Annotated in this window: 57 protein-coding genes and 1 riboswitch (1 of these 58 running past the window's edge); of the genes, 49 read left to right on the top strand and 8 right to left on the bottom strand. The window is 37.5% G+C overall.

Translation table 11 applies throughout. From position 1 onward, the window contains the following. The 8 genes from J3U54_RS08890 to J3U54_RS08855 form a co-directional block, all read left to right on the top strand. Positions 1-420, top strand: the 3' end of a protein-coding gene (locus tag J3U54_RS08890) for a glycosyltransferase family 4 protein (protein WP_103751945.1). Its footprint begins 624 nt before the window's first position; only the last 420 of its 1,044 coding nucleotides appear in the window; its start codon lies off the left edge, out of view; it ends in the stop codon at positions 418-420. Then, positions 420-1,445 (top strand): lysylphosphatidylglycerol synthase transmembrane domain-containing protein, encoded by a 1,026-nt coding sequence (locus tag J3U54_RS08885; RefSeq protein WP_267385782.1) that lies wholly within the window; start codon positions 420-422, stop codon positions 1,443-1,445. The genes J3U54_RS08890 and J3U54_RS08885 overlap by 1 nt, the downstream gene beginning before the upstream one ends. Before the next feature lie 69 nt (positions 1,446-1,514). Continuing rightward, on the top strand, positions 1,515-3,578 hold the full coding sequence (locus tag J3U54_RS08880) for an LTA synthase family protein (RefSeq protein ID WP_267385781.1): 2,064 nt from the start codon (positions 1,515-1,517) through the stop codon (positions 3,576-3,578). A gap of 70 nt (positions 3,579-3,648) precedes the next feature. Further along, entirely contained in the window at positions 3,649-3,882 is a 234-nt protein-coding gene (gene secG / locus J3U54_RS08875; RefSeq protein WP_103751948.1) for a preprotein translocase subunit SecG, read from the top strand. A gap of 73 nt (positions 3,883-3,955) precedes the next feature. Then, positions 3,956-6,286, top strand: coding sequence for a ribonuclease R (gene rnr / locus J3U54_RS08870; RefSeq protein ID WP_267385780.1), 2,331 nt, complete (start codon positions 3,956-3,958; stop codon positions 6,284-6,286). Between the two features lie 9 nt (positions 6,287-6,295). Continuing rightward, complete coding sequence (gene smpB / locus J3U54_RS08865; protein WP_103751950.1) at positions 6,296-6,754, top strand: SsrA-binding protein SmpB; 459 nt, start codon at positions 6,296-6,298, stop codon at positions 6,752-6,754. A gap of 411 nt (positions 6,755-7,165) precedes the next feature. Next, complete coding sequence (locus J3U54_RS08860; RefSeq protein ID WP_103752243.1) at positions 7,166-7,822, top strand: nitroreductase; 657 nt, start codon at positions 7,166-7,168, stop codon at positions 7,820-7,822. Between the two features lie 77 nt (positions 7,823-7,899). Further along, complete coding sequence (locus tag J3U54_RS08855) at positions 7,900-9,252, top strand: hemolysin family protein (RefSeq protein WP_103751951.1); 1,353 nt, start codon at positions 7,900-7,902, stop codon at positions 9,250-9,252. A 41-nt stretch (positions 9,253-9,293) separates the two neighbouring features. On the opposite strand, the gene hpt is transcribed toward J3U54_RS08855, so the two are convergent. Then, positions 9,294-9,863 (bottom strand): hypoxanthine phosphoribosyltransferase, encoded by a 570-nt coding sequence (gene hpt / locus J3U54_RS08850; protein ID WP_103751952.1) that lies wholly within the window; start codon positions 9,861-9,863, stop codon positions 9,294-9,296. Positions 9,864-10,090: 227 nt separating this feature from the next. Between hpt and J3U54_RS08845 the strand changes: the two genes are divergently transcribed. The 4 genes from J3U54_RS08845 to J3U54_RS08830 all read left to right on the top strand — a co-directional run bounded on the left by J3U54_RS08845 (position 10,091) and on the right by J3U54_RS08830 (position 13,399). Further along, a complete protein-coding gene (locus J3U54_RS08845; RefSeq protein WP_267385778.1) occupies positions 10,091-11,173 on the top strand; it encodes a M42 family metallopeptidase in 1,083 nt (360 codons plus the stop codon). 70 nt (positions 11,174-11,243) lie between these two features. Continuing rightward, positions 11,244-11,335, top strand: a riboswitch (TPP riboswitch). A 44-nt stretch (positions 11,336-11,379) separates the two neighbouring features. Next, positions 11,380-11,958: an ECF transporter S component gene (locus J3U54_RS08840; protein ID WP_103751954.1), complete on the top strand. Its 579-nt coding sequence runs from the start codon at positions 11,380-11,382 to the stop codon at positions 11,956-11,958. 163 nt (positions 11,959-12,121) lie between these two features. Beyond that, entirely contained in the window at positions 12,122-12,868 is a 747-nt protein-coding gene (locus tag J3U54_RS08835; RefSeq protein ID WP_103751955.1) for a tyrosine-protein phosphatase, read from the top strand. A gap of 42 nt (positions 12,869-12,910) precedes the next feature. Next, entirely contained in the window at positions 12,911-13,399 is a 489-nt protein-coding gene (locus J3U54_RS08830) for a cupin domain-containing protein (protein ID WP_103751956.1), read from the top strand. Positions 13,400-13,472: 73 nt separating this feature from the next. On the opposite strand, the gene udk is transcribed toward J3U54_RS08830, so the two are convergent. Next, the gene (gene udk / locus J3U54_RS08825) at positions 13,473-14,114 is read right to left on the bottom strand and encodes a uridine kinase (protein WP_103751957.1); all 642 of its coding nucleotides are present in this window, start codon (positions 14,112-14,114) and stop codon (positions 13,473-13,475) included. A gap of 181 nt (positions 14,115-14,295) precedes the next feature. Between udk and J3U54_RS08820 the strand changes: the two genes are divergently transcribed. The 9 genes from J3U54_RS08820 to J3U54_RS08780 all read left to right on the top strand — a co-directional run bounded on the left by J3U54_RS08820 (position 14,296) and on the right by J3U54_RS08780 (position 21,059). Next, positions 14,296-14,433: a helix-turn-helix domain-containing protein gene (locus J3U54_RS08820; RefSeq protein WP_228706329.1), complete on the top strand. Its 138-nt coding sequence runs from the start codon at positions 14,296-14,298 to the stop codon at positions 14,431-14,433. A 533-nt stretch (positions 14,434-14,966) separates the two neighbouring features. Continuing rightward, positions 14,967-15,692, top strand: a complete 726-nt coding sequence (locus J3U54_RS08815; protein ID WP_103751958.1) for a GntR family transcriptional regulator — start codon at positions 14,967-14,969, stop codon at positions 15,690-15,692. Next, positions 15,692-16,381 (top strand): GntR family transcriptional regulator, encoded by a 690-nt coding sequence (locus tag J3U54_RS08810; RefSeq protein WP_228706330.1) that lies wholly within the window; start codon positions 15,692-15,694, stop codon positions 16,379-16,381. The genes J3U54_RS08815 and J3U54_RS08810 overlap by 1 nt, the downstream gene beginning before the upstream one ends. A 14-nt stretch (positions 16,382-16,395) precedes the next feature. After that, on the top strand, positions 16,396-16,863 hold the full coding sequence (locus J3U54_RS08805; protein ID WP_103751960.1) for a PTS sugar transporter subunit IIB: 468 nt from the start codon (positions 16,396-16,398) through the stop codon (positions 16,861-16,863). 17 nt (positions 16,864-16,880) lie between these two features. Next, complete coding sequence (locus J3U54_RS08800) at positions 16,881-17,708, top strand: PTS mannose/fructose/sorbose/N-acetylgalactosamine transporter subunit IIC (RefSeq protein ID WP_103751961.1); 828 nt, start codon at positions 16,881-16,883, stop codon at positions 17,706-17,708. Further along, on the top strand, positions 17,689-18,510 hold the full coding sequence (locus J3U54_RS08795) for a PTS system mannose/fructose/sorbose family transporter subunit IID (RefSeq protein WP_103751962.1): 822 nt from the start codon (positions 17,689-17,691) through the stop codon (positions 18,508-18,510). The genes J3U54_RS08800 and J3U54_RS08795 overlap by 20 nt, the downstream gene beginning before the upstream one ends. Before the next feature lie 21 nt (positions 18,511-18,531). Further along, positions 18,532-19,602 carry an SIS domain-containing protein gene (locus tag J3U54_RS08790; RefSeq protein ID WP_267385776.1) on the top strand — a complete coding sequence of 357 codons (1,071 nt, stop codon included), beginning with the start codon at positions 18,532-18,534 and terminating at the stop codon, positions 19,600-19,602. Between the two features lie 31 nt (positions 19,603-19,633). After that, positions 19,634-20,629 (top strand): SIS domain-containing protein, encoded by a 996-nt coding sequence (locus J3U54_RS08785; RefSeq protein WP_267385775.1) that lies wholly within the window; start codon positions 19,634-19,636, stop codon positions 20,627-20,629. A 16-nt stretch (positions 20,630-20,645) separates the two neighbouring features. Next, entirely contained in the window at positions 20,646-21,059 is a 414-nt protein-coding gene (locus J3U54_RS08780) for a PTS sugar transporter subunit IIA (protein WP_267385774.1), read from the top strand. A 277-nt stretch (positions 21,060-21,336) separates the two neighbouring features. Here the strand turns inward: J3U54_RS08780 and J3U54_RS08775 are convergent, their stop codons facing one another. Next, positions 21,337-23,241 carry an alpha/beta hydrolase family protein gene (locus tag J3U54_RS08775; protein ID WP_267385773.1) on the bottom strand — a complete coding sequence of 635 codons (1,905 nt, stop codon included), beginning with the start codon at positions 23,239-23,241 and terminating at the stop codon, positions 21,337-21,339. Between the two features lie 327 nt (positions 23,242-23,568). On the opposite strand from J3U54_RS08775, the gene J3U54_RS08770 reads away from it, so the two are divergent. From J3U54_RS08770 to J3U54_RS08755, 4 genes are all read left to right on the top strand, one after another. After that, positions 23,569-23,784, top strand: coding sequence for a hypothetical protein (locus J3U54_RS08770; protein ID WP_267385772.1), 216 nt, complete (start codon positions 23,569-23,571; stop codon positions 23,782-23,784). Between the two features lie 119 nt (positions 23,785-23,903). Further along, entirely contained in the window at positions 23,904-24,140 is a 237-nt protein-coding gene (locus tag J3U54_RS08765) for a hypothetical protein (RefSeq protein ID WP_220220833.1), read from the top strand. A gap of 149 nt (positions 24,141-24,289) precedes the next feature. Further along, entirely contained in the window at positions 24,290-24,625 is a 336-nt protein-coding gene (locus J3U54_RS08760) for a PTS sugar transporter subunit IIB (protein WP_103751969.1), read from the top strand. Positions 24,626-24,639: 14 nt separating this feature from the next. Next, positions 24,640-24,999, top strand: a complete 360-nt coding sequence (locus tag J3U54_RS08755; protein WP_103751970.1) for a PTS lactose/cellobiose transporter subunit IIA — start codon at positions 24,640-24,642, stop codon at positions 24,997-24,999. An 85-nt stretch (positions 25,000-25,084) separates the two neighbouring features. Here J3U54_RS08755 and J3U54_RS08750 read toward each other — a convergent pair whose 3' ends face one another. Then, positions 25,085-26,530, bottom strand: coding sequence for a 6-phospho-beta-glucosidase (locus tag J3U54_RS08750; RefSeq protein ID WP_103751971.1), 1,446 nt, complete (start codon positions 26,528-26,530; stop codon positions 25,085-25,087). 154 nt (positions 26,531-26,684) lie between these two features. Between J3U54_RS08750 and J3U54_RS08745 the strand changes: the two genes are divergently transcribed. The 7 genes from J3U54_RS08745 (at position 26,685) to J3U54_RS08715 (ending at position 32,569) form a co-directional block, all read left to right on the top strand. After that, complete coding sequence (locus J3U54_RS08745) at positions 26,685-27,185, top strand: PTS cellobiose transporter subunit IIA (RefSeq protein ID WP_267385770.1); 501 nt, start codon at positions 26,685-26,687, stop codon at positions 27,183-27,185. Between the two features lie 91 nt (positions 27,186-27,276). Continuing rightward, a complete protein-coding gene (celB, locus tag J3U54_RS08740) occupies positions 27,277-28,632 on the top strand; it encodes a PTS cellobiose transporter subunit IIC (protein WP_267385769.1) in 1,356 nt (451 codons plus the stop codon). Positions 28,633-28,785: 153 nt separating this feature from the next. After that, positions 28,786-29,373: a hypothetical protein gene (locus J3U54_RS08735; protein WP_267385768.1), complete on the top strand. Its 588-nt coding sequence runs from the start codon at positions 28,786-28,788 to the stop codon at positions 29,371-29,373. 102 nt (positions 29,374-29,475) lie between these two features. Further along, positions 29,476-29,946, top strand: a complete 471-nt coding sequence (locus tag J3U54_RS08730; RefSeq protein ID WP_103751975.1) for a Dps family protein — start codon at positions 29,476-29,478, stop codon at positions 29,944-29,946. A 126-nt stretch (positions 29,947-30,072) separates the two neighbouring features. Then, on the top strand, positions 30,073-30,765 hold the full coding sequence (gene rpiA, locus J3U54_RS08725; protein ID WP_103751976.1) for a ribose-5-phosphate isomerase RpiA: 693 nt from the start codon (positions 30,073-30,075) through the stop codon (positions 30,763-30,765). Between the two features lie 145 nt (positions 30,766-30,910). Next, on the top strand, positions 30,911-31,831 hold the full coding sequence (locus J3U54_RS08720) for a nucleoside hydrolase (RefSeq protein ID WP_220220836.1): 921 nt from the start codon (positions 30,911-30,913) through the stop codon (positions 31,829-31,831). 12 nt (positions 31,832-31,843) lie between these two features. Then, positions 31,844-32,569, top strand: a complete 726-nt coding sequence (locus tag J3U54_RS08715) for a GntR family transcriptional regulator (RefSeq protein ID WP_267385766.1) — start codon at positions 31,844-31,846, stop codon at positions 32,567-32,569. Positions 32,570-32,763: 194 nt separating this feature from the next. On the opposite strand, the gene J3U54_RS08710 is transcribed toward J3U54_RS08715, so the two are convergent. After that, positions 32,764-33,135 (bottom strand): bacteriocin immunity protein, encoded by a 372-nt coding sequence (locus J3U54_RS08710; protein WP_103751979.1) that lies wholly within the window; start codon positions 33,133-33,135, stop codon positions 32,764-32,766. A 4-nt stretch (positions 33,136-33,139) separates the two neighbouring features. Continuing rightward, complete coding sequence (locus J3U54_RS08705) at positions 33,140-33,904, bottom strand: DeoR/GlpR family DNA-binding transcription regulator (protein WP_220235202.1); 765 nt, start codon at positions 33,902-33,904, stop codon at positions 33,140-33,142. Between the two features lie 288 nt (positions 33,905-34,192). Between J3U54_RS08705 and J3U54_RS08700 the strand changes: the two genes are divergently transcribed. Further along, positions 34,193-36,592, top strand: a complete 2,400-nt coding sequence (locus J3U54_RS08700) for a phosphoketolase family protein (RefSeq protein WP_220232845.1) — start codon at positions 34,193-34,195, stop codon at positions 36,590-36,592. Between the two features lie 73 nt (positions 36,593-36,665). Here J3U54_RS08700 and J3U54_RS08695 read toward each other — a convergent pair whose 3' ends face one another. Beyond that, on the bottom strand, positions 36,666-38,030 hold the full coding sequence (locus J3U54_RS08695) for a PTS transporter subunit EIIC (RefSeq protein WP_267385765.1): 1,365 nt from the start codon (positions 38,028-38,030) through the stop codon (positions 36,666-36,668). Positions 38,031-38,444: 414 nt separating this feature from the next. Here J3U54_RS08695 and J3U54_RS08690 point away from each other — a divergent pair, with 414 nt between their 5' ends. The 3 genes from J3U54_RS08690 (at position 38,445) to J3U54_RS08680 (ending at position 43,670) form a co-directional block, all read left to right on the top strand. Then, on the top strand, positions 38,445-39,638 hold the full coding sequence (locus tag J3U54_RS08690; protein WP_267385764.1) for a bifunctional metallophosphatase/5'-nucleotidase: 1,194 nt from the start codon (positions 38,445-38,447) through the stop codon (positions 39,636-39,638). Between the two features lie 10 nt (positions 39,639-39,648). Beyond that, the gene (locus J3U54_RS08685; protein ID WP_220220851.1) at positions 39,649-40,821 is read left to right on the top strand and encodes a nucleoside transporter C-terminal domain-containing protein; all 1,173 of its coding nucleotides are present in this window, start codon (positions 39,649-39,651) and stop codon (positions 40,819-40,821) included. Between the two features lie 179 nt (positions 40,822-41,000). Further along, positions 41,001-43,670, top strand: coding sequence for a calcium-translocating P-type ATPase, PMCA-type (locus J3U54_RS08680; RefSeq protein WP_267385763.1), 2,670 nt, complete (start codon positions 41,001-41,003; stop codon positions 43,668-43,670). A gap of 122 nt (positions 43,671-43,792) precedes the next feature. Here the strand turns inward: J3U54_RS08680 and J3U54_RS08675 are convergent, their stop codons facing one another. After that, entirely contained in the window at positions 43,793-44,242 is a 450-nt protein-coding gene (locus J3U54_RS08675) for a GAF domain-containing protein (protein ID WP_103751986.1), read from the bottom strand. 318 nt (positions 44,243-44,560) lie between these two features. Between J3U54_RS08675 and J3U54_RS08670 the strand changes: the two genes are divergently transcribed. The 13 genes from J3U54_RS08670 to J3U54_RS08610 all read left to right on the top strand — a co-directional run bounded on the left by J3U54_RS08670 (position 44,561) and on the right by J3U54_RS08610 (position 57,555). Next, the gene (locus J3U54_RS08670; protein WP_103751987.1) at positions 44,561-45,298 is read left to right on the top strand and encodes an amino acid ABC transporter ATP-binding protein; all 738 of its coding nucleotides are present in this window, start codon (positions 44,561-44,563) and stop codon (positions 45,296-45,298) included. 11 nt (positions 45,299-45,309) lie between these two features. After that, complete coding sequence (locus J3U54_RS08665) at positions 45,310-46,125, top strand: transporter substrate-binding domain-containing protein (protein WP_103751988.1); 816 nt, start codon at positions 45,310-45,312, stop codon at positions 46,123-46,125. Next, the gene (locus J3U54_RS08660; RefSeq protein ID WP_103751989.1) at positions 46,122-46,760 is read left to right on the top strand and encodes an amino acid ABC transporter permease; all 639 of its coding nucleotides are present in this window, start codon (positions 46,122-46,124) and stop codon (positions 46,758-46,760) included. The genes J3U54_RS08665 and J3U54_RS08660 overlap by 4 nt, the downstream gene beginning before the upstream one ends. Before the next feature lie 16 nt (positions 46,761-46,776). Next, positions 46,777-47,430 carry an amino acid ABC transporter permease gene (locus J3U54_RS08655; RefSeq protein WP_220232849.1) on the top strand — a complete coding sequence of 218 codons (654 nt, stop codon included), beginning with the start codon at positions 46,777-46,779 and terminating at the stop codon, positions 47,428-47,430. 225 nt (positions 47,431-47,655) lie between these two features. Beyond that, positions 47,656-48,633, top strand: a complete 978-nt coding sequence (locus J3U54_RS08650; protein WP_220232850.1) for an SIS domain-containing protein — start codon at positions 47,656-47,658, stop codon at positions 48,631-48,633. Between the two features lie 13 nt (positions 48,634-48,646). Beyond that, the gene (locus J3U54_RS08645) at positions 48,647-49,462 is read left to right on the top strand and encodes a PfkB family carbohydrate kinase (protein ID WP_267385762.1); all 816 of its coding nucleotides are present in this window, start codon (positions 48,647-48,649) and stop codon (positions 49,460-49,462) included. 15 nt (positions 49,463-49,477) lie between these two features. Then, positions 49,478-51,097, top strand: coding sequence for a peptide ABC transporter substrate-binding protein (locus J3U54_RS08640; protein WP_267385761.1), 1,620 nt, complete (start codon positions 49,478-49,480; stop codon positions 51,095-51,097). A 229-nt stretch (positions 51,098-51,326) separates the two neighbouring features. After that, positions 51,327-52,949, top strand: coding sequence for a peptide ABC transporter substrate-binding protein (locus J3U54_RS08635; protein ID WP_267385760.1), 1,623 nt, complete (start codon positions 51,327-51,329; stop codon positions 52,947-52,949). 83 nt (positions 52,950-53,032) lie between these two features. Further along, entirely contained in the window at positions 53,033-53,965 is a 933-nt protein-coding gene (locus J3U54_RS08630; protein ID WP_267385759.1) for an ABC transporter permease, read from the top strand. Position 53,966: 1 nt separating this feature from the next. Next, on the top strand, positions 53,967-54,875 hold the full coding sequence (locus tag J3U54_RS08625) for an ABC transporter permease (RefSeq protein ID WP_164715361.1): 909 nt from the start codon (positions 53,967-53,969) through the stop codon (positions 54,873-54,875). 10 nt (positions 54,876-54,885) lie between these two features. Then, entirely contained in the window at positions 54,886-55,965 is a 1,080-nt protein-coding gene (locus J3U54_RS08620; RefSeq protein WP_267385758.1) for an ABC transporter ATP-binding protein, read from the top strand. Then, complete coding sequence (locus J3U54_RS08615; protein ID WP_220220859.1) at positions 55,955-56,854, top strand: ATP-binding cassette domain-containing protein; 900 nt, start codon at positions 55,955-55,957, stop codon at positions 56,852-56,854. Before J3U54_RS08620 ends, J3U54_RS08615 begins: the two co-directional genes overlap by 11 nt. A 164-nt stretch (positions 56,855-57,018) precedes the next feature. Beyond that, a complete protein-coding gene (locus J3U54_RS08610; RefSeq protein WP_267385757.1) occupies positions 57,019-57,555 on the top strand; it encodes a ClbS/DfsB family four-helix bundle protein in 537 nt (178 codons plus the stop codon). Positions 57,556-57,671: the final 116 nt, after the last annotated feature.

Here is a 57,671-nt window from a genome sequence, read left to right as displayed (position 1 = left end):
TACGATCACTTTAAAGAATTAGTGGCCAATCCGCCAAAGAACTTAACATTCACCGGTATCATTGACCGGCAACAATTAGTTGATTATTTAAACATCGCAGATCTATTTGTTTTGCCATCATTTGATGAGCTTTTTCCAATGTCTGTTTTGGAAGCATTTAGCTGTGGGACACCGGTTTTATTGCGCGATCTTGCTTTATATGATGCCATTATCAAAGGTTACTATTTAAAAGGGAAAAACTTTGATGAACTGAATGCGCAGTTGCGCCAAGTGGCGAATGATCAGGCACTTTTGCACAAATACAGTAATCTATCTAATATGGCTAGTGAAAAATATTCAGAAGATAATTTAGCCAAAATTTGGTGTGATTTTTATCACGAGCAATATGAACTTGGCAGGGAGTTAGGACAGATCCGCTAATGAATAAAAAGCACTTTTGGGGAATTGCGGTTGTTTTACTCATCAGCCTTGGCGTTTTGTATGTTGATTTAAAAGATACACCAGTATCGCAACTGCGGCAGGCAATGAATAATGTCAATGTTGGTGCACTGCTATTAGTTTTCTTGTTAATGCTGCTATCATATGTTTTTGAAGCTAGCATTTTAGCCGTTCTTGCACAACGTCCTGGTGAGCCTAAACGATCAAAGTGGTCATTTTTACGAATTCCAATTATTCAGGCACTCTTTAATGCAATTACCCCTATGTCAACTGGTGGTCAGCCGTCTCAACTGGCTGCAATGGTACAGATGGGAATTGAAGGCGGCCGTGCTACTTCACTTTTGTTGATGAAATTTATCATTTATCAGATTGTTGTTTTCTTGGCATATGTTGTTACCATTATTACTGGTTTTCATATGGTTGCGACTAAATTTGCAGGTCTTGCCTTTTTTATTGCAATTGGTTTTTTAATTCACGTTAGCTCAATCATTTTTTTATTAGCAATTTTGTTTGCTTACAACTGGACTAAAAAAGCAGCTAATTGGTTAATGAAATGGCTAGCTAAAATAATTAATCCCCAGCGTGTAGAGGGCTGGCGGACCGCAACGATGGCAAAGATTGACACTTTTTATACCGAAAGTCAGAAGCTAAAGCGTGAAAAAAAGAAATTAGTGCTTAGCGCCGTGTTAACAGTGCTGCAGCTGCTTTGCTTTTATTCAATTCCGTTTATGGTTCTGGTAACTTTACGCGTTTCGGCTGATTGGGTCAGTGTTACGCAAATGAACATTATGATTATCATGTTTATGGCAATTATTCCCATTCCAGGAGCTTCAGGCGGGGCAGAATATAGTTTTCAAACGCTCTTTGCCAGTTTCATTTCATCTAAAGGTGCGCTTGTTTTTGGGATGTTTTTGTGGCGCTTTGTAACCTACTTTTTCGGGATGATTTTAGGTATTTTTGGCTGGATTTTCAAACCGAAAAAAGTTACTAGCTCAGCAAAAGATTAATTTTTACTAAAATCACTATGTTTAATTGAGCTTAAGGGTAAGATATTAGCATAGTGAGAGGAGAATAGAATGACACGGACCAAGTCTTTCTTGCAATGGTTAACATCAACCAAATTAGGTTTTTTTACCATTGTGTTAATAACTTTTTGGCTAAAAACGTACGTAATTTATTTGACCAAGTTTAATTTAGGTGCTGTCGGTGCGATGCAAAATTTTCTTTTGTTTATCAATCCGTTGCCAACGGCTTTGTTGCTGCTGGGAATAGGCCTATTTTTTAAGGGACGTAAATCTTATTGGATTATCATTGTTATTGATTTAGTTCTTAGCACATGGCTTTTTGCTAATATTTTGTATTACCGCGAATTTTCCAATTTTTTATCCTTATCAATCATTAAAACATCTGGTTCAACGGCTGATAATTTAGGAAAAAGTATTGTCGGGATAACGCGGGTAACTGATTTTTTAACTTTCATTGATGTTTTGGCAATTATTGCTTTAATGGTTAGCAAAGTGATTAAGTACGATTTGCGCCCATTAAAATTAAAGTTCAATCTTTTACTTGAAGGGCTGGCAGTTGTGCTAATTGGCGTTAACCTGATGATGGCGCAAAAAGATCGTTCAGGGCTTTTAACCAGAACATTCGATAACAGCTATATCGTTAAGTACTTGGGAATGAACCAATATGCCGTTTACGATAGCTTTAAAACCGCGCAAACTAGCGAGCAAATGGCTAAGGCAAATGTCTCTGATTTAAGTTCTGTCAAAAAGTACTTAAAGGCCAATTATGTTAAGCCTAATCCCGAATATACCGGCGTAGCTAAAGGGAAAAACGTCATGGTTATTCACCTTGAGAGTTTCCAGCAGTTTTTAATTGGTTATAAGTGGAAGGGCAAAGAAGTTACCCCCAACTTAAATAAACTTTACCGGTCGAAAAATACATTAAGTTTTGCTAATTTTTATAACCAAGTTGGTCAAGGTAAGACTTCTGATGCGGAAATGATGCTGGAAAATTCCTTATATGGTTTACAATCTGGCTCTGCAATGTCTAGTTATGGGACTTCCAATACTTTTGAGAGTGCCCCAGCGATTTTAAATCAACAAGGTGGCTATACTACTGCCGTAATGCACGGTGGAGCTGGTTCATTTTGGAATCGTAATAATGCTTATAAGCAATTTGGTTATCACTATTTTATGCCGTTGTCTTATTATGAAAATAAGCCTAAATATTATATCGGCTATGGTTTAAAGGATAAGATCTTTTTTGACCAATCAATTAAGTATATTGAGCGCTTGCCGCAGCCATTTTACTTAAAATTGATAACTGTTACCAACCACTATCCTTATGATTTAGATAAGAAAAATCAGTCGATTGATCCAACCGATACCGGGGATGAAACGGTTGATGGCTATGTTCAGACGGCACACTATCTAGATCAGGCAATTGGTGAATTAATGCGCTGGATGAAGAAAACTGGATTGGATAAAAATACCATGCTGGTGCTCTATGGCGATCATTATGGGATATCCGGTAATCACCATAAGGCTAGTGCAGAACTACTTAACCAAGATGAATTTACCAATTTTGATAACCTGAAGTTTCAGCGAGTACCCCTGATGTTCCATATGCCCGGATTAAAGGGTGGAATCAAAAAGACTTATGGGGGAGAAATTGATGTTTTGCCGACGCTTTTAAATCTTTTAGGAATTAATGATCGGAAAGCAATTCAATTCGGTCATGATTTATTAAGTAGTAAAGCACCACAAATTGTCGCCCAGCGTAACGGTGATTTTATTACGCCTAAATATGCTAAGGTCGGAAGTACTTATTACGACACTAAGACCGGTGAAGAGATTGAGGATCCTGATGAGAAGCTAAAAGCAAAACTTGTGGCGATTTCGAATAAGGTCACTACCCAATTGTCTTTATCGGATCGGGTAATTGCCGGCAACTTGTTACGCTTTTACCATCCGAAATGGTTTAAAAAGGTCAATCCGCATGATTATAACTATAACGAGGAAAAGGCACTGAAAAATCTGTATTCTTCACATAACAAAACTTCGCTTTGGTATCATAATCATAAAAAATCGACGCAAAATAAATTTAAGACGGATGCGCCTGAACTTGAAAAATAAAAACTCGAAAAAAAACACATTTTGTGCTAAAATTTATCAGTAATCGTATGTGTATATTGGAGGCAGCGTATTGTATAATTTATTTATGACGCTACTAATTATTGTTTCAATTTTAATCGTTGTTGCAACAATGATGCAGCCACAAAAGCAACAAGATGCTTTGAATGCCTTATCTGGTGGTGCAGTATTTAGTGGTCAAACGAAGAAACGTGGTTTTGAAGCATTTATGGAAAAAGTGACTTCAGTTTTACTGGTTCTCTTTTTCGTTTTTGCTATTGTATTAGCTTATTTGTCTTCAAAATAGTATTGGTTCCTCCCGATCAAAACGATGGGAGGACTTTTTTTATCTTTTTAAGTAGGAAACGGAGATTAAGTGCATGGCACAAAACGAGAAAATCTTAGCTAATGTTTTAGAGATCTTTCGCCACAATCCCAAAAAGCAATATCAGGTTGAACAAATTGAGCGCATGCTCAGACGCGACCGACTTGGTAATTTTTCTGATCTCGTAAAAGCATTATCTTTTTTAGAACAAGAGAAAAAGATAATCACTGACGGCAATGGTCACTATCAACTGGCTCAAGAAAATATCGTTGTCGAGGGAATGTTTAAAGCCAATAGCAAGGGCTTTGGTTTTGTTAAAGTTGAAGATGAAGAAACCGACGATATTTTTATCGCCAAGGATTATACTGCATATGCAGTTGATGGTGATGAAGTTCGCGTTAAAATAACTGCTGGTGGAAATCCGTGGAACGGTAAGGGACCAGAAGGCCAGGTTCAGGAGATTATCTCTCGTGGAGTTAGCTCCTTAGTGGGAGAATTTCATCCACTGACTGATGAGCAAACTAAAGTTAGTCATTTTGTCGGCTATGTGTTAAGCACTAATAAAAAGTTAGCTAATTATCGGGTTTATGTTGGTGAAAATGGCTTGCGTCCGCAAAAAGGCGACATGGTCAAGGTTTCAATTAGCAATTATCCTGATAAGGATAATCCTGACTCAATGGTTGGTGTTGTCACCAAAATTATTGGTAATAAAAATCTCCCGGGCGTTGATATTATGGCAATTGTTTCTGCTCATGATGTTAAGACAGAATGGGCTCAGGATGCACTTGATCAATCCAATGCTATCCCGGATCATGTGTTGCCCGAAGAAATGGCCGATCGTGAGGACATTAGGAAGCAGCCAGCAGTCACAATTGATGGCGATGATTCAAAGGACTTTGATGATGCTGTAGTATTGTGGCAATTACCTAATGGCAATTATCATCTAGGTGTTCACATTGCTGATGTCGCTCATTATGTTAAAGAAAATTCGCCCCTTGACAAAGAGGCGTTTACTCGTGGCAACAGTACTTATTTGGTTGACCGGGTAATTCCGATGCTGCCATTTAGATTATCAAATGGTATCTGTTCTTTAAATGAGGGCGTAGACCGCTTAGTTCTTTCATGTGACATGGAAATTACGCCAGAAGGTGAGCGGGTAAATTACCGGATTCACCCCTCTGTAATGCGTTCACACGGCCGAATGACGTACAACAATGTCAATAAGGTCCTAGATCCAAATAATGAAGAGCCACTAGAAGAAAAATACGTTAAATTAGCACCGATGCTAAAAGAAATGGCCGAGTTGCACAATGCTTTGTATCAAAAGCGCCACCAACGCGGAGCAATTGACTTTGAAGAGCCAGAAGCTAAAATTATTGTTAACGATCAGGGTAAGCCAACTGATATCGTCTTGCATAATCGGGGTACAGCCGAAAAGATGATTGAATCGTTTATGTTGATGGCTAATGAAACCGTTGCTGAAGACTTTTACAAAAAGCATGTACCATTCTTGTACCGTGTACATGAAACGCCAGATGGCGAAAGAATTAAGAGCTTCTTTGAATTTTGCAGTGCATTTGGCTTGAATATTATGGCTGATCCTAATCATGTTAAGCCGATTGACTTGCAAAAAGTGGTAGCCAAGACAACCGGAACACCTGAGGAAGCCGTTGTTCAAATGATGATGCTGCGAAGCTTAAAGCAGGCACATTATTCAGAAGAACCCCTCGGACACTTCGGCCTAGCTGCCAAGTTTTACACCCACTTTACTTCGCCAATTCGCCGGTATTCCGATTTAATGGTCCACCGCATGATCCATGCATATAGCGAGGAAGGAACTGATAAAAAAGTTCGGGATCATTTTGCTAATTCCTTACCCGAGGTCGCAGATCAGACTTCTACGCAAGAACGTGTTTCAATTGACACTGAGCGTGAGACCAACGATTTGAAGATGACTGAATACATGGCAGACCAAGTTGGTGAGCATTTTGATGCTGTGGTATCCTCAGTAACTAGTTTTGGGATGTTTATCCAGTTACCTAATACGGTTGAAGGATTAATCCATATTTCCAATTTAACAGATGATTTCTACAGCTTTAATGAAAAGAGCATGACGCTTACTGGTCGTGGTACCCATAAACAATATCATGTGGGGATGCCGATAAAGGTAACGTTGACTAATGCAAACGTTGAGCAGCATCAACTAGATTTTGAAATTTATGACCCCAATGCTCCTAAAAAGGAACATAATAACCGTGGCAATAATAATCGTCGGCGTGGAAATCGGGGATTTCGCAACGATCACGGTCACCGCGGAGCTACGAATGGCCGCAATAATTTTCATAAAAATGGTAATCACCCACATTTTAGCAAGTATAAGCATTAGGACGGGAAATTGAAGAAACAAAATAATGAGAACTTAATTGCTCAGAATAAAAAAGCACATCATGATTATTTTATTAAGGACACTTATGAAGCAGGAATTGCACTTACAGGAACCGAAATTAAATCAGTACGTGCAAGAAGAATTAATCTGCGCGATGGCTATGTTCAAATTATTAATGGTTCCGCTTATCTCGAAAATGTTCACATTAGTGAATACAAGCAGGGCAACCGCTATAACCATGAGCCCTTGCGCCAACGCCAGCTGCTATTACATAAAAAAGAAATTGCCCGTTTAGCTAAGGAGCAGGAGCAAAGGGGGATCGCCATTATTCCCCTCAAAGTTTACCTTAAACATGGCTTTGCCAAAGTATTGATTGGCGTGGGTCAAGGTAAGAAAAAATATGATAAGCGCGAAACGATTAAGAAAAGAGATCAGGAGCGTGAATTACGCCGCCAATATAAAGTATAAAATGACAGTTTGATTTGGTTAAATTCTTTCTATTTGACTATAAAAGTTGCTTAGTTATCTTCATAATAAGGCTAGTAAAAATTTCTCTTTTTTGATAATATGTTTAAGGGATACATGAATAGCATATTTGACTAAATTGAGAAAAGTATATGAATAAATTAAACGAAATTTAGACAAATTCTTTAGCGGTCTTTTTTTATGGCATTGCAATATTTTCGATTATTTATTAAGATTATTAGTATATATATAATTGGCTTTTTTAAATAATACATTCAGCTTTAAGTTCTTGAGAGCTAATTGTTGTAAGCTGTGCATGACTTATTCTGATTTTAAAATATTATTTATCAAAAAAGTAAAGTATAAAATAAAATATTATTATGCCAAGTTTAGTTTGTAAGGATTTGAATGGTAATGGAATTTAATGATGTCTATAATCAAGAACGAGTAACACGCAAATTTACTAATAGGAAAGTTAATGAAAAGTTATTAGCTAAAATAATTAAAAGAGCCCAGCAGTCACCATCTTTACTGAACTCTCAACCTTGGAAGGTATACATTTTAGCTGGAGAAGCACTTAGCGAACTAAAAAAAGAAGTAAAAAATCAAATTGATGCTGGTATTGATCCTCATGAGGATTTTGCTAAAATTTTGTCACTTAACTGGGATCCATATCCTAGTCAAAATTTGGCTGCTGTTGGAGCATCACAACCATATTTCTTCCATAATAAAATGGATCTTTTTGAAGACGCAAATAACACGATGTTTAATGCACAAGATGTAGTCTTTTTGACAATTCCCAAGGCATCGCCAGCTTGGTCTGTATATGATTTAGGAATTTTTTCACAGAGTATAATGCTTTTAGCAATTAATGAAGGGATTGCTGTTATGCCAGCTCATTCAATGGTGGCATACCCAGATTTAGTTCGGAAATATGCAGAAATTCCTAATGATGAATTGGTCGGGATGGCAATTGGTCTAGGTTATAAAGATAAGTCTGCCGAAGTTAATGATCCTAAGTATATTCCTGCAAGATTGCCGTTTAAGAAAATCTATAAATTAATTAAATAAAAAAACATTTTTATCAAGATAAAGCGCTATTAATGTTAAAATATATCAAATGATTTTTACAAAAGGTGATATAAATTTTGAATACAGCTCAAATAATTACTAATTTAATAGCAACTTTAGTGATTTTTGTTTTTGCAGCCTTCTTTGTTGCTGCTGAATTTGCCTTGGTCCAAACAAGATCAAGTCAGCTAGAAGATATGCTGGCAGATAATACTGGTAATAGCAGGAAGGTTAAGCGTGCTTTACATATGACGCATAACCTGAATGAGTATTTATCGACAACGCAAGTCGGCACAACTTTAGTTGGCGTCGTTTTAGGTTGGTTTTCTGCCGATACGTTTGCAGCAATTTTTGCAAATTTATTTAAACTAACTCAACTTAATCATTCTGTAGTGCGTTCCGTTAGTGCTCTTTTAGGGGTAATTTTATTGACTTACCTAGAAGTAGTTGTGACGGAGATTGTTCCGAAAAATATTGCAATTGACATGCCAGTCAAAATATTGCTGGGAATTGTTACGCCATTGCAATTATTTCATACTTTGGTTTATCCTTTTGTCTGGCTTTTAAATACCAGTTCCAATGGTTTGCTTAAAATTATGGGCTTTGAGCCAGCAGATGAGGAAAATCAGGTTTATTCGCAGTCTGAGATTATTAAATTATCCCGGAAGGCCGTCCATGGTGGGTCTCTTGATAAAAACGACCTGACATACATGCAGCGTGCTTTTGAACTCAATGATAAAGTCGCAAAGGATATTATGACGGACAGAACTAGGCTAGTGGTGATCAATTCGACTGATACGATCAAGCAAGCACTAAAAATGTATCTTGATGAAGGCTCAAGTCGTATTCCTGTTGTCCGCGATAATAATAAAGATGATATTGTAGGCTATATTTACGCTTTCGATGTGGTTCAACAAAATGAAATAGATGATCAGGTCCCTGTAACTCGCATCATTAGAACAATGATCACCGTCCCGGAATCAATGCCGATTCAGGATATTTTGCATTTAATGATAAAAAAGCACACACCGATTGTTTTAGTCGTAGATGAGTACGGTGGAACTAGCGGAATTGTGACTGATAAGGATATTTACGAAGAGCTCTTTGGTACGGTTAAAGATGAAATTGATGATGTTTCAGATGACTATATTATCAAAGATAAAAAGGGCAATATTCATGTTTCGGGTAAAACGACCTTATATGATTTTGCCAGATATTTCCGCAAAGATCTTAAGAGTTTCCAAAATAGTGATATTATCACTATTGGTGGCTATATGATGGAACATTATCCAGAATTAAAGAAGAATCAAACGGTTGAGCTCGAAAATTTTGAATTTAAACTTGAAAATATTGAGCAGGGCTTTATGCGGTGGTTTATTGTCAAGCCGTTAGCACCAAAAGCTAATAAAACAACAACCGAAGAAAACTAACTGATAAATAAAAAAGGAGCTATTTGAATAGCTCCTTTTTATTATTTATTATTAGCTAGCTTGATGACTTCAGGCTTGAGAACGCCAATGTAACGCAGGTTACGATAGAAGTTCATAAAATCTAGACCATAGCCTACAACAAACTCGTTTCCGACTTGTGAACCGTAATATTCAACCTCAACGTCAACTTTTCGATTAGCTTCCTTATTCAGTAAAACGCAGCACTTAACGCTTTTAGCACCACGCTTTTGGAGCAAATCCTTCATATATTTCAAGGTTAATCCGGTATCAACGATATCTTCAACGATTAAAACATCACGATCTTTGACATCTGTTGCCAAGTCAGAAATGATTTTTACTTCGCCAGAAGATTCAAAACTATCGCCGTAACTAGAAACGTCCATAAAATCAATTTCTTCTTTGACGTTCATTTCACGCACTAGGTCAGTTAAAAAGAAAATTGCTCCTTTTAACGCACCTATAACTAACGGCTTTTTACCAGCATAATCTTCAGTTAATTGCTTACCCAATTTGACACACATTTGGTGAATATCATCTTCGGTAAACAATTTATGATCAATAATATTATCAATATTGTCGTTTTTCGGCATTTATTTACCCTTCACTTAAAACTCAAAATTCCTAATAAAATCGATTATATCATTTTTAATATAAAAAAGTAGCTCGTTTTAAACTTTTTTAGCAGTTTTGTACCCAAATTACGGACAAAATTGTTAATTTTGCTAAAAGCAGTAGGATTATTTCAGAAATAGCTTAAATTACTGCTTTTTGCTACAATGAAACATAAGGTTTAATAAGCGAAAGGTCAATTACAACGATGGAAAAAGAACAAGAAATAAAAATGCTCAAAGCTTTTTCGGATGCTAATTCAACTTCCGGCTTTGAAGGTGAATTTGTTAAGTTTTTTACTGATACAGTAAAGGATATTGCTGATGTAAAAGTTGATGGGATGCTCAACGTTTACGCTGCTAAAAAAGAAAATCAGGCTGGCCGGCCAATCATTCAGCTTGATGCCCACTCTGATGCCGTAGGTTTTATAACTCAGGCAGTCAGACCAAACGGAATGATCAAGTTTGTTCCGCTTGGCGGCTGGGTTAAATATAATATTCCAGCTTTACGGGTAAAGATTAGAAACCGTGACGGTGAATATGTTCCTGGCGTAGTGGCAACAAAGCCACCACACTTCATGACTGAAGAAGAACGAGACAATGTACCAGAAGTAGAAGATATGTCAGTTGATGTTGGTTCTAGTTCTCGTGAAGAAACAATTAATGACTATAAAATTGATACGGGTTGTCCCATTTTTGTTGACGTCAAGTGCGAATACAATGAAAAAACTGGTCTTTTCTTCGGTAAGGATTTTGATGACCGGTTTGGTGCAGCTGCAATGGCTGATGTTTTGGATAATCTCAACGGCGAAAAAACTGACTTTAACGTTGTAGCCGCACTTTCAAGTCAAGAAGAAGTCGGCTTACGGGGAGCGTATGTAACAGCTAGAAGTATTAAGCCAGACCTAGGGATTGTGCTTGAATCATGTCCAGCAGATGATACATTTACTCCAAAATGGCTTTCTCAGACAGGCTTAAAGCGTGGACCAATGCTGCGTGATATGGATACTTCATTTTTGCCTAATCCAAAATTCCAACAATACGCATGTGAAATAGCGGATAAAAACAATATTCCATATACTCGTTCGGTTCGGACCGGTGGCGGACAAGATGGTGCAGCAATTTACTATGAAAATGGTGCGCCAACAATTGTTATCGGAATTCCAGTGCGTTACGAGCATTCGGCCTACTGCTTCAGCGCATATCAAGACTTTAAGGCCTCAGTTGACTTAACTTGTGCAATTATCCGTGATTTGACTAAAGAAAAGTTGGCTAGTTTTAGTCAATTTTAATTAAATTGCTAGTTAATTGAATAACTTAAAATGTTTGCTTGATATTGTGTTATAATAGACAAAAAGATAAGAAAGTCACTAGGGGTGCCACATTTAGCTGAGAAATACCCTCCGAACCTGAACAGGACAATACCTGCGCTAGGGAAGTGTTATTAAGTATATTAGAGTGCTCCTACTGACTTAGAATGTTAGTTAGGAGTATTTTTATGTTTACAAGATCATCAAAATGGAACGTTAAAGCAATTATCCTGATTGCTTTAATTGGAATTATTATGGGAGTAATCTACACTTATGGATTTAATTGGGCTTACAATTTAATTAAGTTATTACTGCTTCCGACCGGCTTTGCTCCGGTAACAGATACTGTTTTTTCTGGATTATGGCTAATGGCAGCTCCCTTAGCGATGTATTTCGTGCCAACGGTTGGTTCAGGAACAATTGGTGAAACATTGGCAGCAGTTGTCGAAATGGCTATTGGCGGCCAATGGGGCGCAGTAACAATTTTGTCTGGTGTGATTCAAGGTGCAACTAATGAAATTGGCTTTTTCCCGCAAAAAAGTCGTTATCAAGCATTTTCTTGGCAAAGCGTACTAACAGGGGCCTTTTTTGCCGGCCTTGGTAGTTTTATTCCAACGTATTTTTTGTACGGCTGGAGTAAGTATAGCATCCAACTGCAAGTTATCATGTTTATTACTTGTATACTCTCTGCGCTTGTCTTTGACGGCGTTTTGGTAAAATTGATTACTAACTTATTTGATCAGGCATTAAAGCCCAAAATTGCTTAAATTAAAATTAGCACCGCAAAATATTTTTTGCGGTTTTTTTATAAAAAAGACTAAGAAACACAAATTAGTTTGCGAAAATCATGGACGTAGAATTCAATAAAAATTATAATATTCCTTTATGAAAACCAAAAAGTTTTAATAAATAATAAGTTTAAGGAGAATTATGACTACAGAGATAACAAATTGGCGTTCATTAGGTGGCTATGTTAGTTCGGATGGAAGAAAGGTTAAAGAAGGGCTACTTTTTCGTTGTGGTCAACTATTTGATTTAACCGATGAACAAAAAGATCGTGTTCAGAACTACTACAAAATAAAGCGACTGGTTGATTTTCGCGGTGATGAGGAGAGACAAGAATATCCAGACTATCTTTGGTCAGAATTAGATTATGAAATAATTGATGTGCTGAAAGATACTGGCACAAATCAGGCTAGTGTTGATGAAATCGTTTCGGCCAACAGCCATGTTGAACAGGACATGTTGAAAACCTATGAAGAATTAGCATTGGCAGAATCTGCTAAGCAAGGCTATCACGACTTTTTGCTAACGTTAATGACTGATCCAGTTCCAGTTGCCTTTCATTGTTTTGCTGGTAAGGATCGAACAGGGGTAGCTGCAGCCTTAATTTTAAAGAGCTTGGATGTTAGTGAGGAGCAGATTTTTATCGACTACTTAAAAACAATTTCTGCTCGTAAAAAAGCTAACGAAGAAATATTAGAATACTTAAAAGATAAGATGGATCCTAATAACCTCAATGATGTAGCAATTGCGTTAACTGTTGAACGCCAATACCTGGAAAGATACTTTTCAACCGTTAAAAAGCATTACGGTGATTTTGATCACTACTTTACTGACGGCTTGAAACTGCCACAAGATTTTAAAGAGCAAATGCAAAAGAATTACTTGGTTTAACTTAATGAAGTTAGCTGATTGAGCGTGGAGAGAGCAAAAATTATGAACCGAGAAGATTATATTAAAAGTTTGAACCTTGAGCCTCACCAAGAAGGAGGCTGGTTCCGTCAAATATATACTAGTGATGAGCAGTTCTTTGCTCAAGATAGCCAAGCAGATAGATTTTACTACACTTCAATTTATTTCTTACTTGATGATCAGAGCTGTTCCCATTTTCACCGCTTAAACCATGATGAACTATGGTATTACCATGACGGCACGGCGATTACAATTCATTGTATTGCTCCAGATGGTCATTATTATGCAGTTAAATTAGGTAAAAGAATTGACCAAGGTGAAGTCTTGCAATTTAAGGTACCAAAAAACACCATCTTTGCCTCAGAAGTCACGGAGCCAGATAGTTTCTGTCTAGTTAGCTGCATGGTTTCTCCTGGCTTTGACTATGATGATTTTGAAATGCCCCACAAACAAGATTTGTTAAAACAATATCCAGATTATGCTGAAGTAATTAAGCGGCTGGCAAATGATTAAAATGAATAAGAAAACGCCAAATTCTAAAGTTAGAATTTGGCGTTTTTTGATGCTAATTTGGTTTATCAGTTTTTTATCTAATATTTTCGCTTAAAACAGAGTGTACCTTAGTGGTGAGCATGTCGATGGCAACATTATTTTCGCCGCCTTCAGGGATGATAATGTCTGCATAGCGTTTGGTTGGTTCAATAAATTGGTGATACATTGGCTTAACTGTATCTAAATATTGTTCAATGACCGAATCAATCGATCTGCCCCGTTCCTTAATGTCACGCTCTAATCGTCTGATAAAACGAATATCATCATCCGTATCAACGTAAACTTTAATATCCATTAAATTACGAATCTCTTCACTTGCCAGTACTAATATTCCTTCAAGAATAATAATATCGGCAGGCTCGATATGGATAGTTTCTTTGCTCCTTGTGTGTTCTTTGAAGTCGTAAACGGGCATTTCAATTGGCTCGTATTGTAATAACCGATTTAATTGCTCCTCTAAAAGGGGAATATCAAAAGCATCAGGGTGGTCATAATTGATATTCTGTCTGATGTTCATCGGAATACCAGTATTATCTTTGTAATATGAATCTTGCGTCATAATTAAGACGTGTTCATTTTCCTGCATTTGGTCAACAATTTTGTGAGCGATGGTAGTTTTACCGCTGCCTGAACCACCGGTAATTCCTATCACAACGGGTTTTTCAAGTTTAGACATTGAGACACTCCTTTTTATCAAATAACATTTTACTTTACTTTTCCTTGAATTACCAACGGTTAAGGTAAAAAACATCTTTTTCTTCATAAAAAAACCAAAATTTATGGTTTAATCTGTCATTTTTTTCTCTATGATGAAGATGTGAAGAAAATAACTTGGTTGAATTAAATAGGTGAGCAAAATGAATTATAACTTGATGCCGGTCAAATACTTTATTGATGTGGTGCAGACTAACGGCTTTATTTCAGCGGCTAAAAGAAATTATGTCTCTGAAACTGCCGTTAGTTCAGCAATCCATGACAATGTTTACAAAAGCTAACAGCTTTAAGTTATTGATGATATTTTTCTATGTTAGTGTCTTCAAACAAAAACCTTATAATTTAATTTCAACCAAATATACAATCACTAGAGAAAGATTGAAGTTACATTGGATTCACCTTCAACTAAAGCTGCTGTTATCGAATCTGGTTCATATGGAATCTTAGCTTTAAACTTATCACCGAAAAGTAACTTTATAACGTCAAAAAATAGTTAATAATTTTTAATTATATTATTAATTATAGCTAACTTTAAAATATTTCAGTAATTAGAGTGGCTAGTTAAAAAATTGAACAGAGCATTATTTGCGTTATCACGCGTAAATAATGCTTTTTTGTTTCCTTTTAGATAAATTAGCTAATTTTGTTTTAATAAAGTATTGACTCTATTAATGAAAGCGATTACTATTACTTTGATACCGAAAAATGATGATTTATCATTTAATTTTAGAAAAAGGCCGGCTTTAATGCATTTTTTGACCATATTTCTTTTCAAAAAAATACATTTATTTTAAAAAGAGAACCAAAAAGCAAAATGGAATATAAAGAAAGAACTGCTGCTACACAAGCACAAGAATATTTACAGGACTTAATTCAATTTAAATTAGAAAAACCAACTTTACCGGCGCAAAGAGAGGTAGCAGACAACTTAAACGTTAGTCGCAACGCCGTTTTGCACGCGCTGGATAGACTGAAAAGTGAAGATCAGGTTGTAGTAAAGGAACGAGCTGGGGTGGTTGCTAACGCGAAGATCGACATTAACATGCTGGGAATGGAGTCAATGACTGCGGAGTTAAAAGACCAGTCTGTTGCAATCAAACATGTGGCAACGCAAATTATTGCCACACCTAAGCGATTACAGGCTTTCTTTGGCACCTCAGTTAAGCAGGTAATTAAAGTTAGCCGAATAAGACTCAAGTCTGGTATTCCGCTGACCTATGAAATTGTTTACCTTGCTGCCGAAAAATTTGCTGACCTTGCAAAAGTTGATTTTACCAATAAGCCTTTGTATGAATTCTTACAGAAGCGTTATCAGCTCAAACCGGCATACGGAAGAGAGAATATCAGCTGCTTTTTAGCTGATGAAAATATTAGTGAAGTCTTAAAGATCGCACGAGATACGCCATTATACTGTGTTAATAGTTTTAATTATTTAGAAAGTGATGAACCACTGGAAGCAACCACCCAATATTTGATTGGTAGCAGTTTTAAATATCATTTTATTGCTAACAATATTTATGATTACCGCGAGGAAGAATAGTGCTTTTTAAAGAAATTTATACTGACTTGGACGCAAAAATTGCTGCTGGTATTTATGCTCCGGGAAGTAGTTTGCCAACCGAAGCCGAATTGCAGCAATTCTACCAAGTAAGCCGAACCACGATTAGGAAGGCTGTTGATCAGTTAGTGGCGGCCAAAAAAGTGGTTCGCAAAAAGGGTAGTGGATTATTCGTTGCACCAACCATTTCAAAGCAGAATATCTTGGAAATGACTGGTGTTATTAAACCACTATATTTAGACTCATCAGATATGATAAAATTTAAAGATAGTTATTTAAGATTAGTTGGCCCATATTATGCCGACATTTTTAAGATTAGTTCTAATGAACTTTTATACTATATTTCATTTATTACCCTGATTAAGAATCAGTTGGCTTGGGAAAAGCTGCTACTTCCGTTAGCATTATTTCCTGATTTTGATCCCAGTTGCTTAAAAGTAACCTCAATTATTGAAGCTGTTGCTGCAGGCAAAGAGCGACCGGAAAACCTGTTTCAGGATTTTCAGTTAATTAAAGCAACCGATGAGGTCAGCAAGCAGCTGCGGATTAACAAACAAGGTCCTGTTTTTAAGACGACCAATCTTTTTTCAACTAATGATAGCAAAATTGTAGCTGTTGAGTACCGGCTGCAAGATGCTTTAACAACTAAGTACTCAATCGATTTTAATTAATGGAGGAATAGAAAATGATTAAGCTTGTAAGGGTAGATCACCGGCTGGTTCATGGTCAAGTCGCTGTTTCCTGGTTTAATAGTTTGGACGTTAATACCATTTTTGTCGTAAATGATGATGTGGCGCATGATGATTTTCGTAAATCAGCGATTAGACTGGCAAAACCGGAAAATTCAAAGTTGGTCATGAAATCAGTGGATGACAGTATTAAAGCAATTAATTCTGGTGTAACTGATAAATATAAAATGTTGATCGTAGTGGAATCAGTTGCGGATGCTTTTAAACTGATTAAAGGCACTGGAGATAAGATCACTGGTTTAAACCTTGGTGGCACCAAGCCGAGAACAGATACTAAAAATTATTCCAAAACCATCAACTTGACTTCGGAAGAAGCCGATGAGTTGACGGAATTACAAAATGATGGTGTTGAGGTTTGGATCCAGCAGGTTCCAAGCGATGATAAACAAGAATTTCATAAATAAAGTGTGGGAGCTAAGTTATGAATGTATATTTGACTGCAATTATTTTGGCATTAATTGCAATGTTGGGAAATGGTGAGTATTTCTTAGGCTCATCAATGCTATCTAGGCCACTGGTTACATGTACGTTGACCGGTTTGGTGCTGGGAAACCTGCACCAAGGAATAATAATGGGAGCAACTCTTGAGCTGGCTTTTGTTGGTTCCTTTTCTATTGGCGCTGCGATTCCACCAGAAATAATTTCTGGGAGTGTTTTAGGAACAGCATTTGCCATTGAAGCTGGTAAGAGTACGGCAGTTGCTTTGACACTGGGGATTCCAATCGCCTCATTAGTTTTAGTAATTAAGAATTTATGCTTTATCTTTATTTTGCCGTACTTCGTTCACCGTGCTGATAAGTATGCCGAACAAAGTGACGGTAGCGGAGTGAGTCGGATGAATGTCCTCGGCGGCTTTTTCTCCGTCAACTTACCAATCGGGCTTGTTGTTGGCATTTCCTATGTGTTAGGTAGTCCAGTAATTAAAGGAATCTTAGCAGTAATACCGCAATTTATTATTAATGGGTTAGGAATTGCCACAGGTTTGCTGCCAGCATACGGTTTTGCCTTATTAATGAAAATGATGATTAACAAGAAAAATGCCACTTTCTTTATTATTGGCTTTGCTTTAGCAGTTTACCTTAAGATTTCCGTTACTGGCGTTGCCATCTTCGGTGCTTGCTTAGCCCTTATTTTAACCGGCTATTCAGCCTTTAAGGGTGAGCCAATGGTTAATGCAGCGACAAGTTCAAATAGTGGAAAAGAAAATACTGATGATGGAGGCATTGATTATGAAGATGAAGAATTCTAAGCTACTCACCAGAAAGGACTTAATGAAAACCTTCTGGCGCTCGTTTACGATGGAATGGGCTTGGAATTATGAGCGTCAAATGAACTTAGGTTACGCTTATTCAATGGTTCCAGCCTTGCGTAAGATTTACGGTAAAAACAAGGAAAAATTAAAGGCAGCTTATCAGCGGCACCTTGAATTTTACAATGTAACACCTTGGCTCAGCACTTTTCCATTAGGAATTTCGATTGCCATGGAAGAGCAAAATGAACTTGACCCTGACTTTGATGCCGCTTCGATCAACAACATTAAAGTTGCATTGATGGGCCCATTAAGTGGAATCGGAGATTCCTTCTTTTGGGGCACATTGCGAGTTATTGCAACGGGAATCGGAACTTCGCTAGCCTTGCAAGGAAATATTCTTGGTCCAATTCTCTTTTTACTGATATTCAATATCCCCGCTTTATTAGCACGTTACTATGGCCTATTTGTTGGCTACAATGTTGGTTCATCGTTTATCGATAAGGTTCAAAAAACCGGTTTAATGGATAAACTGACCTATGGTGCTTCGGTCTTAGGCTTAGCGGTTGTCGGCGCGATGGTGGCGACAATGGTCACACTCAAAATGCCGTTAAAGATTGGTAGTGGTGCAGAGGCAACAACCGTTCAAAAGATTTGTGATGGAATTGTTCCTGGTATTCTGCCATTACTCTTTACCTTCTTTATCTTCTGGTTAGATCGTAAAGGTTGGAAATCACAGTATATTTTGCTGTTGATTGCTGCCATTGGTATTTTTGGTGCTTGGTCAGGACTGTTAGGCTAAGTTGATTAGGGAGTTATTTAAGTGAAAAGTATTGAAGATTATGTGCACTTAGAACCTGCGTATTATCAAGACGTGTTAGCTAATTATCACCAACTGTTTGGTAAGTATTTTACAGCTTCAGAAATAGCACAAATTGATAGTGTCACAATCTATGCTACCGGCTCAAGCTCGAATGCGGCATATGGCGCTTTGCCTTTTATGAGTAAGGTGTTAGGAATGCCGGTGCAAATTGAGGAGCCGTCAATTGCAGAAAACTATTTGTTGAATGTTAAGCAGGGCACGCTTTGCATCGCAATTTCTCAAGGTGGGCACAGTTACTCAGTAGTTAAGCTGGTTCAGCGATTGCAAGAGTTAAACCAGCGGGTTTATACCCTTACTAGTGAAGCTGATAGCCCGGTGGCACAAGTGAGCCAAAATCTCTTAATGATGGGGATGCCGGTTGAAGAAATGCCATATGTTAGTGCCGGCTACAGTGTGGAAATTCTGGATCTAATGTTAATTTCGCTGACGATTGCTAAAAACAAAGGACGAATTTCGGCCGATCAATTTGACCAGATTTTTACCCAGATTAACAATGTAATCCACCAGCTGCCCGAGGTTATTAAGCGTTCTTCAGCTTGGGTTGGTAAAAACTTAACTCAATTTAATAAGGCAGAGAGATTGCAATTTATTGGTTATGGCTCCGCATATGGTGTTAGTCGTGAAGGTGAAACAAAGACGACCGAAGCTGTTCGGATTAGCTCTTGGGGTAAGGAGCTAGAAGAATACATGCATGGTCCGTATTTAGGACTAATGCGTGAGGATTTTATTATCTTTCTAGAGCCTAATGGTAAATTACAGGAACGCGAAGAGCGGTTGAAAAAATTCTTACGCCAGCACGTAGACCATGTTTATACCATCTATGCCAATGAAGCGGCTAATGAACAAGAAAATGACTTGGATCTGAAAGTGAAAACGGATGAATTGCTAACGGCATTATTTATGACTGTGCCTGTTCATCTGCTAGCATATCGGCTATCACAGGAAAAGGGTAATGATTTAGAACATTCGGCTTATCCTGATTTTGATCAGATTACAGCGTCAAAAATATAAGTAAAACAACAATAATAGTGAGGAATAAAAAATGCGTAAATTTGATAAACAAAAATTAATTACTAGTATGAATGGAGCACTCGAATTAAGAGGCAAGATTAATGAAATCATTGATCCATTATTTAAAAAAGGAATTACAAACATCTGCTGGTTAGGTATTGGTGGTACCTATGCTTCAGGGATGCAAGCTAACATTAATATGAAAGAAAAAAGTGCCCTTGAAACTTTTTACCAAAATGCCGCTGAATATATCGTGACTGGCAATAAGCGCATTACCGATAAAACGCTAGTTGTTATTTCTTCAGTAACGGGTAATACTAAGGAAATGGTTGACGCAGTTAAGAAATTAAACGAGGTAGGCGCCACAATTTTAGGCTTTATGGATGATCCTAAGGCTAAATTGGCAGCAGATCTAACTTATTGCATTTCTTATCCAGAAAACGAGCAATTGAAGTTCTTTATGGTTGGGGATCGTCTAATGTACTTGAATGGTGAATTTCCGGACTATGATGAATTTTATGAAGAAATGGATAAACATTTTGCTGAGGATATTGCCGAAATTGGAGTTAAAGCAGACGACTTTGCTAAGGACTTTGCTTTAAAGCATCACGATGATGAGATTCATTACTTTGTTGGTGCAGGTAATCAATGGGGCGCAACATACTCATACGCAATGTGCTATTGGGAAGAGCAACACTGGCTTAGAACACGTGCCGTTGAAGCAGCAGAATTCTTCCATGGCATGTTTGAAATAGTTGATCGTGACACACCAGTTACTGTTTATGTTGGAGAAGATTCTCAAAGACCACTCAGTGAACGTGTTGCTAAGTTTTTACCAGAGATTTGTGGTAATTACACTATTATCGATGCTAAAGATTATGACCTCCCTGGCTTTTCAGAGAAATATCGTGGGACCCTGTCACCATTTGTTTTCCATGCAATTAATAATCGGATTGATGTCCACATTGAACACATTAACCGGCACCCAATGGACATTAGACGCTATTATCGTGCGTTAGACTATTAGGAGCGGAAAAATACTAATGGTTGGAGTTTTAATTTGTACACATGGCAGTGCTGGACAGGAATTGCTGAAATCGGCAGAAATGATTTGTGGCCAGCAAGAAAATTGCCAAACAGTCAAGTTTACAGACGGTGAGTCGCTTGATCAACTAGAGCAAGAATTGGAGCAAAAAATCACTGCTCTTTCTGGCAAAGTTATTTGCTTAACTGACTTAAAAGGTGGAACATCATTTAATACGTTAGTTCGAATACTGGAAAAAAATCCGGCAATTGAAATTGTTACCGGAGTTAATATCCCAATGCTGTTAGAATTATTGCTTAATCGTGACCAATTCCCGCTTGATGACCTGATAAAAATGATTCTAGAAGCCGGTAAAAGCGGTATTTATCATTTTCAGCCTACACCGGCTAAGGATGAAGATGAGGAATTTTAACTAAAGAATAAGGTAGATTGATACGACCCCGAAGTTAAGGTAAATTTGGGGTCGTATTTTGATGGCAAAATTATCTAAGCAAGACATGGTTTTGGAAATTGCTACAAGGTATTGTGTTTAACCAAATTTTAGCAATTACAGGCAAATGCTGAAAAAGCGATTTTATCATCAAGTTCATTTAGTTGGCAGCAAATAATAGCAAAGAAAAATGCGTCCCTTAAGGATTATTTTTTATCCTTAGAGATGCATTTTTTATAACACTAAATATGCAAAATTTTTACTTTAGATATTTATCAAACCAGTTCAACGTTTCTTCTAATCTCTTAATCCGTCTGTTAGGAGCACCTTTCCTTGATAAGTCATGATTAGAACCTTGAAAGACTACTAATTTAGTTGGGACATTACGTAATTTCAATGCTTGGAACATTTGATAAGCATCAGGAATTGGACAGCGAAAATCATGATCTGAATGTAAGAATAACGTAGGAGTAGTCACATTATTGACATAGCGAAGAGGTGAGTGGAACCAAAGCTTATCAATATCGTCAGAATGTAAATCATCTGTGGCCATTTGATCGTTTACGAATTCAGGACCAATATCTGAAATGTACATTGCTGTCCAAGAAGCAATGCTGCGCATGCTGACGGCAGCACTAAAGCGGTGAGTATGACCAATAACCCAATTAGTCATAAAACCACCATAACTTCCGCCTGCTAATCCAAGCTTTTCTTCGTTTATCTCTGGAACTTGCTTTAAGACTTCATCGGTAAATAACATTAAATCATCATAGTCCACAGTACCATATTTACCGCGCACGTCACCATATTCATCTCCCCAACCTTCAGAACCGATGATATTAGTAAAGAAGGCAAAATAACCAGCACTAGCCAGCATTTGCATTTCGTGGAAAAAGCCATCGCCATAAGTAGCGCGGGGACCACCATGAACTTCTAGAATAGCCGGATATTTGTTACCTTCTTGGTAATTCAGCGGATAAAGTACCCAGCCATAACGCCAATCGCCATTATGATCCTTATAATCAATTTGCTTTGGCTTTGCCACATATCTGTCTTTCAAAAATTCGTTAAAATGACTAAGTTGTTTGACCTGTCCATCTTTTTCAAATTGGTAGAGTTGCTGCGGACTTTGTGGACTATTTGCGATAAATTGTAAATGATCGCCTTGAAAGGCTAGGGAAGTAATTGAGCCATTCCACTTGCCAACTAGTTCTGTTTTCTCACCGTCAAACGTATAAATTTCATTATGAGTCGCAATTGTAGCAACAAAATAAAGTTTGTTATCGTGGACAAAAGTGGTTTTGCCTGGTACTACTTCCATGTCATGGATGACAATATTGGATAAGTTATGATCCCATTCTTGCACGAGCTGCATTTCATGAGTATCTTTAAGCAAATGATAAAAATTAGGGTTCTCTTCAATGCCATATTTTTCATTATCGGTGGCTGCTAGATATAATTCATCATTTAATAGCGCCACTGCACTTATAGACCAAGTTTCAGGCTTAAGCAATTCTTGCAGCTTTTTTTCAGTAAAATCATATTCATAGAGACCTTTTTGAAATGGTTGATGATTTTGATATTGCGCACCGCTCAAGAACAGGTGGCCATCTTGGTACCAAAAATTGCTGACTTCAAAATCTTTTGGTACTAATGAGTGCAATTCTTTGCTTTTTAAATCAAAAATAAAAAGTTGATGTCGTTTACCATTTACATTCCCCTCAGCGTTGGTCCAATAAGGTACTTCAGTTACTTCGTGCCAGGGTAAATCACCATCAGTTTCTGTTAAAAATGTCGTACCTGATAAGAGTAATTGCTTTTCTTGTATTACTTCTTGAACTGCCAAGCTTCGCTTTTCAAATTCATGAACCAAGGTCAAATCTCGGGTATCAGTGTTTAATTTAAATAATTGCGTCTTTTGCTTATCATTTACCGTTGTAAAATACACGTTCGGTTCTTGATCAAAGACAAAAGCCGGATAAGTGTCGGTAGTTAAAATAGTAGATAAGCCGTCTTTACCATTTTGCTTAACAAGTGACCACTGATATTTATCCAAATCATCAAAATTAGGATCAGCAGTTTGGAAAATACTATTATTGCCTTGTGTCTTCAAACCTCCTGCATTTGTTAAGTTTAATAAGTCTTTTGCTGTTAATCCTTGCATGTTAGACCTCCATTTTAGTTAAAAAGCAAGATTAATAATTTATTAAATTCTAATTTTGGAAGTTTGATTTGTCAATTTTATTTTTAAATAATGTTTAGCAATGTCAGCGTACTATTTCAAATTCGGTTTACTAGTAGAAAAGTTACGTTAAAGGTAATTAGGTGTAATTTTACGTATCATACTGTGAAAAACTCCCATTCTTGGCTTGCCCTAAAGAAAAAGCTGATTTTTCCCAGAATTTTTTGCTATTTGTTCTATTTTGGGGAAATCGTGCTATTATATTCGCATAAGAATATTTTGTTATTTGATTTGTTTGAGGCAAAAAAAATGAGTCTAATTAATCCAGTAATTGATCGTATTGTTTGTATTGCCGTCATTGTTTTGGGTGTAATCGAATTAATTTACAGTGTTAAATACGCCAAAACAATCTTTACTAAGGGAACTAACAATGCATTTTCATTGATTGCAGTTGTATTTGCCTTTTTCTTTGGCTTTGCCCTTTTGGGAACAGGAGTGTCAGGCTTTTTTCAATTATTTTTCTAAAATAACCGTAGCTACTAAAAATTCATTTATTTTTCATTGTAATTTATGTTAAAGCTAAAAGAAAGTGCTATCATAAACGTTAGGAAGACTATAATTTTTTACGATTGTGAGGTATAAAGATGTTATTGACTGAAAATTTATCCACGCTACTTAAAGGAAATTACGTTGTGATGATAGCAGGAATTATTCTTTTGGTTTTAGGTGTCGTTGAACTTTTGTTAAGTATTAAAAATATGAGAAATCTTAAGAAACCGAAGGGGCAAGTTGGGTTTGCACCAATTTCGATGGTAGCTGCTTTATTCATCGGTGTTTTCTTAGTTCTTGTTGGACTTATGTTTTTAGTTGCCAGTTTATAAGTTTAAAGGCCAATTTGAGACGCAATTTACTTTTAAAATAAAAGACGGAAAATATTTTAAATAATCTTTAGTTTTAAATCGAAAGCGCTAACTTAAAAGTGCTATAATAGAATAAATCTTATGGATACATTTAGGAGGAACATACTATTATGGCAGAACAAACAATTATGTTAAATTGTAGCGCTGGAATGAGTACTTCATTGTTAGTAACGAAAATGCAGCAAGCAGCGAAGGACCAGGGCATTGATGCTAATATCTTTGCTTGTCCAGCTTCTGAGGCACAACAACATATTGAACAGGATCATCCAGATTGCGTTTTGCTTGGACCACAAGTTCGTTATATGGAAAGTGACTTTAAGAACAAGGTCAAGGGCCAAGGTAAAGACGGCAAGGATATTCCACTTGCTGTAATCGATATGCGTGCATATGGCATGATGGACGGTGTTCAGGTTTTGAAACAAGCTGAAGACTTAATTAACGGTTAACATAGGGGATAATAATGGCAGAAAACAAAACTACTGAACAAGAAGAACAAGCAACTTTAGAATCAGCTATGGGCTTAATTGCCAATGGTGGTAATGCTAAGAGTTTAGCTTTTGAAGCAATTCGGTTAGCTAAAAAGGGTGACATCGATGGTGCCCGGGCTAAGTTGAAAGAATCTGACGACTCATTAACTGAAGCACATAATTCGCAAACAGGAATGCTTACTAAAGAAGCTCAAGGTGAACATACTAAAGTTACTTTGTTAGTAGTTCACTCGCAAGATCATTTAATGAATGCAATTACTTTTAGAGATTTAGCAGGCGAAATGGTCGATTTATATGAAAAATTATACGAAACTGGTACTTTAAAGAAATAAGCAATCAGTTACGCGATAATGATCGAAACAAAAAAACGAAGTTGTTGGTAACTTCGTTTTTTTGTTAGTTTTAATTAGCTCTAATTTAAGCTAAATCTGCACCATTTGAATTGATGACTTTCTTGTACCAGTCAAATGAGTCCTTGCGTGAACGTTTCAATGTTCCTTCACCAGCATCATTTTTATCAACATAGATAAAACCATACCGTTTATCCATTTGACCTGTTCCAGCGGATACAAGATCAATTGGTCCCCAAGGAAGGTAGCCCATTAAATCTACGCCATCAAGTTCAACTGCTTTTTCCATTTCTGAAATGTGCTTTCTCATGTAGTCGACACGATAATCATCATGAATTGAGCCATCTTTTTCGACCTTATCATAAGCACCCAAACCATTTTCAACAATAAATAGTGGTACATGATAGCGGTCAGTTAAATGATTCAAAGAAATTCGTAAACCTTCAGGATCGATTTCCCAACCCCAATCACTGCGTTCTAGCGTTGGGTTTTTAGCAATAGCCTTGGATAAGTCATTTAATTCATCAGGCTTAACTTTTTCGGCAGAAACAGTGGTTGATTGGTAATAACTAAAACCAACGTAATCAACTGTTCCTTCTTTTAGAACTACACGATCTTCATCAGTAATATCGGGTCTGTAGCCATTACGTTCGATGTATGCCTCAACTTCTTTTGGATATTCACCAAAAACGTGAACATCTGAGAACCAATCACGTCTTTGCTCAAATTTGTCGGCCAGCAGAACATCATCTGAAGACGGGGTAAGCGGACGAACTGGTGAGTAATTGATCATACAACCGATTTGGAAGTCAGGATTAATCTTATGACCAATTTTGACTGCCAAGGCTGAAGCAACTAGTTCGTAGTGTGCAGCTTGGTACATAGCAGCTTCTTTTTCTTTATCTGTTAACCCGTTGAGAATAATGCCAGAGTTAGTGGCCATTAAGAAGTCTTCGGTGTATGCTGCTTGATTGTCGATTTCGTTAAAAGTCATCCAGTATTTGACACTGTCCTTATAGCGCTTAAAACAAACAGTTGCAAACCGGACAAAGAAGTCGATCAGTTTACGGTTAGTAAACCCATGATATTTTTTGACTAAATTAAATGGGATTTCAAAGTGCGACAAAGTAATTACTGGTTCGATGCCGTAATGATGACAGGTAGCAAATAAATCATCGTAAAACTTCAAACCCGCTTCATTTGGCTGTTCGTCATCGCCGTTAGGAAAAATTCTCGTCCAGGCAATTGAGGTTCTAAATGCCTTAAAGCCCATTTCAGCCATTAATTTAATATCTTCTTTGTAGTGATGATAAAAATCAATTGCACTGTGGTTAGGATAGTTTTTCCCTTCAATGACACCGTCAGTAATTTCACGTGGCTTAGTGGCTGAACCGACAGTCATGACATCGGCAACTGACATGCCTTTTCCGTCAACATTCCAAGCCCCTTCTAACTGGTGGGCAGCAACTGCACCACCCCATAAAAAGCCGTCTGGCATTTTTGCTGAGTACATTGTTATCTCCTTTTTATTGTATTATGCTGATAGCGCTAACAGATCTATTTTATACCAAATAAGTTTAGTCAAGCAAGTTAATCTCGGCTAGCTTTAATTAAGATATTAGGGATATAATGAAATAATATATGCATAAGTGTTAGGGGAATAAAGAATGTTGAATAAATTTCAATCAAAGAGCGTTGCCGAAAAGAAAAAAGTAGACAGTATTAAATACTTATATTTTAGTCGCTATTTAATGCTCCGTTATATCGTGATAATTTTTTTATTTACTAACCTTTTCTGGTTATTAGTTTTAACTCAATACCAGAGGTGGCTAGGAATTATTATTTCAGGAATAATGACGATCTTAGCAGCAATTGCCGCTATCGAGCAGCTAACTAAAATGCACAATCGGAAGCGGGATGTTCCTGCTACCAGGTATTATTTTTGGCTTCAAATCGGGGTCAATGCCGGTTTAGTCTGCTGTGCATTTTCGCCGCTAAAAGACCAATTATTCCCGTTTTTATCTAATATGAGTTCTGTGTATTTAATTTGTGCATTTTTATTAATTGGTATTCTTTTATGCTATCTTTGCGAGCGGCGAATTCGGAGTATTAGGGTAGGCAAAGATAAATATCAAAAACTAATAGCTACTTTCAAAAAAAATAATTGAAAAATGATTGCTTTTATAATGAAAATGCTTACAATAAATATATAACTAATTCAACAATATGAATTAATTATAGAAGGGAGTTATTAATATTATGGCTGATACTACAAAAAAGCCGTTAAAAGATAAGATTGGTGAAATAGCCGGTAAGTTTGCCGCAACACGTTTTGTTAGGGCAATCATGGATGCGGGCTACAGCGTTATTTCATTTTCAATTGTCGGAGCATTTTTCTTAATCCTGACTGTATTGTCTCAGGTTATTAAAATACCTGCTTTTATGAGTTTTTATGCAAATACAATTGGGCGCTTTTCAGTATTATTTAGTTCTGTTTATAATGCCACGATGGGAATTATCGCCCTGGTATTTTCAGGGACCTTTGCCTATTCGTACACTAAAATTTATCACGATGAGGAACACATTAATCTAATTCCAATGAACGGATTGATGATGTTCTTAATGGGCTTTTTCATTACCGTAGCTGAATTGGTCTGGAAGAATGGCCAAATGCAATTTGTTCAAGTTTTTACCAAAACCAAAATGGTTGCTAGTGGATATGAGGCCTCTGCTAGTGGTATTTACCGGATTGGTGCTGTCGGTATTTTCATTGGCTTGGTTATTGCCTGGCTGACTGTTCAAATCTATCGCTACACCATTAAGCATAACTGGCAAATAAAGATGCCGGCTTCAGTGCCATCGGGAGTATCCAATTCCTTTAGTGCCTTGATTCCGTCATTTTGTGTTGCAGTCGTAGTTGCTGCTTTAAACGGGGCATTAGTTATTGCAGGCACGGATATGTTCAACTTACTGTTCATTCCGTTCTCGTTTATCAGTGATATTGCCGACACCTGGTGGGGCTTCTTGATCATTATCTTCCTGATTCACTTTTTATGGTGGTTCGGGATCCACGGAGCAACGATTATCAGTTCTTTCTATATGCCAATTATTCTTGCCAATATGCAAGATAATGCTCTAAGAGGAGGCCATCACTTTTTTGCCGGCGATCCGACCAATGCATTTATTACGATCGGTGGTTCAGGCGCGATGCTTGGTGTGGCCATTTGGTTAGCCTTTCGGGCTCGCTCGGCACAATTAAAAGAATTGGGGAAAGTGGAAATTATTCCGGCAATCTTTAATATTAACGAACCGTTAATTTTTGGCTTACCAATTGTTTACAACGTAGATTTATTTATTCCGTTTGTTTGTGCACCGCTTGCTTCGGGGATTATTGCATATTTAGGCATTGTTTCAAAATTGGTCCCAGTAATCAGAGTCCAACAACCTTGGCCGACACCAGTTGGCTTGAGTGGCTTCATTGCTACAACCAGTTGGCAAGGCGGCGTTCTTTCAATCGTCTGTGCAATTGTTGCTTTTCTTGTTTGGTACCCATTTATCAAACACTATGACAACACTTTATTAAAACAAGAACAAGAAACAGCAGCTGCTGAATAAACTTTAACATAGATAAAAATTCTGTCTGAAGAGAAGTTAAACTAGCAAATGATGGTTTAGCCTAAACTCTCAGGCAGTTTTTTATTTTATTTTTGGTAGCGCTTTACTATTAGCTGAAAGGTGCTAAAATAACTTTAATTTTAGCAAGAAAGTGTGAATGAAATGATTACTTTTGGCAAGAAAATGAATTTTCGCCCTTTAGTGATATCGTTAGCTTATTTTTTATTGGCTAGTTTGATTGCTTGGGATGTTTTAGCAATAGTTAATTCTCAAAATAAAAATTGGGCTTGGGTAATTGGCCTTATTTTCTTCGCTTTGGTAGCCTTTGGTTACTATCCAAATGTTTTACCTATTGAGTTTAATTATTGCGAGATTTCAGCTAAAAAAATTCGCTATTATGATCATGGCAGTTACTGGAATCGCATTAAGATGATCTTTCTTGGCAAGGCAAGTCCACTGAAAGAGATTGCGACTAGTGAAGTTGTTGATGCGAAATTTTTAGGTAAAAAAAGCTTGGTTAAGATGGCACCAACAATCTTTTATCCGATGATTTTGATTTATTTTGTTGGAATTATTTCAAGTGTAAATAACTTATGTGGTTTTCAATTGAAACTTGCAGACGGGCGAGAAATCACCTTGTCACTATCACGTGATAAGATTTATGAACCAGAGAAAACCATTAACCAGTCGGAAAAGGCTCTTGAGTTAATTAATCAAGGTTATACTTTGAGCAAATCATAAAACTGCTTGTTTTTAATTTGATAATCAATATTTTAGTAATTAAGGCGCTTACTGGATATAATAAAAGTGTAACAATATTATATATTTGGGAGGCATTTTTAGATGAAATATCCTAAGACAAAAGAAATATTAAACCAACTTGTTGCTGACTTAACGCAATTACATATGGTAGTTCACCAACACCACTGGTATATGCGGGGCAATCGGTTTATAAAGCTGCACCCATATTTAGATAAAGTAATGGATGAATTAGCTAATCAGCTAGATGAAGTTTCAGAGCGGCTGATTACACTGGATGGCTCACCAGTTTCTACTCTGAGTGAAATTGCCGAGAAGACCAATATTAAAGATGAAAAAGGTAATTGGGACGAGACAATTGATGAGCGCTATGCCAAGATTATTGCGGGGTACCACTATCTTGATGACTTATATCGCGAAGGCATTAAGGCCAGCGATGAAGAGGGCGATTATGCCACTAATGATTTGCTTACCGGCTTTTTAGCTGAAGTAGAGAAACGGATTTGGATGATGTCTGGTGAAATTAATAAAGCACCAGAAATCGATCCTGAATAAGCTATGAAAATACTAAAAAAGGCAGTTTAATTAAATTGCCTTTTTTTGTGTCTTCTTTTAGGTTGATCTTTGCTATAATGAAATTAAATTGTAGTGTTAGTAACGATTGTGAAGAAAGCAAGAGCAATGGATAAGAAACAGCAGGATGAACTAAAAAATAAAGCAGCAATTAGGGCAGCAGAATTAGTAGAGCCAGGGATGAAATTAGGTGTTGGCACTGGTTCAACAATTGCCTTTTTCATTGATGCATTAGGGAAACGAAAAAAAGAAGAGGGACTTGACTTAGAAGCTATTGTTACTACTTCAAGCAGAAGTAAAAAACAGCTTGAAAAGTGGGGCTTTACGGTTAATGAATTAGCAGAAGTGGATCAGTTAGACTTGACAATCGATGGGGCTGATCGAGTTGACGTTAACTTTGACGGTATTAAAGGTGGCGGTGGCGCCTTAACAATGGAAAAAAATGTCGCCGCTAATTCGGAAAAAGTGCTGTGGATTGTTGATGAGTCGAAGTTAGTCGATCGTTTAAGCGGCTTTCCGTTACCGGTAGAAATTTTACCGATTTCCTGTGAACAAAATTTTCGGCGTTTTAGAAATGATGGCTTGAATCCGTCTTGGCGAATGGATGGCAATAAACGGTTTGTCACGCATTATGGCAATTATATTGTTGATTTAAACGTTGATCCAATTCCGATTCCGCGTGGATTAGATGATTATTTAGATAAAGTGGTTGGTGTTGTTGAAACTGGCCTATTCCTTGATATGTGTGATGAAGTAATTATTGCTCGTTCAGATGGCGAAATCGAAGATCGCGAAAAATAAAAGAGTAACATGGTAAATTGATTAGTATGAATCCGTCAAACGTAATCTGTTTTGACTGATTCATATTATTTTTTCAAGGTAAAAAGACAATCGTTAAATAGATTTGGTATGATGGTCTTATATCTTTCAAGGAAGAGGAATTTCGATGACTAAAAAACCTTTGATTATCAGTACTGACCCCGGCATTGATGACGTAGTAGCAATTACTATTTCATTATTTGCAAACGATCTTGATGTTAAATTGATTGCTGCAACTTGGGGCAATGTTCCTTTGGCTAAAACATTACTCAATGCTTTAAAATTGGAAACTTTCTTGGGAACAAAAGTGCCAGTTGTTTCTGGAGCTAGTCGTCCGTTATTGCGTGAAGCAATTGATGCATCGGACGTCCACGGTAAAAGTGGTTTGGCTGGCTATGACTTCCCGGAGCCAGATAAGTCATTACTTAAACCAGGAATTGCTGCAGATGCAATCCATGAAGTTGTAACTAACAGCCCAGAAAAAGTAACTTTAATGCAAATTGGTCCAGCGACTGATTTTGCTCTTTATTTTAGACAATACCCGGAAGATATGGCTAAGATTGAGCAGTTAGTAATTATGGGCGGTGCGATTGGTCGCGGTAATTGGGGCCCATACAGTGAATACAACGTAGCTGGTGATCCCGAAGCAGCCCAGATTGTTTTTTCTAGTGGTATTAAGATCTTGCTTGCTCCACTTGAATTGGGGCATGAAGCTTATGTGACCCAAAATACCCTTCAGGAAGTCAAAAAATTGGGCAAAACCGGTGACATGCTTTATCATATTCTAACTAATTTACATGATAAGACCGCAAATGATGGTCGTGAAATTTACGATGCTTTAGCTGCGGGAATGTTAATTAACCCGGATATGTATACCTTCAAGCCGGCCCATGTTGTTGTTGATACCAAGAGCCCATATGCCTATGGCGCTTCGCTGATCGATTTTGATAATTTCTTTGACAAGCCAGTTAATGCAGAAGTAGGGGTAGAGATAAATCAGGCTACATTTGCCCATTGGTTTATTGAAGCAATCAAAAAAGCAGAATAATTGAGGAGAAAAATGGCAGATTTCGTTTATCGGACTGTGATGCACGATATAAAACAGAATATTTTAGATAATAAGTATGATGGGATGCGCCTTCCTGATGAGCGAAGTCTTGCAGAACACTACCAAGTGAGCCGCTCTTCAATGAAGCGGGCAATGGAACTTTTATCTCAGCAAGGGATAGTTTTTAAAAAGCGTGGTAGCGGGACATTTATTAACCCTCTTTATCTGAAAAACCAGTCACTATTTCGCTATGAAGGGTCGAATTTAGGTTTAACAGATAGCTTAAAAGTTCCAGGTAAAAAACAAGGAATTAAATTGTTAGACTTCAATGTAGTTAAAGCATCGGAATCGATTAGGCAGGATTTATTTTTAAATGAAGATGATTTTGTTTATGAATTTCGGCGCCTCCGCTACCTTGATGCGCAGCCATTTTTAATTGAAACCGGCTATGTTCCTATCAAAATTGTGCCGGAATTAAAGCCGGAAAACTTACAGAAATCTTTGTTTAACTATTTGGAAGATACTCAAAATAAGGTGGTAACCAAAGCATTTCTCAATATTACGGTTGAGCCTTCGAGTAAGGAAGACCAGGAACGGATGACATTAAAGATAACCGAGCCGGTGGGTGTTATAGAAGGTATTTTCTTTCTTGATGACGGCACGCCGTTTGAAGTTTCAACAATGCGAATTCATTATCAATACATGAGATTCAACACATTTGTAAATTTGAATAAATAAAAAACGAGTATCAAAATAATATGAAACAAGTCGATTAGTTGGTAATAATTGTTTGTTTTTGAATAAAGAGTGAAATAATATCTAGGTTTTGAAAAGATACTAGAAAAAGGACGCTGAATTAATTGTTCAGCGTCCTGTTTTAGTTTAAAAATATTTTTTCAAAAATTTTGGATACATTTTATCTAAAAAAGAAACTAACTATTTTTAAATTGGCGTAAATCCGTAATGGGCCCAGAATAGACAAAGTTCAAATTGATCTTCTTTGTATTTGTACCCAAAAGCTGCAATAAATTTTGTTGCTCACAAGTTAAATGCAAATGTTCTAAAGCAATCGTTGCTTGAATGTACATCACTAATTTTCCTGTATATGCCAGCGGGTGGTCATGACAGTCGAATTTGCGCATTACCAGGCCAATTGCATCACGTATTTTGCGGTATTTACCAATATTTAGCTCATTATAGATATTGTTGAAAAAACTATTATAAAATTGTTCTAATTCTTGATAAACCTCTTTATCTAACTGTTTATTCTGAATAGCAGAATGGTTAGTAAAAAAGATTTGCATGACCTCACTTCCTTAGCACCGGAATAATTTGCGTACTCGGTGAAAAACAACTTTGCATTTCTTGTGACAAAGGTGTGTCTGTGATCAACACGTCAATTTGTTCAAGGGGAATAGACATAAAAGGAGAAGTGTTTTGACTGTTAAACTTGTATTGCTCTGCAACCACAACGACTTGCTTTGCTCTAGAGGCGGCGAGTCTGGTCAACTCAGAATCACTCATTCTATTCGAATATATGCCATCTTTTTTAACATTTGAAGTTCCAATAAAAGCGGTGTTAAAACTCATTCGTTCCAACGTTTTTAATGAAGTCACAGAGTAACTAAAGCGATGTTCTTTATCAATTTTTCCACCTAATAACCGTACAGCAGGCATTCTTGATTGCATCAATTCTAGGGAGTTATCAATTGAATTGGTGACAATCTGGATATCGATACCATTAATGAGTTCGCATAGTTTTTTTAGGGTAGTGGAAGGACCAATAAAGTCGCATTGGTTAGGGTGAACAAAACGTTGGGCCATCTGAGCCATTTTAGTTTTAATGGGTGAATCAATTTGGTTTCTTGTTAAAAAGTTGGGCACGTCATCCTGATTATTTGCCAGCAGACCACCATGAACACGGATAGCTTGTCCTGTTGAGGTTAAGCGCAACACATCACGACGAGCGGTATCAAATGAAACATTAAAATAATTAGCTAAATCTCTAGTAACTAAATGGTGTTTCTGATTCAATAACTGCCTAATTTCATGAATTCGTTCTTCTTGTGTCATTGCCATTTCTCCTAAAAATAATCTAGCATTCTTTTAAATGGTAATTAATGAAATATTCAGTATATAGTTCTTATTTTAAGTACTTATCAGTATTTGAGCAACTAAATACTTAAAAGCTGCTTATTCTAAAGCCGATTAAAATTACCTTTTGACAATTTAGGAATTAAGTAAATGCGAATTTGATAATTGGGACGAACCAATTTTTAGAATGGTTGAACTTTTTGAGAAAATTGGTATAATATTCGTATAAAGTTAATTGAAGTTAATAACAGCTATAGGAGACACAATATGGCAGTAGATTACGATTCAAAAGAATTTTTAAAGAGTGTTGATGCACACTGGCGTGCAGCCAATTATTTATCGGTAGGTCAACTTTTCTTAATGAGCAATCCATTATTAAAGCATGACTTAGAGGCAAAAGAAGTAAAACCTAAACCAATCGGTCACTGGGGCACTATTTCACCGCAAAACTTTATTTATGCGCACTTAAACCGGGTAATTAAAAAGTATAACTTGGATATGTTTTACATTGAAGGTTCAGGTCATGGTGGTCAAGTTATGGTTTCAAACTCATATCTTGATGGTTCATATAGTGAACTTTACCCGGAGATTCAGCAAAATGAAGAAGGAATGACTAAGCTATTTAAACGGTTTAGTTTTCCTGGTGGTTCTGCTTCTCACGCTGCTCCTGAAACGCCAGGATCAATGCATGAAGGTGGAGAATTAGGTTATTCAATTTCTCACGGTACTGGTGCAATTTTAGATAATCCTGATGTCATCGCAGCAGTCGAAGTTGGTGATGGTGAAGCTGAAACTGGCCCACTTGCAGCTAGTTGGTTTAGCGATAAGTTCATTAATCCAATTAAAGATGGTGCTGTTTTACCTATTTTACAAATTAATGGTTTCAAGATTTCTAACCCAACAATTGTTTCACGAATGAGCGATGAAGAGTTAACCAAGTATTTCGAAGGTATGGGCTGGCACCCGTATATTATTTCTGCCTATAATGGTGGCGAATTTGATGGTTACAAAGATCATATGCAAGTTCATGAAGAAATGGCCAAATTGATGGACACAGTTATTGAGGAAATCAAGGCTATTCAAAAGAATGCACGTGAAAATAATGATACTACTTTGCCTCATTGGCCAATGATTATTTTCCGAGTACCTAAGGGTTGGACCGGTCCTAAATTTGATGTTGATGGCAATCCAGTTGAAAACTCATTCAGAGCACACCAGATTCCAATTCCCGTAGCTCAAGACTCAATGGAACACAAGGATATGTTAATTGATTGGCTGAAGAGCTATCATCCTGAAGACTTATTTGATGAAAATGGTGCACCTACTGATTTAGTCTTGGCTGACAATGTTGACGGCGACAGTCGAATGGCAATGAATCCAATTACTAATGGTGGTAAGGATGCCAAGCGCTTAAGTCTTCCTGACTACCGGAAGTTTGCCCTTAAGTTTGACCAACCTGGTTCAGTTGAAGCAGAAGATATGACGGAATGGGCTAAATACTTAAATGCAATTGCAGAACTTAATCCAGACAACTTCCGCGGCTTTGGACCTGACGAAACTAAGTCTAACCGGCTATTTAAGTTTATTGATGAACAAAAGCGGCAATGGGAAAGTTCTGTTCATACACCAAATGATGAAAACTTGGCTCCAAGTGGTCGATTAATTGATTCGCAGTTGTCTGAGCACCAAGATGAAGGTTGGCTTGAAGGCTATGTTTTATCTGGACGTCATGGGTTCTTCGCTACTTACGAATCATTTGGTCGTGTCGTCGACTCAATGCTGACGCAACACATGAAGTGGTTGAGAAAGGCAAAAGAACAATATTGGCGTAAGGATTACCCTTCACTTAACTTTGTTGCTACATCAACTGTATTCCAACAAGATCACAATGGTTACACCCACCAAGATCCAGGTATTTTGACCCATATGTATGAGAAGAATCGGCCAGATTTAGTTCATGAATATCTGCCAGCAGATACTAACTCATTATTAGCCGTTTCTGCCAAAGCATTTAGTGACCGTGAATGTATCAATATTCTGGTAACTTCTAAACAAGTTCGGCCACAATGGTTCTCAGTAGAAGAGGCAGCACGGTTAGCTGATCATGGCTTATCATATATTGATTGGGCATCAACAGATGGTCACGACAAACCTGACGTTGTCTTTGCTTCAACTGAAACTGAACCAACAATTGAATCCTTGGCCGCAATTGATTTATTGCATAAGAATTTCCCAGACTTGAAGATTCGCTACATTAATGTAGTTGATGTGATGAAGTTGATGAATCCAGCAGACAATCCAAATGCAATTTCAACTGAAGAATTCGATCAATTATTCCCAAGTGATGTGCCGGTAATCTTTGCATGGCACGGTTACAAAGCAATGATGCAATCAATTTGGTTTGGTCGTGGACGTAATAACGTTCATATTCACTGCTATGAAGAAAATGGTGATATTACTACACCATTTGACATGCGTGTTGTTAATGAGCTTGATCGTTTCCACCTAGCAAAAGATGCCATTTTGAGCATTCCTCAGTATGCCGAAAAGAGTTCAGCTTTTGTTGATGAGATGGATCGCTTGCTTAATAAGCATCACCAATACATTCGTGATAATGGTAAAGATATGCCAGAAGTTACTGAATGGCAATGGACTGGGTTAAAGTAAATTGTTAAATTAACTAAAATAAATCGTTAAAAAAGACTAACATCGCGTTAGTCTTTTTTTGGTAAATTGATTTTTATTTTTGTTTTTGTGATTCGAATCCCCAGAAATAAGTTAGGACTGCCGCAGTAATTAAAGCAATTCCTGAACCCAGAATCATAAAGCCAATTGGTTTATACATCATCATAATAATGGAAAAGATATTATCAATAAGGAAGGACTTAACCATCACATGCAATGAAGCATTAATGGCACCGCCAATCCCACCAGCAATTGCGGTAATAATAATGAGGCGCTTGGAAGGCATAATCAAACCGTATAATATTGGTTCGGTAACTCCTGCAAAAATACCCGTAATCGTAATTGAGCCTGACAGACCCTTTAATTTTGCGTCCTTGTTTTTAAATAAGCTATATAAAAATGTTCCTAAAGCTACGCCAATCTGCGCCCAAACAGCACACACACCGACTCCGCCAATTACATCATCACCGTACATTTTCAAGTTTTGCAAAGTGATTGGCACTAGTCCCCAGTGTAGACCCAGCACGGTGAGAAATGAATAAGCCGCTCCTAAAACTAACCCGGCAACTAATCGGCTCTTACTGAATAGCCACATGATAATCGTAGAAATCCAATTGCCGACAGTGTTACCAAAGGGACCAAAGATTAATACCGTTGCTGGTACCAAAATGATCAGTGAGATCATTGAATTCAAAAATATCTGTAATTGTTGTGGAATAATTTTTTTCAACAACCGGTCTAATAGGATATATGCTCCAATAATGATAAAAATGGGAAAAACAGTGGTGGAATAATCGATTGGGTCTAGTGGCATTCCAAATAAATTAAGTCCGTGTTTGCCAATTAAACCGGTAAAACTTGGCTCTAAAAGGGCTGCGCCAAGTGCTCCACCAACGAATGGATCTGCTTTAAACCCTTTGGCCAAAGTTATCCCCACGAAAATTGGTAGAAAATAAAAAATCGCATTGCCAGCCGCTGATAATACTAAATATGGCGTACTAGTAGTTGAAAGTAAATGCGTACTTGCCAAAACCGTCAGTAATGCTTTGACCATACCAGCTCCTGCCATGACTGAAAGCAGGGGCATAAATGCACCAGAAATAACCTTGGTTAGAGAAAAAGTTGAATGCTTGGAATACTTGGCGGTTTTTGGTTTAGCCGTGGTTCGCTGATTAGCTAATAATTGCTGAATAACATCGTAGTAATCGGCCACTTTGGTACCAATGACGACTTGTTCTTGTCCACCACTATTTACCACGCTGATAACGCAGGGCAAAGCCAATAATTTATCTTTTGCTACTTTTTGATTGTCTTTTAACTCGAACCGTAGTCTGGTAACGCAGTGTACCAGGCTATTGACATTATCTGGCCCGCCAACATAGTTTAAGATGGCTTGCGCATCATCGCTTATTTTACTCATATTGTCTCCTGTATAATTATAAATAAGTTTGATTAAAAGTAACTTATTTTTATCATATTTTTTTAAAAATTAAGCAACATTATAAGTTAGATAATTACCGATGTCAATGCCGCTAATTAAGAAGTACTGATACGAAAAAGCAACAGGAAAAGCTTTTTTAGATTAGCTAGGTGTTTTAACTAAAAATTAAATATGCGTTAATAGCAGTGGCTAAAGCCGTCGGAAAAACTTAACTGCTTTTTGCTGGGTAAAATTTACTACTAATGCTTTTGACTAAATTTGGTGAATGTTTGGCGAGTACTTGTCGGCTTATCTCGACCAGCTTGCGATCAAATTTATATTGCCATGGGCATTCGAGATATTATAAAATCAATTGATAGTATAAATTGCTAACTAATGAGTAAAGGAAAGAAAATGACTAAGCAAATTAATGTTTTAACTACAACAGATCTTCACGGGTTTATTGCAAATGATAAGCCGCAGCCCGCATTAGCATTACAGGGCTTAAAAGATAAATATCCCAATAGCCTGTTAATGGATAGCGGCGATTTTTTTGTTGGCAACCCGTTAACAACTTATTTTTGTGATCAATATGAAGTTTCGCCTTTGGTAAATTATGCCAATCGCGTGGGCTTTGATGTTATGGTGCCGGGCAACCATGATTTTGACCATGGCATTACCTATTTAAAAAAGCAAGTTGAAAATTTGGCTGCTGCGTATGTTTGTTGCAATGTTTTTTCCGAGCAAAATGAACTTATTTTTCCACCTTATGCCATTAAAGAGGTAGCGGGAATTAAAATCGGGGTTATTGGTCTTTTAACAAGCAGAATGTCGATGATTAGCGACTTCGATGTTACTAGTGGGGTAATCGTCAAGGATGCACTACCAGAGTTGCAAAAGCAAGTTGCAGCGTTACGGGATAAAGTAGATCTTGTTTTAGTCGGCTACCACGGCGGAATTGAGCGTGATTTAGCTACTCATAACGAAATAAACTACGCTACGGGAGAAGACGAGACCTTTAAGTTGGTTTCACAAACGCCTGGAATTGACGGCTTTAGTTGTGGCCACCAGCACCGCGTTAATCAAGGGAAAATTAAGCAGACGTTAGTCGTTCAAGGTGGTTATCAAGGTAATTATTACGGTCATTTAACTTTTAGCTTTGATGATCAAGATAAGCTTGTGTCTCGTGATGAAGAGATTATCAAAACTAGTACTCTGCGAGCACAATCTGGTGATTTTTATCCGGAAGAAGATTATCAAGCTTGGCTGCAAGAAAAGCTGGACCTCAGTCATTTAACGGAATTTCTACAAGAAAAGTTTGCCCGCAGACATTTAGGAATCTTTATGAGTTTGAAGGGACAAAGTAGAAAAGAAGTAATCGATTCTTTTACTATTCCATATGGTGTAAGAATTTACCATTTAACTCAAAGTGAGTACCAGGCTTTTACTAAGCAGGACTGGGCCATTAAAGTCGAAGATTATCCTGCTGGTGCATGCGACTTTACGGTTTTAACCAATTCATATGAGATACCAGAGTACCGGTTAACAGACCAGTTCGTTGACAATATCTTTGATGAATATTCTTACTATTTAAAGCAACACGCATAAGGAGAGCATAATGGGAGTAATTGGAATAATTTTAGTGTTGGCACTACTTTATTGGGTTAGTTTTGATCGCAAGCAAATTGACTATAAATCAATTTTGTATTTGTTTATTACAGAACTTGTCTTTTTGTTTTTAATTTTAAAAACAACCATCGGCAACTGGATTATTAACGGACTATCTGGCAGTCTCAATATTATTAGTGCTTCGAGTAGCAAAGGGGTAAACTTCGTTTTTGGTGATTTGAAAAATCCACAAGCGGCTTCACAGTTCTTTCTTGATGTGCTTTTGCCGTTAATTTTTATTTGTGCTTTGATTGAGCTGCTGCAATACTTGCGTATTTTGCCTTTTATTATTAAATATGTAGGTAAAGTACTGAAAAAGCTTTTTCACATCGATGAAATTAATGCATTTACAATTTTAAGCTATCCTTTTGTAAGTAATGGGGTTTTTGTTCCATTTAAAGATCAAATGAAAGACATGGCCCCGAACCAGTTATTTACTCTATCAATTTATACTTTGTCGAATACAACGGTAACAATGATTGCATCATACATGCATATTATTAAGTCCGAATTTATTATTGTTGCATTGGTACTTAACTTATTTACTTCAATTATCGTTGCCAAAATTGTTGCGCCATATGATATTTCACAGGTAAATTATGAAATAACAACCAAAAGTACTAATAAGAAATCGCTGATTACGCGCCTGATTGATAGTATGAATCTCGGCTTTAAACTGGCAATCAACATTTCAATTTCGATTATTGGTTTTGTATCACTAATTACTTTTGTCAATATTATTTTTAAGTCTGCTTGTGGTAAAACCTTGACGGCCTTAATTGGTTACGTTTGTGCCCCTGTTGCTTTTCTGATGGGAATAGATCCTCAATCAATGGTCAGTGCAGGTACAGTATTGGCTACAAAAGCTTTTACTAATATTTTTGTGGCAATTAACCAGATTAATATGAATACTGTTCCGCTTAAAACCCAGGCAATTGTGAGTGTCTTTTTAATTTCCTTTGCCAATTTACCTAACTTGGGAACAACTTTGGGAATTATGCATACGATGGTTGATGAAGAACACGGTGAAGCAATTGCTAGCCATGCATTGCGCTTATTCCTCGTTGCAACAGCGGTCAGCATCATTAATGGTGCGCTAGCCGGACTGTTTTATTCATTTTAAATTGCATTGACCTTGTTAAAAATGCCAATTTTATTTATAATAAAATCATCATAAGGGAGTAACAGCAATACCTGCGATAAGCCCAACAACCGAAGAGAGACTTCTGGACTTATCTTAATTAGTGAGACTTGTGTGTGGAGAAGCATATAAGTCTCTTTTTTATTATTTAGGAGGTCAAAATGCCCCAGAGTTTTTATAATCAGTCAGTAGAAAGTGTTGAAAAAGAACTGTCAACAACTTGCAAACTGGGTCTGAGCCCAGAACAAGTAAAGCAATTGCAAGAAAAAGACGGTCCAAATAGTTTGGCAAGTAAGAAGAAAACGAGCCTGTTTCAACGATTCATCGCCCAGTTTAAGGACTTTATGATTATCGTTTTGATTGTAGCAGCATTACTATCTGGTTTTGTTGCACAAGAATGGACAGACGCAGCAATTATTATGATTGTTGTGATTTTGAATGCAGTCTTGGGCGTGTTCCAAGAAGCTCGTTCGGAAGAGGCCATTAATGCCTTAAAGAAAATGGCTACACCTAATGCGCATGTGCGACGTAATGGGCAAGTAGTTGAAATCCCAAGTACGCAGCTAGTGCAAGGTGATATTGTCTTGCTTGAAGCTGGTGATGTTGTTCCAGCAGATTTACGCTTAACGGTCACTAAAAGCTTAAAGATTGAAGAGTCGGCTTTAACTGGTGAATCTGTTCCAGTTGATAAAGAAAATGGAATAATTGCTGAAGATAAGGTGGCCCTTGCTGATCAAGACAACATGGCTTTTGCCAACACCAATGTTACTTATGGTCGTGGAGAAGGAATTGTCACCCAAATTGGGATGAACACCGAAGTCGGTAAGATTGCCACAATGCTTAACAATACCGATGAAACAGATACGCCATTGAAGCGTAACCTTAATCAATTGGGTAAGACGCTGACAATCATGATTTTAATCATTTGCGCAGTTGTCTTTGTGGTCGGCTTTTTCACCAAGCAAGGAACCGAACCAACACAAAAATTAGCAATCGATATGTTCTTAGTTGCTGTTTCACTTGCGGTTGCGGCCATTCCTGAGGGCTTGCCCGCGATTGTAACCATTATTTTGGCTCTAGGAACCCAAGTAATGGCTAAACACAATTCAATTGTGCGTAAATTGCCAGCAGTTGAAACACTGGGCGCTACTGATATTATTTGTTCTGATAAAACGGGAACTTTAACTCAAAATAAAATGACAGTTGAGCAAGTTTACTATGATAATCAGGATCACAAAGCTGCCCAGCCAATTGCTGCTAATACTCCAGCATTGATGGCAATGGTCTTAGCAAATGATTCTAAATTAGATGATAATGATCGTTTGCTCGGTGATCCAACTGAAACAGCCCTTATTCAATATGCGCTAGATCAAAAGATTCCGGTTCACCAAATGTTAACCGATTATCAACGACTGCAGGAAGTTCCGTTTGATTCAGAGCGGAAGTTAATGAGTACGGTTAATCGAGACGGTGCGCAATACTTTGTTGCTGTAAAGGGTGCTCCTGATCAATTGCTCAAACGGGTAACCAAAATTGAGCAGAACGGTCAGATCACTGCAATTTCAGCGCAGCAGAAAGAAGCAATTTTAGAAGCTAACCAAAAAATGGCCAAAAATGCTTTGCGTGTCTTAGGATTAGCCTATGAAAATATTGACCAGTTATATGATGAGCCAACAACGGATAATGTTGAACAGGATCTAGTTTTTGCTGGCTTAGTTGGAATGATTGACCCTGAACGTCCGGAAGCAAAGAAGGCAATCGTTGAAGCCCACGAAGCTGGAATCAGAACGGTAATGATTACCGGTGACTTCCAAGTTACTGCTCAAGCAATTGCTGAGCGTTTAGGAATCTTGAAGCCAGGCCAAGATGAACGAGTTGTAACAGGTGCACAACTTGATGAAATCAGTGATGACTACTTGCAAGAACATGTTCCAGACTACAGTGTTTATGCCCGTGTATCACCTGAGCATAAGGTTCGCATTGTTAAAGCTTGGCAAGCTCGTGGCAAAATCGTAGCTATGACTGGCGATGGTGTTAATGATGCGCCGAGTTTAAAACAGGCTGATATTGGTATTGGCATGGGAATCACTGGAACTGAAGTTTCAAAAGGTGCTAGTGACATGATTTTGGCTGACGATAATTTTGCCACAATCGTCGAAGCCGTTAAGCAAGGTCGTAAAGTTTTCAGCAATATTCAAAAAGCAATTCTATATCTAATGAGCTGTAATGTTGGTGAAGTCTTGACCGTCTTCATGATGACAATGCTTGGTTGGGATATTCTGGCACCCGTACAGCTGCTTTGGATTAACTTAGTTACCGATACATTACCAGCGATTGCTCTTGGCCTTGAGCCAGTCGAACAAGGCATAATGAAACGGGCACCGCGTGGACGAAAGTCCAACTTCTTTAGTGGCGGCGTTTCTAGTTCGATTGTTTACCAGGGAATTCTGGAAGGACTGCTAGTTTTGACAACTTACCAGTTAGGGTTAAACTTTGGCCCGCATATGGATAATGCCAATTTGCAGCATGCAGATGCGTTAACGATGGCGTTTTTGACCCTGGGACTAATTCAACTGTTCCATGCCTTTAATTCGAAATATATTCACCAGTCAATCTTTTCTAAACATACTTTTAGTAATAAGTGGTTTAACTGGGCAATTGTTATTTCGGCGGTGGTAATGGCTGCTGTTGAATTGCCATTTATGACGAAATTCTTTGATGTTACAGAATTAAATGGTTTACAATGGCTCATTGTTCTTGCAGCTGGTATTTGCATGATTATCATTGTTGAAATTGTTAAATTCTGCCAGCGCCAAGCAGGGCAAAAGTAATTTTCAACGTTTAAAATAAAAAAGCTGATCAATCTGTTTTGATTTGTGTTTCCGCAATTTTATTGAAAAAATGGCGGTCACTTCAAGTAGACGATCAGCTTTTTTATTGCTTTTAATAGTTGTTAATTGATGATACAAGCGCCAATTTGGGCTAAATAAGTGGCATCGGTTTTGTCGAAACGATTGAACTTTTTACTATCAAGGTCTAAAACCGCAATTAGCTTTTGGTCCTGCATAATTGGCAAGACAATTTCTGAATTGGTAGCTGAATCACAGGCAATATGTCCTGAAAATTGATGCACATCAGGAACTATTTGAATTTCATGGCTAGCAGCCGCTGTTCCGCAAACACCTTTACCCAGCGCAATATGCATACAGGCAATTGGCCCCTGAAATGGTCCTAACAACAATTCGTCATTTTGGTAACGGTAAAAACCGGCATAACTGACATCAGGTAAATTATTGTAGAGCAGTGCACTAAGATTACTCATATTGGCAATTAGGTCGTGTTCGTCTTTAAGCAAACTCTGAGCCTGCTTAAGTAACATCTGATAATTATTTGCTTTATCCATCTTTTTTCTCCTTTCATGCTAGTTTAAACTAACGCTTTTAGTTTTGAAAGTGCTAACAGAGTTTTTACATTTTTACCGGAAGTGTATAATATTGAGCAAGTCGTTTTTGATTAGCAAAAAGAATTAAGCATAAAAGCAAGCGATTATTGTCAATATAAACTATATATTCTCTTTAAGTTTAGTAAGATTTATATTACAGTTTTGTATAAATTTTCATTAAAAATAGTGCTTAACTTTTAAAAATCTTAACGGCTATAGTAAAATAGAGTCAATGACTTATATATTTTTATTGCAATGACTATGAAAGGGGCGATGACAATGTCGATGATAGAGTTCCATGACGTGCAAAAATATTATGGCCATTTTCATGCACTGCACGACATTAATTTAGAGATTGATGAAGGAGAAACGGTGGTTCTAATTGGGCCTTCTGGCTCAGGTAAGAGTACTTTAGTTCGAACCGTAAACGGCCTAGAATCAATTCAAGAAGGTAAATTGATCGTAAACGGACACGATTTATCTGATCCCAAGACTAACTTAAATATTTTACGTAGAGATGTTGGCATGGTTTTCCAGCATTTTAACTTATACAAAAATAAAGATGTTCTTGAAAATATTATGTTAGCTCCACGGATTGTCAGTCACATTCCAGAAGAAGAGAACAAAAAACAAGCAATGGAATTGCTTGAAATGGTCGGTCTGGAAAAGTGGGCACACAATATGCCATCACAAATTTCTGGTGGTCAAAAGCAACGTGTTGCAATTGCACGAACACTAGCAATGAAGCCTAAACTTATTTTATATGATGAACCAACAAGTGCACTTGATCCTGAAATGATCGATGACGTTCTACAAGTTATTAAAAAGGTAACTAATGAGAGCGGAATGACTTCCCTGATCGTTACTCATGAGATGGGTTTTGCTAAAGAAGTTGCTAACCGGGTTATCTTTATGGATAAAGGTCAAATTGTTGAAGACGATGATACTACAAGCTTTTTCAAACAACCTAAGACGGTTCGAGCACAACAATTTTTGAGTAAAATTATCTCTCACTAAGGAGGCCAATTATGAAAAAAAAGTTTTGGCTGTTTCCTTTATTAGCGTGTATCTTGATGTTGACCGGCTGTGGCAAAAGTTTGAGCGATCAATCTGTTTTAGATAATGTCAAGCAGTCAAATACGATCACCTGGGGTGTAAAGGGTGATGTTAGATTATTTGGCTTGATTGATGTCCGCGATGGTCAACAAAAAGGCTTTGACGTTGATATGGCTAAGGCTATCACTAAGCATATTCTCGGTCCGAAGGGACGTGCTGAATTTGTTACCACCACTTCACAATCGAGAGTTCCGCTATTAAAAAATGGCAATATTGATGCGGTGATTGCGACGATGTCGATTACGCCTGAGCGGAAAAAAGTAATTTCATTTTCGAAGTCTTACTTTGATGCTGGGCAATCACTACTTGTTCCCAAGAGTTCAAAAATAAGAAGCACTAAGGATTTAAATGGTAAGACCGTTATCGGGGTAGTCGGTTCTAATTCAGTTGATAACATTAAAAAGGCTGCGCCGAAAGCGAAAGTAATCGAACTGCAAGATTATGCTCAGGCAATGAACGCATTGAAATCAGGTCAGGGTGACGCTTTGACAACTGATAATGGTATTTTGTTTGGTTTGGCAGTTCAAAACCCAGGATATGAAGTTCGAGGTGGTACGTTTACTGTTGAACCTTATGGTGTTGCAGTTGATAAGGGACAAACCGGATTCACTAAGGCTGTTGATAAGGCAGTTCTTGAAATGCAGCATAGTGGTGAATACAATCGCTTGATTAAAAAGTGGTTCGGCGACGTTCCAGGATTTAATTATAAGGAGCTGTATCGCCGATGATTAACATTTTTACAAAATTTAGTGGCCAACTGCTCGTTGGATTAGGCTGGACCGTATTTTCCAGTGTGATTGCGTTGTTTTTCAGTTTAATAATTGGAACAATTTTTGCAATTATGGAAGTAGTTCCGAGTAAAGTAGCACGCGTTATTGGACGTGCGTATGTTGAAATTTTACGTAATATTCCGCTATTAGTTATTACCATGTTCTTTTATTTGGTTATTCCAATGTACGTGGTTAAGATTAATGGTTTTACAGCGGGAACAATTGGCTTAACGCTTTACACTTCCGCATTTATTGCTGAAACCATTCGTTCAGGTATTCAATCTGTCTCTGGCGGACAGATGGAGGGTGCACGTTCTACCGGTATGACTTACTGGCAGGCAATGCGTTATATTATTTTGCCGCAAGCATTTAAAATTGTAATTCCACCATTAGGAAATCAGTTTGTTAACTTGGTTAAGAATTCGTCGGTTCTGGCATTTGTGGCTGGATTTGATTTGATGTACCAAGCAAACTCGATTGCTTCAACAACTTTTGATACTATCAACAGCTATCTAGTAGTTGGTGTTTTATATTTAATTATCACGTTGCCGCTTAGTTACTACATGCAGCATTTAGAGAAGAAATTAGCCTAAGGGGAGGGACAGTGAAATGCAAAATTGGATTAACGCCTTTTCGTGGCTAAACATGCGCTTTTTATTGATGGGCCTCTGGGTAACGATTTATATTTCTGTAATTTCGGTTATTTTGAGTTTCATCTTTGGGTCAATTCTGGGTATTATTAGATATTCGAAAATTAAGTACGTTTCAAAGATTGTCGGTTTCATTATCGATATTATCCGTAATGTACCCTTGCTTTTAATCATCTTCTTTACCTACTTTGGGTTGCCCAATTTTGGCTTCAGACCGGAAACAATTCCTGCTGCCATTATTGCGATGACGGTTTTTGAATCAAGTATGCTAGCAGAAATTGTTAGGTCAGGGATTCAATCAGTCTCAAGTGGTCAAATGGAAGGTGCTAGATCGACTGGAATGTCCTTTGTTCAAGCACTCTGGCACGTTGTTTTACCACAAGCTTATAAAAACATGGTACCAACAATTATTAGTCAGTTTGTTTCACTGATTAAGGACACATCACTGGCCACAATCATTGTGGTGCCAGAAATGATGCAACACGCACAAGTTATTTATGGTCAAAATGCCAACTATATTCTACCGATGTTTGCGGCTTTAGCAGTACTTTACTTTATCGTCTGCTTTACCCTATCAATCATTGGTAACGTAATCGGAAAGCATTTGACTTAAGCTGAAAATAAAATTAATTAACTTAAAAAGATTTCACATTTTGTGAAATCTTTTTTTGCTGTAATCCTTTTCATAACTACTAAGATGACCAATAACACCTTTAGCATCGGCATGTTTTATCATTCGCTGTTATTAAAATATCTTTAAAAAATGCTTGACATCGAAACTCATTCAACTTATCTTATTATATAACATCATATAACAGCAAAAGATGAGAGGTAAAAAATGAAAAAAGAATATCAGCAAGAAATAAAAGATGCAGTTGCAGCTTGTCAAAAGGTTGCAGGCATTAATCATATTTATTTTGCCGCCTGTGGTGGTTCCATGGCTTTCATGCAACCCGCAGAATATATCATTAACAGAGAATGTGATATTCCGGCAACTATTTTACCAGCACGCGAATTTACCAGTCGCAATCCTCATGCTTTGAATGAGCATAGTATCGTTGTGACTTGTTCACATTCTGGTAGTACACCCGAAACCAATGAAGCTGCCAAATTTGCTAAGAAAAAAGGTGCTTTAACAATTGGCATTGCCTTTACCCCTGATTCAGCTTTAGAAAAAAATTCTGATTATACTTTGCACTACAGCTGGGGCAAAGGAACGGATGCTGCGGATTTAAACACAGGCGTCTTGTATGGTTTTATTTTTAGCTTTTTAAAAGCAATCACTGGTGATGCAAAATATGCCAAAGCAATAGCTGCACTTGATGACTTAGAAAAGATGGCTGAAAGAACGCGGCAACAATTTGGTGAAACGGCTAAGAAATGGACTAGTGAGTTGAAGCGAGAGAAGCTGATTTATGCCGTTGGTTCCGGAATTAATGCCGGAGAAACTTATTCTTTTGCTGCATGTTGGCTGCAAGAAATGCAGTGGATAAACAGTAGCTACATTAATTCTGCAGAATACTTCCACGGACCATTTGAAATTACTGACTTCGATGTTCCATTTATCATTTGTGAGGGCATGGGCGTGACAAGACAAATGGACGCGCGCGTAGTAGATTTTGCCCAAAAGCACAGTGATAAAGTTTACGTGATTGATAATGCTAAATACGACATGCATGAAGTTGATGACGAATTTAAAGAGTACTATTCACAAATCTTGTCTGGGGTTGTTTTCCGAATGTTGGCAGAAGGCTTTTCATACGAAAGAGGACATTCATTAGAATCACGTCGCTATATGTGGCATTTAGACTATTAAGGGAATTTGACCCATGAAAATAATATCGATTGGTGATAACGTTGCCGATACTTATGTTAAGCAGCGAGTTTATTTTCCCGGAGGTAATTGTGTTAATGTTGCGGTTGATGCTAAAAAAGCAGGAGCAGAAACTTCTGCGTATTTGGGCATTTTAGGTGATGATGATCGTGCTGAACACATTGAAAAAGCGCTTCAACAAGAAAAAGTTGAGCTGGTTAATTGTCGTAAGGCATACGCTCCCACAGCTCAACCACGAGTAATTCTCACTGACGAAGGCGACCGTACTTTTGTTGCAGGACCACAAAATACAGCTCTGCACTTATTGGCTCTAAGGCTCACACAAGTCGATTTTGCCACAATTGATCAATTTGATGTTGTTCACGCTGGGATTGATTCAGGAATTGACGAATATTTACCTGAATTACATCAACGAGTTAAAGTTTCCTTTGATTTTTCTATTTCTCGGGATAAGGACTACTTTAAAAAGACCTTGCCACAAGTTGATTATGCTTTCTTTTCAGGCGAAGAGATGTCTGATAGCGAAGTCGTAGAATTCGCTCAGAAGTACTTAACTTTAGGCCCTGAGGTCATTGTGATTACCAGAGGTGCCAAGCCGGCTTTTCTGCTAACTTCACAAGAATCTTATTATCAAGAACCGCAACCAATTAAGGTTGTTGACACAATGGGAGCCGGTGACAGTTTTATAGCCGGATTCCTAGTTAGTTACTTAAATAAAAATAATTTACATGAAGCGGCAGAAGCGGCAAGCAAGAATGCAGCTGCGACCTGCCAATTATCTGGTGGTTTTGGTCATCAGAAATCTTTTTAGGAAAGAGTGATAAAGATGAAAAAAGGCGCAATTATCGCTACAGCAGCGGCGTGTTTCAGCATGCTCTTGACGGGCTGTCAAAATAAAGCTACTTCAAATGCGAATAACCAATCAAAAATTACCATTGTCCAAAATGCTCCCGTTGATTCGTTAGATCCAATCTTGGCTTACCAAAATACGTCATCGATTGTTGTTGCAAATACAACCGAAGGCCTGTACACGATTGATGCTAATGACAAGCCACGCTTGGGGTTGGCATCTAAAGTTGAAACAAGTAATCATGGTCTTACCAAGACTTTTACAATTCGTGACGATGCCAAATGGTCAAACGGCACGCCAATTACTGCCAATGACTTTGTCTTTGCATGGCGCCGTTTATCTAATCCTAAAAATGCTTCAGCTTTTAATTTTCAACCTGGTGCAGCCGGAATTAAAAATGCCGATGATATCGTAGCTGGGAAAAAGCCGGTTAGTTCGTTAGGAGTTAAGGCAAAAGGATCGAAAACATTAGTTGTCGAACTAGACCATGTTGTTCCGTATATGAATAAGTTGTTGGCATTCAGTGACTTTGCTCCGGTTAATCAAAAGTACTTTGACCAAACCGGTAAAAAGTTTGCTCAAGATGCTAATCACCTAATTTCTTCTGGACCGTACAAGCTTAAGGATTGGAAATTGGGTGATAATACAATTCAACTGGTCAAGAATAATAAATACTGGGATGCTAAAAATGTGAAGGTCAATAACGTTAAGATTGATGTAATTGCCGATCCAGAAAAAGCAGCAATTGCCTTTGAAAACGGTAGTGCAGATTATGTTCATTTAAGTGGCCAATTGGTTGCCAAATACCGTAAGGATAAGAATTTTGTTAATGACGTTGGTAATTTTACGCAGTACCTAATGTTTAACATGAAAAAGCCAGGTCTAAATAACGAAAACTTGCGTAAAGCTATCTCTACCAGTATTAACCGAAAGGAAATTACTTCGCACATTTTAAAGGACGGTTCTATTCCAGCGCACTCCATGGTTATGAAGGACTTAGTCCAAAATCCTGCTAACGGGAAAGATTTTGCGGATGAATCGACCACTAATTTATCTGCTTATGATCCAGCTGCTGCAAAACAATATTGGAACAAGGCCAAAAGCAAGACTGATTTAAGATCGTTCACTTTACTTTATGATGATAGTGATCCTGCTTACGCCAATGTTGCTGCTTATGTAAAAGCACAAGTCGAGAAGAATTTACCAGGAATGAAAGTTAACCTGCAGCAAGTTTCTAAGAAAACTCGTCTTGATAAAATGGCCAAAGAAACCTATGACGTAACGCTTACACGGTGGGGGCCAGACTATGCTGATCCAACGGCTATTTTGAGCATGTATCAATCAAAAAACGACAGTAATTACGGCAAGTGGTCTAATTCAGAGTTTGATCAGTTATTAGCACAAGCAAATAAGACGACCGACAAGTCTAAGAGATACCAACTTTTGCTTAAGGCCAACAATATCTTAATTGACAGCGCTTCTTGTCCACCGCTGTATCAAATTGGTGCTCCTGTTTTAAAGAGAGCTAATATTAAGAACTTACCGATGCACATTGCTGGTGTACCATTCTTCTTTAAGTACGCAGTAATAAAGTAAATGGGACAGAAGTTTAGCTAATAATAAAATATTTAATTAAGATATTTTTAACTAATATTAAATTTTATTAAGAAATTGCCTTGACATATTATAAAATTACAATTATCTTATCATATAAACCCTAAAAAGTTGGAGCCAGCTAATTTACGAAGCAAACAAATAATTACAATATGTTTAGCATTACCAAGTAAAGCTGACGTCCAAAAAATGATAAGGAAGAGTGATATTTATGAAAAAAGCAGCAGTGCTTGCTACCGCCGCTATCTCTTGTTTTGGCATGTTGCTAACAGGCTGCCAAAAGAAGTCAAATTCAACAGCTAATAATCAGGATAAAATTACCGTTGTGCAAAATGTACCGGTCGATTCGCTTGATCCGACAATTGCTTATCAAGTCACATCATGTTTAACAGTGGCTAACACAACCGAGGGATTGTATACGATTGACGCAAATGAGAAACCGCAACTCGGATTGGCCGAAAAAGTTGAGACTAGTAATAATGGTCTAACTAAGACCTTCACAATTCGTAAGGATGCGAAGTGGTCTAACGGTGATCCGGTTAAAGCAAACGATTTTGTCTTTAGCTGGCGCAGGTTTGCTAGTCCAAAGGTAGGCTCTCCTTATAATTTTGAAATAATTGCATCAGGAATTAAAAATGCTAGTGCAGTTGTTGCTGGGAAAAAGCCACTTAGTGCACTTGGTGTTAAGGCTAAGAATGATAAGACTTTAGTAGTTGAATTGGAACATCCTGTACCATTTTTAAGCAAATTGTTGTCCTTTAGTTCCTTTGCCCCGATTAACCAAAAATACTTCGATGAAAATGGTAAAAAGTATGCACAGGATTCAGATCATTTGCTTGCTACCGGTCCGTATAAGGTAACAAATTGGAAATTGGGCGATAATACCGTTCAATTAGTGAAAAACCCTAAGTACTGGGATGCCAAAAACGTTAAGGTCAAGGAAGTTAAAATCGATGTGATTACGGATCCGGAAAAAGCAGCAATTGCCTTTGAAAATGGCAGTGCCGATTACGTTCATTTAAGCGGTCAGCTTGTTTCGAAATACCGCAAGGACAAGAACTTCCAAGAAGAAGTAAGCAACTTCATTCACTACTTAATGTTCAACCTGAAAAAGCCAGGATTTGATAATCCGGATGTGAGAAAAGCAATCTCTTACAGTATTGATCGCAAAGAAATCACAACTCATATCCTAAAGGATGGCTCTGTGCCAGTTCATTCAATGATTATGAAGGGCTTAGCAAAGGATCCAGCTACTGGTAAAGACTTTGCGGATGAATCAACCACTAATTTTTCGCAATACTCTTCTAGTGAAGCGAAAAAATATTGGAATAAGGCTAAAAGTAAGACTAAGTTACGTTCATTCACTCTGCTCTATGATGACAGTGATCCCGTTTATTCCAACCTTGCCGCTTATATCAAGGCGCAAGTTGAAAAGAATCTTCCGGGAATGAAGGTTAACTTACAGCAAGTTGCAAAGAAAACAAGATTAGATAAGATGGCTAAGTCAACTTTTGATGTTGCAATTACTCGTTGGGCTCCTGATTACGCTGATCCAACCGCCGTTTTAGGTATGTATACAACGGGCAATGCCAGCAACTATGGTAAATGGTCTGACCCAGCATTTGATAAGTTAGTTAACCAAGCAGGCGGTATGGCAAATCAAACTAAGAGATTCCAAACCTTGCTTAAGGCAAATGATCTTCTAATTGATAGTGCTGCTTGTCCACCACTATACCAATCTGGTGCTCCAGTTCTGAAACGAGCAGATATAAAGAATATGCCAATGCATATTGCGGGTGTACCATACTTCTTTAAGTATGTATCCATTAAATAATTTGGCAAAAAATGAATTAAAAATGGGGCTGAGCATTTGTCTCGGTCCTATTTGTTTCTAACAGGAAGTAAGGAGGGATGAACTTGAAAAAATATATATTAAAAAGAATTTTGATTGCAGTTGTGACCCTGTTCTTGATTACCTTAATTTTATTTGTAATGGAAAAAGCAATGCCAGGTTCACCGTTTAATGATGAAAAGATGTCGCACGCTCAAGTAGCGGCTTTGTACCGAAAATATGGCTTGGATGGACCAATACCAATTCAGTTCTTTAATTATTTAAAAAATATGATCACCGGTGATTTTGGCGTGTCATATACCGTTCAGGTAAATACGCCTGTCACAACAATGATTTTTCAGCACTTTACCATTTCATTGCAGATTGGTCTGCAAGCTACTATTTTGGGTTCTATTTTGGGCTTTTTCATGGGTGTATTGGCAGCCATTAAGCAGGGCAGCATTTGGGATAACTTAATGACCGGGATTTCAGTGTTAGGAATAAGTTTACCTAACTTTGTTGTCGCTTTGATTGTTTCGTTATTATTCTCCTACAAGCTAATGGTATTTCCTGGAACTTACCAACAAACACAGCCTTTTGCTTCAACCATTTTGCCAACGATTGCCCTAAGTACTTTTACCATGGCAAGTATTGAACGGTATGTCCGCAATGACATGATTACAATTATGGATTCTGACTATTACCGATTGGCAGACTCAAAGGGAATTAAAAAGTACCAGTTAATTTTGCACCACGTGATTCGAAATACATTAATTTCGGTTATTACGGTGTTGGCGCCATTAATGATTGATTTAATTGCCGGTAGTATGGTTATTGAAAAGGCCTTTGCGATTCCCGGATTAGGGACTTTGTATATTAGTGCGATTCAAGCCAATGATTATAACGTTGTTTTAGGAATTACCTTCTTTTACGCAGTTTTGTTCATTGGCATAATGCTAGTAGTGGATATCCTTTACGGCTTAATTGATCCACGAATTAGATTAGATGAGGGTGAATAAAATGACTGAAATTAAAGACACCGATTTTGAATTTGCCCAAAATCCAGAAGTTGAAGATCATTATTCTGGCAAATCATATTCATATGGGCAGCTAATTTGGCATAGATTTTTACGGAATAAAGGAGCAGTAATTAGTGTTATCGTGCTGGTTATCATCGCTTTAATCGCTTTTTTAGCTCCGCATATTAGTCAATTTTCGCCAACCACGCCATATCCCAACCAATCTAACCTTGCCCCTGGGACAAATGGTCATTGGTTTGGAACAGATAATTTGGGACGAGACATTTTTGTCAGAGTAGCAGCTGGAACTTCGGTTTCGCTCCGAGTTGCCCTCGTAGCCATGGTTATTGACCTTGTGATTGGAACCAGTTATGGTCTGATTTCAGGTTATTTTGGGGGTAAAATCGATTTATTTATGCAGCGGATTACCGAAATTCTGAGTACAATTCCGATGATTATTATTGTTACTCTCCTTGTGCTGGTAATGAAGCCGGGACTAGTCAGCATTATTACCGCAATGATGATTGTTGGCTGGATTAATATGAGCCGGATTGTGCGGGCACAAGTTTTAGAATTAAAATCACGTGAATATGTTTTATCCGCCAGAACCATGGGAGAATCAAACTTTAAAATTATTTTTTCCCAGATTTTACCCAATACCTTAGGGCAAATTATCACGACATTTATGTTATCAATTCCTAACGCAATTTTCCTTGAAGCATTTTTAGCATTTATTGGATTGGGAGTTCCTGCTCCATTGGCATCGCTGGGGACTATGATCAATGATGGTTATACTCAGGCCATTGTTTATCCTTATATGGTCTTTTTCCCAGTTTTATTTCTCGCCTTAATTATGCTTAGTTTCAATATTATTGCCGATGGTTTGCGTGATGCAATTGAAGGAAGCTAGGTGAAGCGGCATGTCTGAAACAATTTTAGAAATAAAAAATTTACAAGTTGAATATCACACTGAGCATGGCGATGTCCAAGCAGTTCGGGGAATTAATTACCAGGTTAAAAAGGGTGAAACGGTAGCACTTGTTGGTGAATCTGGCTGTGGCAAATCTGCTAGCGTCAAGACCATTATGGGTGAAAAAGAAGCTAACCAAGTTATTAAGGCTGGTGAAATCAACTTTACTTACCAGTCTAAAGGACAGGAACGGACAATTGATTTACTGAAAATAAGCCCGAAAGAAATGCAAAGTCAAATTAAGGGTAAAGAAATCGCAATGGTTTTTCAGGATCCAATGACTTCCCTTGATCCTACTATGAAAATAGCTAAACAGATTGCGGAAGCAATTAAAGCATCTAATCCGCAGATGAATAAGGAGCAAATTAACAAGCGCGTTATTGAACTGATTGAAACTGTCGGTATTCAAAATGCCAAGGTTGTCATGGATCAATATCCACACCAACTTTCCGGGGGAATGCGGCAGAGAATTGTGATTGCAATTGCTTTATCTGGGAATCCCAGCTTACTTATCTGTGATGAGCCGACGACGGGACTTGATGTTACGATCCAGGCAAAAATCCTTGATTTGATCAAGTCTATTCAGAAAAGTCGCAAGCTTTCTGTTATTTTCATTACCCACAATCTGGGCGTTGTAGCTAATATTGCCACTAATGTTAACGTGATGTATGCTGGCAAAATTGTAGAAACGGGCACTAGTGAAGATATTTTCTTTGATCCGCGACATCCGTATACGTGGGGATTACTTGAGTCGGTACCAGATGTTAATGAAAATGTTAAAAAACTGCCGACGATTGCGGGGACAATTCCGGATCTGACGCAACCAATTGTTGGGGATGCTTTTGCACCGCGCAATAAATATGCGTTAAAGATTGATTTTAAAAAGCAGCCACCAATGTTTAAGATTAATGATCATCATTATGCTGCCACCTGGCTGCTTGACAAGCGCGCACCCAAAGTTGAAGTTCCTGCAATTCTCCAAAAAAGAATTGCAAAAATGAAGAAAGAAGCTGAAGTCAATGGCGAATAATATTCTTGAAGTACACCATTTAAAACAATACTTTCCGATTGGAAAGAAAAAGATCGTTAAAGCTGTTGATGATGTTTCTTTTAATATTGCCAGTGGCGAAACTTTTGGCTTAGTTGGTGAATCAGGTAGTGGTAAAACAACAATTGGTCGCTCAATTATCCGCTTGTATAAACCCACCTTTGGTGAAGTATTGTTCGAGGGCGAACAAATTGGCGGCAGTATGGATAAGAAACGGACAGCTAAGCTGCGCAAGGACATGCAGATGATCTTTCAAGATCCTATGTCTTCGTTAAATCCGCGTAAAAAAGTGGGCGACATCGTCAAGTTAGGTTTAGATATTCATTATCCGGAATTAAGTAAAGACGAGAAAATGGCTCGCGTGATTAAAATGCTGAAAGTCGTTGGCCTTGATAGTTCTTTTGTTAACCGCTATCCCCAAGAATTATCTGGTGGTCAGCGTCAAAGAGTAGGAATTGCCCGCGTAGTGATTATGAATCCTAGACTGATTATTGCTGATGAAGCAATCTCTGCTTTAGACGTTTCGGTGCAAGCCCAAGTAGTTAACCTGCTCCAAGAAGTTCAAGAAAAAACAGGTAGTGCAATGCTGTTTATTGCCCATGATCTAGCAATGGTCAAGCACATTTCCAGTCACATTGGGGTCATCCATCTCGGTCATATTGTTGAGACGGGACCAACTGAAGCAATTTTTGCTAACCCCGTTCATCCGTATACTAAGAGCTTACTAACTGCAATTCCAATTACTGATCCAATTGCTGAACAAAAAAAGCAACTGTCTGATTACCATGCTTTTCGTAATCAATATGTTAACAAGGCAATGAAAGACTTAGGTGATGGTCACCTGGTTTTAGATGATGGCTCGTGGTCATAATTTTTTTCAAGCAGCTTTTGCTGATTTAGTTTTAATAAATAACAGCTTGCAAAAAAGTTTTTTTATTGGTATCTTTAGTCTGTATTTTTAGTATTTACAGAAAGCTATGTAAAAAAGTTAATTAACTTAGGTATGCAGCTCTGTATGTTAATAGGAGAAAAATAATGGCTAGACCAACTAGTAAAGCTGATTTGATTGAGGCAAGCAATACTGCTTACGAGAAAATAGTTGACCTCATTGATTCTTTACCCGAGAAGGCGCAGACTGGCAACTTTGCTTTTGAAACTGATAAATTAAAGGGTGAACATTGGAAGCGGGATCGCAATATCCGCGATGTGCTGATTCACTTATACGAGTGGCAAAAACTGCTATTGGAATGGATTGAAAATAATCAAGCAGGAAAAGCACAGGACTTTTTGCCAGATGGCTATAATTGGCGTAATTATGGTGAAATGAATCAGCAAATATGGCAGAAACACCAGAAAACCAGTTTAAAAGAAGCTGAAGAATTACTGGCTAAAAGTCACCAGCAGGTAATGAAATTACTTGCGACTTTTTCTAATGATCAACTATTTACCAAGAATGTTTTTTCTTGGACCGGGAATAATACTTTGGGAACCTATTTTATTTCGAATACTTCCAGCCATTATGAATGGGCATTAAAGAAGTTACGTAAGTACAAAAGGTCTTTAAAACAATAATAAAAAACCGTTGGCAATATTTGAAGTTAACCCCCGGAATTGGACAAAGATTCCAATTCGGGGGTTTTCTTATGTCTAAATATTTACTAAAAACAAAATTAGAAGCAGTAGATTTG

The sequence above is a fragment of the Lactobacillus sp. B4007 genome (assembly GCF_026535895.1).
Taxonomy (GTDB): domain Bacteria; phylum Bacillota; class Bacilli; order Lactobacillales; family Lactobacillaceae; genus Lactobacillus; species Lactobacillus panisapium.
This window is presented reverse-complemented; position numbering and strand designations above follow the sequence as displayed.

What these genes read in the sequence shown, in the direction of transcription:
- J3U54_RS08885 (WP_267385782.1), top strand. Translation starts at nt 420, where the DNA reads ATGAATAAAAAGCACTTTTGGGGAATTGCGGTTGTTTTACTCATCAGC.
- J3U54_RS08880 (WP_267385781.1), top strand. Translation starts at nt 1,515, where the DNA reads ATGACACGGACCAAGTCTTTCTTGCAATGGTTAACATCAACCAAATTA.
- rnr (WP_267385780.1), top strand. Translation starts at nt 3,956, where the DNA reads ATGGCACAAAACGAGAAAATCTTAGCTAATGTTTTAGAGATCTTTCGC.
- J3U54_RS08860 (WP_103752243.1), top strand. Translation starts at nt 7,166, where the DNA reads ATGGAATTTAATGATGTCTATAATCAAGAACGAGTAACACGCAAATTT.
- hpt (WP_103751952.1), bottom strand. Translation starts at nt 9,863, where the DNA reads ATGCCGAAAAACGACAATATTGATAATATTATTGATCATAAATTGTTT.
- J3U54_RS08845 (WP_267385778.1), top strand. Translation starts at nt 10,091, where the DNA reads ATGGAAAAAGAACAAGAAATAAAAATGCTCAAAGCTTTTTCGGATGCT.
- J3U54_RS08840 (WP_103751954.1), top strand. Translation starts at nt 11,380, where the DNA reads ATGTTTACAAGATCATCAAAATGGAACGTTAAAGCAATTATCCTGATT.
- J3U54_RS08835 (WP_103751955.1), top strand. Translation starts at nt 12,122, where the DNA reads ATGACTACAGAGATAACAAATTGGCGTTCATTAGGTGGCTATGTTAGT.
- J3U54_RS08830 (WP_103751956.1), top strand. Translation starts at nt 12,911, where the DNA reads ATGAACCGAGAAGATTATATTAAAAGTTTGAACCTTGAGCCTCACCAA.
- udk (WP_103751957.1), bottom strand. Translation starts at nt 14,114, where the DNA reads ATGTCTAAACTTGAAAAACCCGTTGTGATAGGAATTACCGGTGGTTCA.
- J3U54_RS08820 (WP_228706329.1), top strand. Translation starts at nt 14,296, where the DNA reads ATGAATTATAACTTGATGCCGGTCAAATACTTTATTGATGTGGTGCAG.
- J3U54_RS08815 (WP_103751958.1), top strand. Translation starts at nt 14,967, where the DNA reads ATGGAATATAAAGAAAGAACTGCTGCTACACAAGCACAAGAATATTTA.
- J3U54_RS08805 (WP_103751960.1), top strand. Translation starts at nt 16,396, where the DNA reads ATGATTAAGCTTGTAAGGGTAGATCACCGGCTGGTTCATGGTCAAGTC.
- J3U54_RS08800 (WP_103751961.1), top strand. Translation starts at nt 16,881, where the DNA reads ATGAATGTATATTTGACTGCAATTATTTTGGCATTAATTGCAATGTTG.
- J3U54_RS08795 (WP_103751962.1), top strand. Translation starts at nt 17,689, where the DNA reads ATGAAGATGAAGAATTCTAAGCTACTCACCAGAAAGGACTTAATGAAA.
- J3U54_RS08785 (WP_267385775.1), top strand. Translation starts at nt 19,634, where the DNA reads ATGCGTAAATTTGATAAACAAAAATTAATTACTAGTATGAATGGAGCA.
- J3U54_RS08780 (WP_267385774.1), top strand. Translation starts at nt 20,646, where the DNA reads ATGGTTGGAGTTTTAATTTGTACACATGGCAGTGCTGGACAGGAATTG.
- J3U54_RS08775 (WP_267385773.1), bottom strand. Translation starts at nt 23,241, where the DNA reads ATGCAAGGATTAACAGCAAAAGACTTATTAAACTTAACAAATGCAGGA.
- J3U54_RS08770 (WP_267385772.1), top strand. Translation starts at nt 23,569, where the DNA reads ATGAGTCTAATTAATCCAGTAATTGATCGTATTGTTTGTATTGCCGTC.
- J3U54_RS08765 (WP_220220833.1), top strand. Translation starts at nt 23,904, where the DNA reads ATGTTATTGACTGAAAATTTATCCACGCTACTTAAAGGAAATTACGTT.
- J3U54_RS08760 (WP_103751969.1), top strand. Translation starts at nt 24,290, where the DNA reads ATGGCAGAACAAACAATTATGTTAAATTGTAGCGCTGGAATGAGTACT.
- J3U54_RS08755 (WP_103751970.1), top strand. Translation starts at nt 24,640, where the DNA reads ATGGCAGAAAACAAAACTACTGAACAAGAAGAACAAGCAACTTTAGAA.
- J3U54_RS08750 (WP_103751971.1), bottom strand. Translation starts at nt 26,530, where the DNA reads ATGTACTCAGCAAAAATGCCAGACGGCTTTTTATGGGGTGGTGCAGTT.
- J3U54_RS08745 (WP_267385770.1), top strand. Translation starts at nt 26,685, where the DNA reads ATGTTGAATAAATTTCAATCAAAGAGCGTTGCCGAAAAGAAAAAAGTA.
- celB (WP_267385769.1), top strand. Translation starts at nt 27,277, where the DNA reads ATGGCTGATACTACAAAAAAGCCGTTAAAAGATAAGATTGGTGAAATA.
- J3U54_RS08730 (WP_103751975.1), top strand. Translation starts at nt 29,476, where the DNA reads ATGAAATATCCTAAGACAAAAGAAATATTAAACCAACTTGTTGCTGAC.
- rpiA (WP_103751976.1), top strand. Translation starts at nt 30,073, where the DNA reads ATGGATAAGAAACAGCAGGATGAACTAAAAAATAAAGCAGCAATTAGG.
- J3U54_RS08720 (WP_220220836.1), top strand. Translation starts at nt 30,911, where the DNA reads ATGACTAAAAAACCTTTGATTATCAGTACTGACCCCGGCATTGATGAC.
- J3U54_RS08715 (WP_267385766.1), top strand. Translation starts at nt 31,844, where the DNA reads ATGGCAGATTTCGTTTATCGGACTGTGATGCACGATATAAAACAGAAT.
- J3U54_RS08710 (WP_103751979.1), bottom strand. Translation starts at nt 33,135, where the DNA reads ATGCAAATCTTTTTTACTAACCATTCTGCTATTCAGAATAAACAGTTA.
- J3U54_RS08705 (WP_220235202.1), bottom strand. Translation starts at nt 33,904, where the DNA reads ATGACACAAGAAGAACGAATTCATGAAATTAGGCAGTTATTGAATCAG.
- J3U54_RS08700 (WP_220232845.1), top strand. Translation starts at nt 34,193, where the DNA reads ATGGCAGTAGATTACGATTCAAAAGAATTTTTAAAGAGTGTTGATGCA.
- J3U54_RS08695 (WP_267385765.1), bottom strand. Translation starts at nt 38,030, where the DNA reads ATGAGTAAAATAAGCGATGATGCGCAAGCCATCTTAAACTATGTTGGC.
- J3U54_RS08690 (WP_267385764.1), top strand. Translation starts at nt 38,445, where the DNA reads ATGACTAAGCAAATTAATGTTTTAACTACAACAGATCTTCACGGGTTT.
- J3U54_RS08685 (WP_220220851.1), top strand. Translation starts at nt 39,649, where the DNA reads ATGGGAGTAATTGGAATAATTTTAGTGTTGGCACTACTTTATTGGGTT.
- J3U54_RS08680 (WP_267385763.1), top strand. Translation starts at nt 41,001, where the DNA reads ATGCCCCAGAGTTTTTATAATCAGTCAGTAGAAAGTGTTGAAAAAGAA.
- J3U54_RS08675 (WP_103751986.1), bottom strand. Translation starts at nt 44,242, where the DNA reads ATGGATAAAGCAAATAATTATCAGATGTTACTTAAGCAGGCTCAGAGT.
- J3U54_RS08670 (WP_103751987.1), top strand. Translation starts at nt 44,561, where the DNA reads ATGTCGATGATAGAGTTCCATGACGTGCAAAAATATTATGGCCATTTT.
- J3U54_RS08665 (WP_103751988.1), top strand. Translation starts at nt 45,310, where the DNA reads ATGAAAAAAAAGTTTTGGCTGTTTCCTTTATTAGCGTGTATCTTGATG.
- J3U54_RS08660 (WP_103751989.1), top strand. Translation starts at nt 46,122, where the DNA reads ATGATTAACATTTTTACAAAATTTAGTGGCCAACTGCTCGTTGGATTA.
- J3U54_RS08655 (WP_220232849.1), top strand. Translation starts at nt 46,777, where the DNA reads ATGCAAAATTGGATTAACGCCTTTTCGTGGCTAAACATGCGCTTTTTA.
- J3U54_RS08650 (WP_220232850.1), top strand. Translation starts at nt 47,656, where the DNA reads ATGAAAAAAGAATATCAGCAAGAAATAAAAGATGCAGTTGCAGCTTGT.
- J3U54_RS08645 (WP_267385762.1), top strand. Translation starts at nt 48,647, where the DNA reads ATGAAAATAATATCGATTGGTGATAACGTTGCCGATACTTATGTTAAG.
- J3U54_RS08640 (WP_267385761.1), top strand. Translation starts at nt 49,478, where the DNA reads ATGAAAAAAGGCGCAATTATCGCTACAGCAGCGGCGTGTTTCAGCATG.
- J3U54_RS08635 (WP_267385760.1), top strand. Translation starts at nt 51,327, where the DNA reads ATGAAAAAAGCAGCAGTGCTTGCTACCGCCGCTATCTCTTGTTTTGGC.
- J3U54_RS08625 (WP_164715361.1), top strand. Translation starts at nt 53,967, where the DNA reads ATGACTGAAATTAAAGACACCGATTTTGAATTTGCCCAAAATCCAGAA.
- J3U54_RS08620 (WP_267385758.1), top strand. Translation starts at nt 54,886, where the DNA reads ATGTCTGAAACAATTTTAGAAATAAAAAATTTACAAGTTGAATATCAC.
- J3U54_RS08615 (WP_220220859.1), top strand. Translation starts at nt 55,955, where the DNA reads ATGGCGAATAATATTCTTGAAGTACACCATTTAAAACAATACTTTCCG.
- J3U54_RS08610 (WP_267385757.1), top strand. Translation starts at nt 57,019, where the DNA reads ATGGCTAGACCAACTAGTAAAGCTGATTTGATTGAGGCAAGCAATACT.